The 41,603-nt window shown below is 41.0% G+C and carries 38 protein-coding genes, 4 tRNA genes and 1 riboswitch (1 of these 43 only partly in view); of the genes, 6 read left to right on the forward strand and 36 right to left on the reverse strand.

Features of this window, described 5'->3' with window-relative positions; translation table 11 throughout:
* The 6 genes from groL to LI112_RS10360 form a co-directional block, all read right to left on the reverse strand.
* Nucleotides 1–696 carry the beginning of a chaperonin GroEL gene (groL, locus tag LI112_RS10335; RefSeq protein ID WP_227190671.1) on the reverse strand. 930 nt of this gene lie to the left of the window's left edge, so 696 of the gene's 1,626 nt are visible here — the first part of the coding sequence; its start codon is at nucleotides 694–696; its stop codon lies off the left edge, out of view.
* A gap of 56 nt (nucleotides 697–752) precedes the next feature.
* On the reverse strand, nucleotides 753–1,037 hold the full coding sequence (gene groES / locus LI112_RS10340) for a co-chaperone GroES (RefSeq protein WP_005427275.1): 285 nt from the start codon (nucleotides 1,035–1,037) through the stop codon (nucleotides 753–755).
* A 266-nt stretch (nucleotides 1,038–1,303) separates the two neighbouring features.
* Nucleotides 1,304–2,089 carry a GTP-sensing pleiotropic transcriptional regulator CodY gene (codY, locus tag LI112_RS10345; RefSeq protein ID WP_005427274.1) on the reverse strand — a complete coding sequence of 262 codons (786 nt, stop codon included), beginning with the start codon at nucleotides 2,087–2,089 and terminating at the stop codon, nucleotides 1,304–1,306.
* A gap of 130 nt (nucleotides 2,090–2,219) precedes the next feature.
* On the reverse strand, nucleotides 2,220–4,289 hold the full coding sequence (gene topA, locus LI112_RS10350; protein ID WP_118236055.1) for a type I DNA topoisomerase: 2,070 nt from the start codon (nucleotides 4,287–4,289) through the stop codon (nucleotides 2,220–2,222).
* Nucleotides 4,290–4,369: 80 nt separating this feature from the next.
* Nucleotides 4,370–5,278: a DNA-processing protein DprA gene (dprA, locus tag LI112_RS10355; RefSeq protein ID WP_117738657.1), complete on the reverse strand. Its 909-nt coding sequence runs from the start codon at nucleotides 5,276–5,278 to the stop codon at nucleotides 4,370–4,372.
* Between the two features lie 36 nt (nucleotides 5,279–5,314).
* Nucleotides 5,315–6,835, reverse strand: coding sequence for a YifB family Mg chelatase-like AAA ATPase (locus LI112_RS10360; protein ID WP_055056655.1), 1,521 nt, complete (start codon nucleotides 6,833–6,835; stop codon nucleotides 5,315–5,317).
* Nucleotides 6,836–7,008: 173 nt separating this feature from the next.
* On the opposite strand from LI112_RS10360, the gene LI112_RS10365 reads away from it, so the two are divergent.
* Nucleotides 7,009–7,224 carry a helix-turn-helix domain-containing protein gene (locus tag LI112_RS10365; RefSeq protein WP_005427270.1) on the forward strand — a complete coding sequence of 72 codons (216 nt, stop codon included), beginning with the start codon at nucleotides 7,009–7,011 and terminating at the stop codon, nucleotides 7,222–7,224.
* A gap of 13 nt (nucleotides 7,225–7,237) precedes the next feature.
* On the opposite strand, the gene LI112_RS10370 is transcribed toward LI112_RS10365, so the two are convergent.
* From LI112_RS10370 to thyA, 9 genes are all read right to left on the reverse strand, one after another.
* Nucleotides 7,238–8,164 carry a YARHG domain-containing protein gene (locus LI112_RS10370; protein WP_118044976.1) on the reverse strand — a complete coding sequence of 309 codons (927 nt, stop codon included), beginning with the start codon at nucleotides 8,162–8,164 and terminating at the stop codon, nucleotides 7,238–7,240.
* Nucleotides 8,165–8,193: 29 nt separating this feature from the next.
* Complete coding sequence (locus tag LI112_RS10375) at nucleotides 8,194–10,149, reverse strand: fructose-bisphosphatase class III (RefSeq protein ID WP_005427268.1); 1,956 nt, start codon at nucleotides 10,147–10,149, stop codon at nucleotides 8,194–8,196.
* 76 nt (nucleotides 10,150–10,225) lie between these two features.
* Complete coding sequence (locus tag LI112_RS10380) at nucleotides 10,226–14,707, reverse strand: PolC-type DNA polymerase III (protein ID WP_117738655.1); 4,482 nt, start codon at nucleotides 14,705–14,707, stop codon at nucleotides 10,226–10,228.
* Between the two features lie 14 nt (nucleotides 14,708–14,721).
* Nucleotides 14,722–15,777, reverse strand: coding sequence for a flavodoxin-dependent (E)-4-hydroxy-3-methylbut-2-enyl-diphosphate synthase (gene ispG / locus LI112_RS10385; protein ID WP_117998373.1), 1,056 nt, complete (start codon nucleotides 15,775–15,777; stop codon nucleotides 14,722–14,724).
* A 62-nt stretch (nucleotides 15,778–15,839) separates the two neighbouring features.
* Nucleotides 15,840–17,018 carry a toxic anion resistance protein gene (locus LI112_RS10390; protein ID WP_227190672.1) on the reverse strand — a complete coding sequence of 393 codons (1,179 nt, stop codon included), beginning with the start codon at nucleotides 17,016–17,018 and terminating at the stop codon, nucleotides 15,840–15,842.
* A 50-nt stretch (nucleotides 17,019–17,068) separates the two neighbouring features.
* Complete coding sequence (locus LI112_RS10395; RefSeq protein ID WP_055056653.1) at nucleotides 17,069–18,256, reverse strand: 5-bromo-4-chloroindolyl phosphate hydrolysis family protein; 1,188 nt, start codon at nucleotides 18,254–18,256, stop codon at nucleotides 17,069–17,071.
* A 103-nt stretch (nucleotides 18,257–18,359) separates the two neighbouring features.
* Nucleotides 18,360–19,385 (reverse strand): branched-chain amino acid aminotransferase, encoded by a 1,026-nt coding sequence (locus tag LI112_RS10400; protein WP_227190673.1) that lies wholly within the window; start codon nucleotides 19,383–19,385, stop codon nucleotides 18,360–18,362.
* Between the two features lie 118 nt (nucleotides 19,386–19,503).
* Entirely contained in the window at nucleotides 19,504–19,995 is a 492-nt protein-coding gene (locus tag LI112_RS10405; protein WP_005427260.1) for a dihydrofolate reductase, read from the reverse strand.
* A 47-nt stretch (nucleotides 19,996–20,042) separates the two neighbouring features.
* A complete protein-coding gene (gene thyA, locus LI112_RS10410) occupies nucleotides 20,043–20,891 on the reverse strand; it encodes a thymidylate synthase (RefSeq protein ID WP_005427259.1) in 849 nt (282 codons plus the stop codon).
* Between the two features lie 147 nt (nucleotides 20,892–21,038).
* Between thyA and LI112_RS10415 the strand changes: the two genes are divergently transcribed.
* Nucleotides 21,039–21,569, forward strand: coding sequence for a VanZ family protein (locus LI112_RS10415; RefSeq protein WP_173898972.1), 531 nt, complete (start codon nucleotides 21,039–21,041; stop codon nucleotides 21,567–21,569).
* A 24-nt stretch (nucleotides 21,570–21,593) separates the two neighbouring features.
* Here LI112_RS10415 and LI112_RS10420 read toward each other — a convergent pair whose 3' ends face one another.
* The 3 genes from LI112_RS10420 to LI112_RS10430 form a co-directional block, all read right to left on the reverse strand.
* Nucleotides 21,594–22,070: a DUF308 domain-containing protein gene (locus LI112_RS10420; RefSeq protein WP_117753985.1), complete on the reverse strand. Its 477-nt coding sequence runs from the start codon at nucleotides 22,068–22,070 to the stop codon at nucleotides 21,594–21,596.
* 21 nt (nucleotides 22,071–22,091) lie between these two features.
* Complete coding sequence (malQ, locus tag LI112_RS10425; protein WP_117998381.1) at nucleotides 22,092–23,663, reverse strand: 4-alpha-glucanotransferase; 1,572 nt, start codon at nucleotides 23,661–23,663, stop codon at nucleotides 22,092–22,094.
* 61 nt (nucleotides 23,664–23,724) lie between these two features.
* Entirely contained in the window at nucleotides 23,725–24,657 is a 933-nt protein-coding gene (locus tag LI112_RS10430) for an alpha/beta fold hydrolase (RefSeq protein WP_005427254.1), read from the reverse strand.
* Nucleotides 24,658–24,888: 231 nt separating this feature from the next.
* On the opposite strand from LI112_RS10430, the gene LI112_RS10435 reads away from it, so the two are divergent.
* Together LI112_RS10435 and LI112_RS10440 are read left to right on the forward strand one after the other, a co-directional pair.
* A complete protein-coding gene (locus tag LI112_RS10435; protein WP_005427252.1) occupies nucleotides 24,889–25,986 on the forward strand; it encodes a DUF5067 domain-containing protein in 1,098 nt (365 codons plus the stop codon).
* Nucleotides 25,987–26,069: 83 nt separating this feature from the next.
* Nucleotides 26,070–26,285, forward strand: coding sequence for a DUF378 domain-containing protein (locus LI112_RS10440; protein WP_005427251.1), 216 nt, complete (start codon nucleotides 26,070–26,072; stop codon nucleotides 26,283–26,285).
* On the opposite strand, the gene deoD is transcribed toward LI112_RS10440, so the two are convergent.
* The 4 genes from deoD to LI112_RS10460 all read right to left on the reverse strand — a co-directional run bounded on the left by deoD (nucleotide 26,286) and on the right by LI112_RS10460 (nucleotide 28,305).
* Nucleotides 26,286–26,999 carry a purine-nucleoside phosphorylase gene (gene deoD / locus LI112_RS10445; protein WP_118051169.1) on the reverse strand — a complete coding sequence of 238 codons (714 nt, stop codon included), beginning with the start codon at nucleotides 26,997–26,999 and terminating at the stop codon, nucleotides 26,286–26,288.
* 65 nt (nucleotides 27,000–27,064) lie between these two features.
* Nucleotides 27,065–27,137, reverse strand: a tRNA-Gly gene (locus tag LI112_RS10450).
* 5 nt (nucleotides 27,138–27,142) lie between these two features.
* Nucleotides 27,143–27,213: transfer RNA gene (locus LI112_RS10455), tRNA-Gly, on the reverse strand.
* A 159-nt stretch (nucleotides 27,214–27,372) separates the two neighbouring features.
* Complete coding sequence (locus LI112_RS10460) at nucleotides 27,373–28,305, reverse strand: serine O-acetyltransferase (protein WP_118393357.1); 933 nt, start codon at nucleotides 28,303–28,305, stop codon at nucleotides 27,373–27,375.
* 179 nt (nucleotides 28,306–28,484) lie between these two features.
* Between LI112_RS10460 and LI112_RS10465 the strand changes: the two genes are divergently transcribed.
* Together LI112_RS10465 and LI112_RS10470 are read left to right on the forward strand one after the other, a co-directional pair.
* Nucleotides 28,485–28,572: transfer RNA gene (locus tag LI112_RS10465), tRNA-Ser, on the forward strand.
* Nucleotides 28,573–28,643: 71 nt separating this feature from the next.
* Nucleotides 28,644–28,714: transfer RNA gene (locus tag LI112_RS10470), tRNA-Trp, on the forward strand.
* 137 nt (nucleotides 28,715–28,851) lie between these two features.
* Here LI112_RS10470 and LI112_RS10475 read toward each other — a convergent pair.
* From LI112_RS10475 to LI112_RS10540, 14 genes are all read right to left on the reverse strand, one after another.
* Nucleotides 28,852–29,328 (reverse strand): pyridoxamine 5'-phosphate oxidase family protein, encoded by a 477-nt coding sequence (locus LI112_RS10475; RefSeq protein ID WP_227190674.1) that lies wholly within the window; start codon nucleotides 29,326–29,328, stop codon nucleotides 28,852–28,854.
* Between the two features lie 99 nt (nucleotides 29,329–29,427).
* Entirely contained in the window at nucleotides 29,428–30,603 is a 1,176-nt protein-coding gene (locus LI112_RS10480; protein ID WP_227190675.1) for a sodium:proton antiporter, read from the reverse strand.
* Nucleotides 30,604–30,652: 49 nt separating this feature from the next.
* Nucleotides 30,653–30,732, reverse strand: a riboswitch (Fluoride riboswitch).
* 53 nt (nucleotides 30,733–30,785) lie between these two features.
* Complete coding sequence (locus LI112_RS10485) at nucleotides 30,786–31,415, reverse strand: methylated-DNA--[protein]-cysteine S-methyltransferase (protein WP_005427245.1); 630 nt, start codon at nucleotides 31,413–31,415, stop codon at nucleotides 30,786–30,788.
* A complete protein-coding gene (locus LI112_RS10490; protein ID WP_227190676.1) occupies nucleotides 31,412–32,071 on the reverse strand; it encodes an esterase in 660 nt (219 codons plus the stop codon). The genes LI112_RS10485 and LI112_RS10490 overlap by 4 nt, the downstream gene beginning before the upstream one ends.
* A 190-nt stretch (nucleotides 32,072–32,261) precedes the next feature.
* Nucleotides 32,262–33,620 carry a M20 family metallopeptidase gene (locus LI112_RS10495; RefSeq protein WP_129795625.1) on the reverse strand — a complete coding sequence of 453 codons (1,359 nt, stop codon included), beginning with the start codon at nucleotides 33,618–33,620 and terminating at the stop codon, nucleotides 32,262–32,264.
* A 62-nt stretch (nucleotides 33,621–33,682) separates the two neighbouring features.
* A complete protein-coding gene (locus LI112_RS10500) occupies nucleotides 33,683–34,165 on the reverse strand; it encodes a CinA family protein (protein WP_022388613.1) in 483 nt (160 codons plus the stop codon).
* Between the two features lie 59 nt (nucleotides 34,166–34,224).
* The gene (locus tag LI112_RS10505) at nucleotides 34,225–35,565 is read right to left on the reverse strand and encodes an MATE family efflux transporter (protein ID WP_227190677.1); all 1,341 of its coding nucleotides are present in this window, start codon (nucleotides 35,563–35,565) and stop codon (nucleotides 34,225–34,227) included.
* Entirely contained in the window at nucleotides 35,546–36,550 is a 1,005-nt protein-coding gene (locus LI112_RS10510; protein ID WP_138344388.1) for an RluA family pseudouridine synthase, read from the reverse strand. Before LI112_RS10510 ends, LI112_RS10505 begins: the two co-directional genes overlap by 20 nt.
* 16 nt (nucleotides 36,551–36,566) lie before the next feature.
* A complete protein-coding gene (locus LI112_RS10515; protein WP_138344387.1) occupies nucleotides 36,567–37,478 on the reverse strand; it encodes a LysR family transcriptional regulator in 912 nt (303 codons plus the stop codon).
* Nucleotides 37,479–37,797: 319 nt separating this feature from the next.
* Complete coding sequence (locus LI112_RS10520; protein ID WP_154304157.1) at nucleotides 37,798–38,217, reverse strand: nuclear transport factor 2 family protein; 420 nt, start codon at nucleotides 38,215–38,217, stop codon at nucleotides 37,798–37,800.
* A gap of 71 nt (nucleotides 38,218–38,288) precedes the next feature.
* Nucleotides 38,289–38,432: a hypothetical protein gene (locus LI112_RS10525; protein ID WP_173690091.1), complete on the reverse strand. Its 144-nt coding sequence runs from the start codon at nucleotides 38,430–38,432 to the stop codon at nucleotides 38,289–38,291.
* A 250-nt stretch (nucleotides 38,433–38,682) separates the two neighbouring features.
* Complete coding sequence (locus LI112_RS10530; RefSeq protein WP_156341622.1) at nucleotides 38,683–39,306, reverse strand: VanZ family protein; 624 nt, start codon at nucleotides 39,304–39,306, stop codon at nucleotides 38,683–38,685.
* A 343-nt stretch (nucleotides 39,307–39,649) separates the two neighbouring features.
* Entirely contained in the window at nucleotides 39,650–40,048 is a 399-nt protein-coding gene (locus tag LI112_RS10535; RefSeq protein WP_156341621.1) for a helix-turn-helix domain-containing protein, read from the reverse strand.
* Nucleotides 40,049–40,535: 487 nt separating this feature from the next.
* The gene (locus LI112_RS10540; RefSeq protein ID WP_227190678.1) at nucleotides 40,536–41,207 is read right to left on the reverse strand and encodes a helix-turn-helix domain-containing protein; all 672 of its coding nucleotides are present in this window, start codon (nucleotides 41,205–41,207) and stop codon (nucleotides 40,536–40,538) included.
* Nucleotides 41,208–41,603 lie beyond the last annotated feature (396 nt).

A 41,603-nucleotide genomic window follows, 5' to 3' on the forward strand; every position in this document is an offset into this window, starting at 1 on the left:
AAGAACTTCCTGAATATTGCTGATCTTCTTGTCTGTGATCAGGATATATGGGTCTTCAAGATTTGCTTCCATTTTTTCCATATCTGTAGACATATATGCAGAAATATATCCACGGTCAAACTGCATACCTTCTACCAGATCAAGTTCTGTATGCATTGTTTTGGATTCTTCAACTGTGATAACACCATCATTGGAAACTTTTTCCATTGCATCAGCAACCAGCTGACCTACTTCTTCATCACTTGCAGAAATAGATGCAACATTTGCGATCTGTGCTTTGCCACTGATTTTCTGGCTCATTTCTTTGACAGCCTCTACAGCTGCATCTGTAGCTTTTCTCATACCTTTTCTCAGGATGATCGGGTTTGCACCTGCTGCCAGGTTTTTCATTCCTTCATGAACCATTGCCTGTGCCAGAACAGTTGCTGTAGTAGTACCATCACCAGCTACATCATTTGTCTTGGATGCAACTTCTTTGATCAGCTGGGCACCCATGTTTTCGAATCTGTCTTCCAGTTCAATTTCTTTTGCAATAGTAACACCGTCATTTGTGATAAGCGGAGCACCAAACTGTTTGTCAAGTACAACGTTTCTTCCTTTTGGTCCGATTGTTACTCTTACTGTATCTGCAAGTTTGTTTACACCAGTTTCAAGTGCAGCTCTTGCTTCTGCACCAAATTTAATTTCTTTTGCCATGATGACTGTCCTCCTGAAATGCTTAATGATCTGTAACGTTTTTTATTCTGTTACGATTATTCAACGATTGCGAGAATATCGCTCTGTTTTACGATGATATATTCTTCGCCGTCAAGTTTTACTTCAGTTCCTGCATATTTGGAATAAATAACTTTATTACCTGTAGCAACTTCCATCTTAACTTCTTTACCGTCAACAACTCCGCCAGGACCTACTGCAATAACTTCTGCCTGCTGCGGTTTTTCCTGTGCCTGTCCCGGAAGTACGATACCAGATTTTGTTGTTTCTTCTGCTTCTAACTGTTTTAATACAACTCTGTCACCTAAAGGTACTAATTTCATGATCTATTTCCTCCTTTATTGTTGCCTTTTTCGAATTACTAGCACTCATTTCGTTTGAGTGCTAATCACTGTCCCTATATTATTTAAAATCATGATTTTCTGCAACTCTTTTCAAAGCTGTAAATTAGTATTATTTTTTTATTTATCTTTTATTTTCTCTTATTTTCTCCTGTTTTCTCATTTTCTGATTTTTAAGTATTTTATAAAAGAAAAGGCCCTTTCCTTCATAGGAAAAGACCTCTCTTTATAAACAGCTTCTGCTGTCCTTATGATTTTTTGCTTCGCTGAGCTTTAATTTCTTCAAGCTCATCAAAAATTACTTCGTTAAGTACTTTGATATAAGTTCCCTTCATACCTGATGAACGAGATTCGATTACCCCGGCACTTTCAAATTTGCGAAGTGCATTTACAATAACAGATCTGGTGATTCCTACACGGTCTGCAATCTTGCTTGCAACCAGAATACCCTCTTCTCCATCAAGTTCATCAAATATATGAATGATCGCTTCCAGTTCTGAGAAGGACAGTGTATTGAATGCAGATTTTACAACCTGTTGTTTACGGTCCTCTTCTGCATTTTCTTCATGAACCGCTCTCATCATTTCCAGACCAACCACTGTTGTGCCATATTCACTGACGATAATGTCTTCAATATCATAAGGCTTATCGTTACGATACATAAAAACAGTCCCCAGTCTTTCGCCGGCAATATCGATTGGATTGATAATACCCTGACAGTTGCTGTTTACATGTTCAAATCCAAGTGTCTGAAGATTCACATTTTCCTTTGTAGACAAAACGCCAAGGAAACGCTCATTTAACAGAGAATCTACATGTCCGCCTACGTTATCTTCAATCAGCTCGGTAATTTCTTCAACGCCCGGACATAAACTGATTCCAAGTACTTTACCCTTTTTGCTCAGTACCAGGATATTGGAACTTAATGTGTCCATCAGCACCTGACAGATATCATTAAATACAACTTTACTGGAACTGCTGTTGTGCAAAAGCTTATTGATTTTTCTGGTTTTATCCAACAACTGAACGCTCATTACGGCCTCCTTCTCCTGTTTTTTCGATGTTTTCAATCTTATGGTATAATAGTACACGTTTTGCAACGAAAATACAAGATATTTTTATATTTTTTTCGATTTTGTCCGCATTTTCAGAAAATTTATATATTTAATCTTCTTTAGACTTCTGCTCTACATAACCGCAAGTTGTCTCACTGCAGACAATCTTGTTTCCTTTTTCGACCATATAGCTTCCACAAACCGGGCATTTTTTTGCTGATGGCTTCTGCCATGACATAAAATCACATTCCGGGTTGTCGATACAACCATAATATTTACGACCCTTCTGGGTTTTCTTCAACACAACATCCTTTCCACATTTCGGACATGCCACACCGATTTTTTCATAATACGGTTTGGTATTTCTGCATTCCGGAAATCCAGGACATGCAAGGAATCTTCCATGTGGTCCGTATTTGATGACCATATTGCGTCCACAGACATCACAGATTTCATCTGTAACTTCATCCTGAATTTCAACTTTTTCCAGTTCTTTCTCAGCAGCATCCACATCTCTCTTAAGATCCGGATAAAAGTTTCTGACAACCGTTTTCCACTGCACAGTACCCTCTTCAACGCAGTCCAGAAGGCCTTCCATCATTGCAGTAAAACGAACATCTACAATGCTTGGAAATGCCTGTTTCATAATATTATTAACAACTTCTCCAAGTTCCGTCACATAAAGATTTTTCTGTTCTTTAGATACATAACGGCGGCTGATGATCGTGGTAATCGTCGGAGCATAAGTACTCGGACGTCCAATTCCCTGTTCTTCCAGTGCCTTTACAAGAGATGCTTCTGTATAATGTGCCGGTGGCTGTGTGAAATGCTGTTCCGGTTTCAGTTCAGTAAGCTGCAGCTTCATTCCCTTCTCAAGACTCTGACTGAGTACATTGCCTTTTTGATTATCTTCTTCCTGCATGTACACAGACATAAATCCGTCAAATATGATCTTGGAGGCAGCAACCGTAAAAGTATACTCTCCTGCACTGATTTTTACTGATGTTGTTTCATATTTTGCTGCAGACATACGGCTTGCTGTAAAGCGTTTCCAGATCAGCTGATACAGACGGAACTGATCTCTGGAAAGAGATTCTTTGACCGTGACTGGCGTTCTGGTAATATCAGTCGGACGGATTGCTTCATGCGCATCCTGAATCTTCTGGTCTTTTTTTACCATCTTTCCACTTGTAGAAACATAGTTTTCTCCATACTGTTCACCAATGTAGGTTCGCGCTGCTTCATCTGCTTCCTGTGAGATTCGAGTGGAATCCGTACGCAGATAACTGATCAGACCAACCGTGCCGCTTCCCTTAATATCAATACCTTCATATAACTGCTGGGCAAGACGCATTGTTTTCTGTGTAGAAAAATTCAGTGTTTTGGCTGCCTCCTGCTGCAAAGTACTGGTTGTAAACGGCAGGGGTGCATTCTTGATACGTTCGCCTTTTTTTACCTCTGTAATTTCATACTCTGCATTTTCCAGTTTTCCAAGAAGTTCATCCATCTCGGCCTTATTATGGATTGGAAGTTTCTTATCCGTGCCATAGAATTTTGCCTGAAGAGGTTTCTTCTCTCCTTTTACACGAAACTCACCTTCAAGACTCCAGTATTCTTCCGGAATAAAAGAATTGATCTCATCTTCTCTGTCACAGATAATACGCAGTGCTACAGACTGTACTCGTCCTGCACTCAGGCCTCTTTTCACTTTTACCCAAAGGAGCGGACTGATCGTATATCCTACCATACGGTCAAGCATTCTTCGTGCCTGCTGTGCATCTACCAGGTTCATATCCAGATCCCGCGGCTGTTTGATGGAATTCTTTACAGCAGTCTTTGTGATTTCGTTAAAAGAAATTCTGCGCATCTTAGACGGATCTTCTTTTAGCGCCTGCATCAGGTGCCAGGAGATTGCCTCTCCCTCGCGGTCAGGGTCAGTTGCAAGATATATCTTATCTGCTTTTTTGGCCGCTTTGCGAAGATTTGAAAGCAATTCTCCCTTTCCTCTGATCGTAATATATTTTGGTTCAAAATCATTCTCTACATCAATGCCAAACTGACTCTTCGGGAAGTCACGCACATGTCCGTTTGATGCCTGTACATCATAGTTACTCCCAAGAAATTTCTTAATGGTTTTTACTTTTGCAGGTGATTCCACTATCACCAGATATTTCGCCATGCTATCTCTCCTACTTCTCCGTTACTGTTCACTCCGTTACAGCAACACTTCTTAAACTTCCCGGGAGGCTGATCCGTGTCTTATGTTGTCTTTACATAATAATGCCTGCCTATTTCCCGGGCTAACCCCGATATTTTCAACTCCAGCAGAAGACCGCCGACTTTTTCCGGCGAAAGTCCTGTCTTCTGGATCAAAAATTCCACAGATTTTGGTTGCAAATCGAGACAACTATACACCAATTTTAAATCGGTTGCAAGTCCTAACTCATTTTTTGTCTTTACTTTAACAATTTTTTCACAATCTATTCCGAGTTCCCGAAGCAGTATTTCCGGTGTATATGCGATACCTGCCCCGTCATAGATCAATTTATTACACCCCATACTAAGTTCCTCTGTTACCGGTCCCGGTATGGCAAAAACACTTTTTCCCTGATCAAGTGCCCACTGTGCAGTGATCAATGAACCACTTTTTTCTCTTGCTTCAACAATCACAACAAGATCCGCCAGTCCGCTGATAATTCTGTTTCTTGCCGGAAAAAAATAATTTCTTGCCCGAGTCCCCGTCGGCTGTTCACTGAGTATACCACATTTTTCTCGCAGAATTCGCTGATAAAGTGCTCTGTTACCCGAAGGATAACAGATATCAACGCCATTTCCAAGTACCGCCCATGTGCCTCCTTCTCCTTCCAGTGCACCTCTGTGTGCCTCAGTATCAATCCCATATGCCATCCCACTTAATATTTGCACTCCTTCTTCACTGAGTCTCCTGGCATAACGAAACGCCTGCATACGCCCGTATGGACTGGCTGCCCTGGCTCCGACGATTGCAACTGCCGGTCGTCGTGGATCCGGTAATGTTCCCCTGACATATAAAATCTCCGGCATTCCCTCATAATGCAGAAGTTTCTGCGGATATTCCGGACTTTCTTTCGAAATCTCACGCACAGACATTTCCGTGTCACTTTTTCTGATGTTAAGAGTTCCTTCCATATAAATTATCACTCCTCTTCAGATTTTATACCCTGATTAATTCCAGTATTTTTTGTCAAATGCCCGATAGGATAACGCTTCTGCTATGTGATGTCTGTGAATACTTTCTGTCGCTTCCATATCTGCGATTGTCCGTGCCACCTTTAGAATCCTGTGATAGGCACGGGCACTGAACGGCATATTCTGAAATGCCATCTTCAAAAGCTGCCGGGCGTCTTTTTCCATCTTGCAATATTTCTCAATCTGAGCACCACTTAATTCTCCGTTAAACTGAATTCCTTCTATTTTATATCGTTCTCTCTGAATATCCTGTGCGCAGATAACCCGCTCTCTGATCGTTTGTGTACTCTCCCCTTTTCGTCCACTGCTCAGTCCTTCAAAATCTACCGGGGACACTTCAGCACAAAGATCCAGTCTGTCCAGAAGCGGCTGACTTATTCTTCCCAGATACTGCATTACCTGTGCCGGTGTACACCGACATCTGTTCATATCCGGATAATGACCACAGGGACATGGGTTCATTGCCGCACACAACATAAAATCTGCCGGAAAATCATACGTCCCATATACTCTGGAGATACGTATCACCTTGTCCTCCAGTGGCTGTCTGAGAATCTCCAGGCTTCTTCTGGAAAACTCTGGCATCTCATCCAGAAACAATACACCTCTGTGTGCCAGTGTGATCTCCCCTGGTCTGGGATTTCGGCCACCACCAGCCAGAGCCTGTGCTGAACATGTATGATGCGGACTGCGAAAAGGTCTTTCTCTGATCAGAGGATCTCCTCTCGAGAGCAATCCGGCAATACTGTAGATTTTTGTCAATTCCAGCCCTTCATCAAATGTAAGTGCCGGCATAATTCCCGGAATTCTTCTCGCAACCATCGTTTTTCCTGCCCCCGGAGGCCCGATCATAAGCAGATTGTGAAAACCGCTGACTGCAATCTCCACGGCTCGTTTCAGACTTTCCTGTCCTCGAATATCACTGAAATCCAGTTTTTCTTTACCCGGAGATTCTATTGTTTTTCCCACTTCTTTTCTATAAGAATCCGGACTTTGCACATAGCGTATCATTTCCTGCAGATTGCGAACTCCAATCACCTTCATATCCGGTATCAGTGTCGCTTCCCGGAGATTCTCATATGGAACAACACAAAACCGGCACTTTTCCTCCCTCGCCCTGATGATTATAGGCAAAATCCCTGATATTGCATGAATTTCTCCATTAAGGCTTATTTCTCCGGCCATCATCACCCGATCCAGCTGTTCCGATTTCAGAATATCTGACGCCGCCAAAACAGCAGCTGCTAACGGAAGATCAAATCCAGCTCCTTCTTTCTTAATATCAGCCGGAGCAAAATTCACGGTAATTCTCTTCGGTGGAAGTGCAATACCGTTATTCTTCAATGCCGTTCTGACACGATCCTGTGCTTCCTTTACCTGTGCCGAAGGAAATCCAACCATCGTAAATGTCGGCAGACCATCACTGACGTCTGCCTCCACCTGGATTGGATGAACATCCATGCCTAAAATCGCTGCTGATAGTACACTTGCAAACATAACAACCTCCTGTATGCACATGCACCTCGATCTGCACTGCTATATTTTTTAATTTATAATTGTATTATGGGAATAAAAAAAGAAATGATTTTTATTATAGTCCATTTTGCTCCGTATTGCAATAGCACATTTCGGACTGTTTTATAATTACAGAAAATGAAGGAGGTATAAGAATGAAATTTCAACGAATTCAGGATCTGCGTATAGATTCCGATCTCTCTCAGAAGAAAATTGGTGAAATTCTTCATATCAGTCAGCGTTCTTATTCTCATTATGAAACAGGATCTCGTAATATTCCAATTGAAATGCTGATCCGCCTCGCTGATTATTATGATACCACCATTGATTATCTGGTTGGAAGAACCGATAACAAAGAACCGATCAAATGACGCAGAAAGCGAGTCAGTTTCCCTGACTCGCTTTCTGTTCTTCCCACTCAGCAATCTTTGAAATATTTGCAAGCTCATATTCATTGAAAATAGAATTCTGTTCGGCATCAAAAGTGTCCGGATCTATCGTACCCTGATACCAGGATTTACTGTTAAAATAATCCGCAATATAATCTGTTACAAACTGACGTCCATGGCGTGCATAGATTTCATTCTTTGCAAGTTCCAGCTGATCTGAACTATATGCTGAAATCTCCTCATCTGTCAGATAACGATTACTGCTCTCCGGGAAGAAATATTCTCCTGTCTCAGCCGTATTCTGTGCCTGCTCGGCCGGCGTTGGTGTAACCGTCGGATCCGGTTGCAGCTGTACCTGTGTTCTGCTCATAATACAACTTACATTTGGATATACAGAAGAAACTGGTTCTGCTGTCGTCGCACGCAGATATAATTGACCATTGTCAAATGTCAGATTTCCTGAAGCTGCATTTCCCGCTGTATCTGTAAAGGAAAATGCTGCCGCAGTTCCGGCCACTTCCGCAGTTACATCAGCAGAAACAGACTGTGTCTGTCCTGCATCTGTCTGGCTGAAGCTGAATGATACACTGTCCTGACTGATATTATATATATTAATTGTCACAAGTCCATCTGTGCTATACCAGTAATCCCAGAAATCATCCGGATTAAAACTTACTTTTTCTTTTGGTATCGGCGTTGGTGTCGCTGTTGGCCTCGGTGTCGGACTCGGAGACGGTGTCACAGGAACTTCCGTAGGTGCTGCTGTCGGCAGACTTTCCAGCGCTGCCATTGCTTCTTTCTTCTTTTGTGCCTCTCTCTCACTTTTCTGAAATCCTGCCAGAAGAAGTGCTGCTGCACTGAACATGATAAATATTGAGACCAAAATCACCAGCAGTACCCTCAGTCTGTTTTTTCTTCTCATTCGCTCACCTCTGTTATTGCTTTTGTACTTTATTTTTTCTCTTTAATAATACCTTTTCTGTATGCGTCAAGCAACTGTCGCAGTTCACCGATACGTTCTTTCAGAGCTCTTCCTGTGTCTGTATCCCCTACTAAACGACGTTTGGATGTATAATGTACGGATACTCTGTTGGATACAATATCACTTTCTTTAGATATTGCCTGCTCCTTGGATGTAAAAGGCTCATGTGCCGTCAGCACCAGGCCATAAGAATTGTAGATCAGCGTATATCCGGCAATTCCTGTTACTTTCTGATAAGCTTTGCAGAATCCTCCATCAATAACAATTACTTTCCCATTGCATTTGACCGGACTCTCACCATCCCCCTGATGCACAGGAACATGTCCATTGATGATATGGCCGGTTTCCGGATCCAATCCAAATTCCCGTATCATTCCATCTACTACTTTTTCATTTTCAAGAAGATGATAATACGCACCTTTTGTTTCTTTGTGAGTTTCCTTATCCGCAATAAAATATCGTTCAAATGTAGTCATTTTATCCTTGCCAAATAGCGGCGAAGACGGACTTGCCCAGATAAACCACAAAATATCTCTGCCCTTACGCTGTTCTTCTCTGTCAACCGCATAAAATGCTCTCCGCACATATGCCTCCAGAACGTCATACAATTCACGTCCCTTATAAGTTTTTCCGTAAATCTGAATTTCCTTCAGACTTCCGTCTTCATTTAATGGAATACATCCATGAAACAGAAGATTTCCATTATATATCTTATAAAGTCCACCTTTGTCCAGCAACAACCGCATATGATTCTGCAATTTTTCGCAGTTTCGGAATGCAGTTTCCAGACGTTCCATCACATCCAGTTCTCCCGGAGTAAGTTCATACGGATGCTTCCAGTCAATCGTTGGAAATTCTGTATCAAGCATTGGATATTCTTTTCCATCTGCCAGTGTAACCGTACCTTTTTCCGGATTGATCCGGTGCAGCAGACATCTGTCTTCCATATGAAATTCTTTATGTCTTCGAAGCAGCTGTCCCTCCAGCTTAAACTGAATGATTGCAATTGCTTTATGCATCTTCTGTCCAAGTTCTTTTTCCAGTGCATTATAATTAGATGTTCCCTTCATTTCAAAAGCAGTACACGGATCATCTTTATATACTTCCATTGCAAATGTCGCAAGCGGAAGCATATTAATTCCGTATCCATCTTCCAGAATATCCAGATTTCCATAGCGGATACTGTTACGAAGCACCGTTGCTATACAGGCTCTCTGCCCAACTGCTGCCCCCATCCATACTACATCATGATTTCCCCACTGGATATCCAGAGAATGATACTGTATCAGACGGTCCATGATAAAATGCGGGCCCGGGCCTCTGTCAAAAATATCACCCAGAATATGCAGATGATCTACAACCAGTCTCTGTATCAGTTCTGCAAGTGCAATGATGAAATTCTCTGCACGGCCAATTTCAATGATCGTATTGACAATAGAATCATAATAAGCTTCTTTGTCGAGCACTTCCGCCTTTTCTGTGATCAATTCTTCAATAACATACGCATAATCCGGAGGTAATGCCTTACGTACCTTGGATCTTGTATATTTGGACGCTGTAGTCTTGCAGACTTCGATCAAACGGTACAAAGTAATCTTGTACCAGTTCTCCATATCTTCCTCTGTCTTTTTGACCAGCTGTATTTTTTCTTTCGGATAATAAATCAGTGTAGCCAGCGCCCTCTTGTCATTATTGCTCAGTGTATGGCCAAACACATCATCGATTTTTTTGCGTACAGCACCAGAACCATTGCGAAGTACATGCGAAAAAGCCTCATATTCTCCATGCAGATCCGACATAAAATGTTCTGTCCCTTTTGGCAGGTTCAGAATCGACTGCAGATTAATGATCTCAGTAGAAGCCTTTCCGATTGTCGGATAGAGTTCCGCAAGTCTCTGTAAATACCTTAACTCCTCTTTTTTCATAATTGTCTCCTTTTCGCTATGGTAACATACCCGGCTTTTCTATCGGTAATCCCCATTTTTTATAAATGATATCCATTCAGGCAATCACACCGTCAAACAATGAAAACTGATTAGACTGTGGAATATCTCCAAAGATTCCCAGATCATCCATCAGATCGATAACCGTCTTGCTGACCTTTGTCCGATCTCTGAAATCATCCTTCGACAGGAATTTTCCCTGTTTGGCAGCATCTACGACTGCCTCGGCAGCTTTATCCCCCATTCCGTCAATACAGTTCAATGCGGGCATCAGTTTGCCGTCAATGATCTGAAAACGATTTGCCTTGGCACGGTAAAGATCGATTGGCATGAACTCCAGACCTCGTGCATACATTTCCTGTACAATACGCATATCTTTGATCGTATCCTGTTCTTTCTTTGACGCTGCATCGCCCTTTTTGCGAAGTTCTGCAAGATAGAAATCTAACCTGTCACGTCCCATACACATCGTTTCATATGAAAAAGCCGTTGCACGGATACTGAAAAATGCCGCATAATATGCAAGGGGTTTAAATACTTTAAACCAGGCAATACGCCATGCCATCATAACGTATGCTGCTGCATGTGCCTTCGGGAACATATATTTAATCTTTTTACAGGACCAGATATACCACTCCGGAACATTGTGTTCACGCATGGTAGCTTCCCACTCTTCGCGCAGACCTTTTCCTTTACGTACAGCTTCCATGATCGTAAAGGCAAGGCTGCTTTCTACCCCCATGCTGATGAGATAGATCATAATATCATCTCGTGTACAGATTGCAGTAGAAATCGTTGCTTTTCCTTCTTCGATCAATGTCTGTGCATTTCCCAGCCATACGTCTGTACCATGAGACAATCCGGCAATACGTACCAGGTCAGAAAAATATTTCGGTTTCGTATCAATAAGCATCTGCATGGCAAAATCTGTACCAAACTCCGGTACACCCAGACATCCGAGCTTGCAGCCTCCAATATCCTCCGGTTTGATTCCCAATGCATCCGTACTTGCAAATAAAGACATAACTTCCTTGCTGTCCAAAGGAACATCACGGGCACTTAAGCCTGTCAGATCCTCCAGCATACGGATCATTGTCGGATCATCGTGTCCGAGAATATCCAGTTTCAAAAGGTTTCCATCAATAGAATGGTAATCAAAATGTGTTGTGATAATATCACTGTTCTCATCGTTTGCCGGATGTTGTACCGGCGTGAACTTTTCAATTTCCACACCCACTGGAAGGACAATGATTCCACCCGGATGCTGGCCGGTCGTTCGCCGGATACCGGTACATCCCTGCACAATACGGTTGATCTCACAATAACGTTTGTGCTGTCCCCGTTCCTCATAATAATTCTTCACATAACCAAATGCCGTCTTCTCCGCAAGTGTACCAATCGTTCCGGCCTTAAAGGTCTGCCCTTTGCCAAAGATAACCTCTGTATATCGATGTGCATTCGCCTGATACTCACCTGAAAAGTTAAGGTCAATATCCGGTTCCTTATCTCCCTTGAATCCAAGGAATGTTTCAAAAGGAATATCAAAGCCTTCCTTACTCATCTTAGCGCCACACTTCGGGCATACTTTATCCGGCATATCGCATCCGGCCATACCTCCGAATTTCTTGACTTCCGGCGAATCAAAGTCACTGTATTTACATTCCGGACACAAATAATGCGGTGGCAGAGGATTTACTTCTGTGATACCAGACATAGTTGCCGCCAGTGAAGAGCCTACTGATCCTCGCGAGCCAACCAGATAACCATCTTCATTAGATTTCCATACCAGTTTCTGCGCGATGATATACATAACAGCATATCCATTGGAAATAATAGAATGCAACTCCTTGTTCAAACGGTCTTCTACAATCTTTGGAAGATTTTTACCATACATCTCATGTGCACGGTTAAAACAGATATCTTTCAGATCCTGATCCGAATTTTCAATAACCGGTGGAAATTTATCCGGATGAATCGGAGAGATCTTCTCGATCATATCTGCAATCTTGTTGGTATTGGTAATAACCACTTCTTCTGCTTTTTCACTTCCCAGATAAGAAAATTCTTCCAACATCTCTTCTGTAGTGCGCAGATATAGAGGTGCCTGATTATCCGCATCTGAGAATCCGTTTCCGGCCATAATGATCCGGCGATAGATTTCATCCTGTGGATCCATAAAATGTACGTCACAGGTGGCAACAACCGGTTTCTTAAACTGATCTCCAAGTTTTACGATTTTCTTATTAAGTTCAATCAGATCCTCATTGGATTTCACACGATCATTTTTTTCATCTGCGATCATAAATGCATTATTTCCAAGTGGCTGAATTTCCAGATAATCATAAAAATTGACCAGTCTGGCAATTTCCGGTTCCGGTGCATTTCGAAGAAGTGCCTGATACAATTCGCCAGCTTCACAGGCACTTCCGATCAGAAGTCCCTCTCTGTGTTCCAGAAAAAGGCTCTTCGGTACACGTGGACGACGTCTGTAATATTTCAGATGTGACTGGCTGACCAGTTTATAGAGATTCACACGTCCGGTCTCATTTCTCGCCAAAATGATCGCATGATATGTCGGCAGCTTCTTAATTGTATTCACAGATACATTTCCCTGCTGGTTCAGCGTATCCATATCAAAAATGTCTCGTTCTTTTAACATTTCCACAAACCGTACAAAAATCTCAGCCGTACATGCTGCATCGTCCACTGCTCTGTGATGATGGTCCAGAGACACTCCGACAGCCTTGGCAACCGTATCCAGTTTGAATCGGTTCAGTGCCGGCAGAAGAAAACGTGCCATACCAACCGTATCCACATATGTATACTCCTGCGGCAGCCCCTGTCGTTTGCAGTTTTCTATAATAAAACTCATATCAAAGTCCGCATTATGGGCCACCATGACAGCTCCTGCACAAAATTCAAGGAACTGCGGAAGTATTGTCTGAATATCCGGTGCATCCATAACCATGGAATCATTAATACTTGTCAACTGTTCAATTCTGTATGGAATCGGTACCTTTGGATTCACAAACGTCGAAAAACGGTCTGTGATCACACCATTTTCGACTCTCACAGCACCAATCTCTATAATCTGACATGTAAGCGGAGAAAATCCTGTTGTCTCAATATCAAATACAACAAATTTACCATCAATCGGCTGTCCCTGACTGTTGGTAACAATGCCTTTCATATCATCAACAAGATATGCTTCCATACCATACAGGACTTTAAAATCTGAATCTTTCGGAACACATCCTCCCCATGCATCAAAACAGTGGTTTGCCTCCGGGAAAGCCTGTACAACACCATGGTCTGTAATTGCGATTGCCTTGTGCCCCCATTCGTAAGCTCGTTTTACCAGATCTTTTGCAGTCGTAACACCATCCATATCACTCATTTTGGTATGGCAGTGCAGTTCCACTCGCTTCTGTGGGCTGGTATCCATTCTGGTACTACGGAAATCTGCAATTTTCTTAATTCCAGATATTGATCCGATCGTCAACTCACTGTCAAATCGGTCAATCGTTGTTACCCCTTTAAATTTCAAAAAGGCACCTTTTTTGACAGATTCCGTAATCTCAGGTACCTGTTCATTTCTCAGAAACATTTTGATCACAATAGAATCAGTAAAATCTGTTACCGGAAATATCAGGATTGTTTTTTCATTACGGATCTCACGTGCTTCCACATCCATAACCTGTCCACGGATGATGACTTCTCCCATCTCACCGGTAATAGATTCCAGATCAATGGTATCTCCCTCAAAATCTCTTCCATAGATCACATCCGGATTACTGTCTTTGCGGAATCCTCCATGAAACTCTCCACGCTGGCTTTTCTTCTCAAATGTTTTTGGTTTCTGTTCTGTTTTATTAGTCTTCGCTTCTGCTTTTTTGCCATCCTTTACTTCCGTTGCAGCCGTATCTTTCTCTTTCTCATCCTGCAGCGGCTCCGGTGTCAGTTTGGCATGTTTCAGCACATTCGCCACCTCCTGCCGGATCTGCAGCGCAGCATTTTTGCGATATTTGCTCTCTTCTGTCTCTATGAACTGCAGGTTGATCTTGAGATTCATCCCACATCGTTCACAAAAAACTTTTTCCAGATATTCCACCAGAATCCCGCTTTTTTCTCTGGATATCACAGAATCAGGTAAAGTCAGATTCATCTGCTCATCCGATGGAAAAGCAATCTGCGCACGCTTAAAAAGATTGTATTCAAGCATATTGAAGTTCTTCAGTTCCACTTCCATACTGGAACGATAAACTTCCAGAAAATTGGCCGGGGAATACTGTCTGGAAAGATGAAAACGTTCAATCACTGTTACCTGTATTTCAAGACCTGAAAAGCACTGTCGCTCAATCTGATCTTCCAGTGCCATAATATATTTCTTGTGGATCCAGCGTTCACTATGAATATAAACCCACAGTCTCGTCTTCGCTGGATTGCAGGAAACTTTTGATACAGTTACCATCTCCAGCCATTCATGCAGCTGGTCTTTTACTTTTAAATTGGGAAATACATCGAAAAATTCTTTCTCCACGCTCTATGCCTCTCTTATCCTTCCCAGTGAAGCAGTTCCTCTCTTAAAATATCCAGAAGCTGGTCTTCCGGTACTTTCTTCACGATCTCACCTTTTTTGATCAGCAGACCGACACCAACCCCTCCGGCAATCCCAATATCTGCTTCCTTTGCCTCACCAGGACCATTTACCACGCATCCCATAACAGCAACTTTAATGTCCAATGGGATATCCTGTACCATTGCCTCTACTTTATTTGCAAGCCCGATCAAATCAATACGTGTACGTCCACATGTCGGACAAGAAACAACTTCTACACCACCTTTACGCAACCCCAGTGTCTTAAGGATCCGTTTGGCAGATTTTATTTCTTCCAATGGCGCGCCCGTCAAAGAAACACGGATCGTATCTCCGATTCCCTGTGAAAGAATGATTCCAAGTCCTACGGCAGATTTGATATTTCCAGAATACAGAGTTCCCGCTTCTGTAATACCAACATGAAGCGGATGATCTGTTTTTTCTGCAATCAGCTCATGTGCTTTGGCACACATCATAACATCCGAAGATTTGATACTGATCACAAGATTGTCATACCCCATCTCTTCAATGATACGTACTTTATCCAGTGCACTCTCCACCAGTCCTTCTGCTGTTACACCATGGTATTTTTCTACCAGCTCTTTTTCCAGAGAACCACTGTTGACTCCTACACGGATTGGTATATTTCGCTCTTTTGCAACATCCACAACTGCCTGAATACGGTCAGTACTTCCGATATTTCCAGGATTGATACGAATTTTATCTGCACCGTTTTCCATTGCGGCAATCGCCAGTCGATAATCAAAGTGAATATCTGCCACCAATGGAATGTGAATCTGCTTTTTGATTTCTTTCAGTGCCTGCGCAGCTTCCATAGTCGGCACTGCACAACGGATAATATCACATCCGGCTGCTTCCAGCTCCAGAATCTGGCGGACAGTTGCCTCCACATCTTCTGTCTTTGTATTCGTCATAGACTGAATCAGAATTGGATTACCTCCACCAATCTTTTTATTTCCTATCTGTACAACTTTTGTATGATCACGATACATGCTCTTCTCTCCTTTTTGACGAAAAAGCGGAGCTGTTATTTTCAAACAGCCCCTCTTGTATTTCAGTGCTGAATTTCCAACAGTTTAGCCTTCAGGTCATTTTCCATTCTGACCATTTCAGCTTCCGCTGCCTGGCGTTTTTCTCTGCCCTCTTTCTGAATCTTCATTACATCATCCAGCGTCTGAATCAGATCTGCATTGGTTTTCTGAAGTGTTTCCATATCCACAATACCACGTTCCGATTCTTTTGCTGTCTCTACCGATGCCATATGCAGTTTCTCTGCATTTTTTCGAAGGAGTTCATTTGTAAGATCCGATACCTGGCTCTGTGCCTGCGCCGCCTCTGTTGAATGTGCAATGCCAAGTGCCAGTACCATCTGGCTTTTCCAGAGTGGAATCGTATTGACCAGTGTAGTCTGAATCTTTTCTGCCATCATCGTATCATTATTCTGGACAAGGCGGATCTGTGGTGCTGTCTGCAGTGAGATCATTCTGGTAAGTTCCAGGTCATGAAGTTTTTTCTCAAAACGGGCACATTTACTGTCCAGATCCTTAGCCGCCTGCGCGTCCTCCGGGAGTCCGGTCATTTTCGCCTTTTCTTCCAGATCATGCAGTTTGCCGTTCCTGGTCTGTGCAAGCCTCTGTTTACCAGCCTGAATATACATGGAAAGCTCTTTAAAATACAGGAGATTCTGTTCATACATTTTGTCCATCATTGCAGAATCCTTGAGCAGACGAACCTGATGCTTTTCCAGTGCATCTGCAATCTTTTCTACATTTACTTCAGCCTTGTCATATCTGTTTTTCAAATTTTCTACTTTATTTGCCTGTTTTTTGAAAAATCCCAGAAAACCTTTTTCCTCTTCGGCATCAAATCCCTTCAGTTCTCCAACAACTCCTGAAAGAAGTTCTCCGACTTCACCAAGATCCTGTGCTCTTACGTTTTTCAGTGCTTCATCTGAAAAATCAGCCATCTTTTTCTGTGTCCCAGCGCCATACTGCATGACCTGTGTCAGATTCTCCACATCAATCTTAGATGCAAAATCGTCCACCATCTTCTGTTCTTCCGGTGTCAGTACTGTCTGTGCCATCTTCTGCTGGACCGGATTCATTTCCGGTGCAACTTCCATCAGTTGTCCTTGTACCTGCACTTCCGGCTCCTTCTTCACTTCCGGTGCAAAATCTGGTTCCAGTGTAAGTGACAGCATCCCTGTTTCTGCCTGTTTCATTTCATCACCCATATCGTTCTCCTTATCGTGTTCTGTGGCAAATGTATTTTATACTCGTTTTTTTATAATTGCTTCTTACTGAAATCATTTCCAGTCAGTCCTTCCTGTGCAAGCATCGTATGAAGCACAGATATATCACTGGAAACATCCCACGCGGTATCCTGAAAAACTGAATCCAGGAGTTTTGCAAATGCTTCATTTAAAGTATCCAGCGTATCTTCAATTTCTTTTTTGGATGAGCGGATCGTCTCTCCCTGAATTGGCTGTCTGTCCATTTCTTCATAAGCATCCAGAAGTTTCACTGTCATAGGTAGATAATAATCCATCATTTTTTTAAGGTCCGGGATAATTTCCGGATGCTCCTCTGCCCTCTGAAAAATCTGTTCTACAATCTGTTCCATGCGGGCAATTTTAGCCGAGATCTCTTCTCCCGGGATTGCATCATTACTTGCATGGATTTTTTGAATATATGCTTCACCTTTATCCAGAACTTCCTGTACTTCCGGACTGATCTGTTTCTGCTGCTCTGTTTCCTGCTGGCGTTTTCTGCATTCTTCTTCGTTTCGCTGCTCCAGTGCCTTCTGTGTCTCTGTATACTGTCGATATGTTTCTGTGCTCGTGATCAGGCATGTTTCCTTCTGATCTGTCTGTCCTTCCAGAAACCAGCCTTTCTGAATCATAAATCTGATATCTTTTTTTACAAATTTCACACTGCGGCCCACAGCCCCTGCCAGACGTTCAAAATCACAATACGTTCTGTCTCCAAGTGCCTGTACATATTTCTTGAAGCGTTTCAATCTGCCAAGTCCTGTACAGCCTCCATAGATCATCCCCACGCCTGCCAGTGTACCAATCAACGTCACTGCAGTCGAAGTGATACCGCCGTGACCTATTACAGCCTGCAGAATCTGCACTGTCAGAAGTCCTATTGCCATACTTCCGGAAAGAAGCCCACCGAATACGATCAGCAGAATATCTTTTACCTTTTCGCCTCCGGTATTTCCGTACAGTTCCGGATGAGTTTCCTGTATTTTCTGATTCATAACTTTGTGCTCAGTTTTTTTCTGAACCGTCGCAGGATGCTCTTTCTGATATTGTTTCAGTGTATTATTAACCATCTTCGTGATGGACTGATTCAGTTCCTGATAATTGCTTGTTTTTACAGCATTTTCTATTGTTGTCTGCACTTCGCGGACTTTTTGCTCCACAAAGCTGAAATCCGTTCCGTTATCGTAAGATTTTTTGTCCATTCCGTCCTCCTGTAAACTCTCTCTTATTATAACGAAATACAAACAAAAAAACAAGGCACAGGACATCTGCCTGTACCTTGTCTTATATCTGATACAATAAATCTTATTCGATAACTTTGATCCAGCCTTCCGGAGCTTCGATGCGTCCCATCTGGATGCCGGTAAGTGTCTCGTAAAGTTTCTTTGTTGTCGGTCCCATTTCTTCCATTCCGCTTGAGAAGCAGATTTCTTTGCCATGGTCTACGATCTTGCCAACTGGTGAGATAACAGCTGCGGTTCCGCAGAGTCCACATTCTGCAAAGTCTTTTACTTCGTCCAGATATACTTCTCGTTCTTCTACCTTCAGTCCAAGATAATGCTCTGCAACATAGATCAGAGAACGACGTGTGATAGATGGAAGAATACTGTTGGACTTCGGTGTAACAACGGTATTATCCTTTGTGACAAAGATAAAGTTCGCTCCACCTGTCTCCTCTACTTTTGTTCTTGTAGCAGAATCCAGATACATGTTTTCATCATATCCCTGACGATGCGCATCCATGATAGCATGAAGACTCATTGCATAGTTCAGACCAGCCTTGATATGACCTGTTCCATGCGGTGCAGCACGGTCAAAGTCTGTGACACGGATCGTAATCGGTTTTGCGCCACCTTTGAAGTACGGTCCAACCGGTGTAGTCAGAATACGGAACTGGTACTCGTCAGCCGGTTTAACACCGATAACAGGGTTACTTCCAAACATATACGGACGTACATACAGAGTTGCACCAGAGCCATATGGTGGTACATATGCTTCATTTGCCTTGATCGTCTGTACAACAGCCTCTACAAAACGGTCTTCCGGGAATACCGGCATTTCCAGTCTTCTTGCAGAATTTGCAAGACGCTCAGCATTGAGATCCGGGCGGAAAGTAACAATATGTCCGTCTTCTGTTGTATAAGCTTTCATTCCTTCAAATACAGTCTGTGCATACTGGAATACACAGGCACATTCATTCAGTGTAACATTCGGGTCTGTAGTCAGCTGTCCTTCATCCCATTTACCATCTTTGAAATTGGCAACATAACGATAATCTGTCGGAATATAACCGAATCCGATGCTACCCCAGTCAATGTTCTTTTTTTCCATAATATATCTTCCTCCAGTCATATGGATTTCTTTTCCAGTTACCCTTCTCAGTAACTCTTTTCATCCATTTTAGCACTTTATCGCGGTGACTTCAATGCAAAATTTGCAGAGAAAATATTTATTTTATCCTTTCATATTTCATAAAAGAATACTCCAGATCAAAATATGTCTGCTCATCGCTCTCCGCAGTTACTTTCCACTCCGGCATTTCATCCAGATTTGGGAAATAGCTGTCTGCCTCATATGCAAAATCAATTTTTGTCACATGTGCTGTATCACAGTAAGGCAAAAGCTGTTTGTATACACTGTCTCCACCAATACAGTATACTTCCTCTGACGGATATTTTTTTATTTCTTCCAGAAGTTCTTCTACAGTGTGGACAATGATCGCGTCTTTGACATTGTAATCTTTGTTTCCTGTCAGGACAATATTTGTTCTGTTCTTAAGAGGCAGCCCATTTGGAAAACTTTCCAGAGTCTTACGTCCCATAACAACAACTTTTCCAGTTGTTTCCTGGCGAAACATCTTCATATCTGCCGGAATACTTACAAGAAGCTTGTTATCTTTACCGATTGCCCAGTTCTTATCTACTGCTACTATAATATTCATACTTCATTACCCTCTTCTCTACAGCAATATATTTATTTTCAAACACATCAGATTGCGATCGGAATATTTTTGATCTGTGGCCATGTCTGATAATTTTCTACTATCAGATCATCCGTTGTAAACTCATAAAAATCCCTGATCTCCGGATTCAGTTTCACAGTTGGTGCCGGATACGGAGTACGACTGATCAGTTCTTTGATAACCGGTACGTGACGATCATAAATATGGCAGTCTGCAATCACATGTACAAGTTCACCTGCTTCCATGTCACATACCTGTGCGATCATCATCAGAAGGATTGAATACTGGCAGACGTTCCAGTTATTTGCAGCCAGAATATCCTGTGAACGCTGATTCAGGATTGCATTCAAAGTAAGCTTGTCTTTCCCCGGTTCCTTCGTCACATTAAACGTCATGGAATATGCACATGGATATAGATTCATCTCATGCAGATCCTGGTGTACATAAATATTCGTCATGATGCGACGGCTGTAGGGATTATTTTTCAAATCATATAATACACGGTCTACCTGATCCATCATCCCTTCTTTGTACTGATGTTTCACCCCCAGCTGATAACCATATGCCTTACCAATGGAACCATTCTCATCGGCCCAGCTGTCCCAGATATGACTGTGAAGATCTTTGATGTTATTTGATTTTTTCTGCCAGATCCAGAGTATCTCATCCATAGCACTTTTTAGTGCAGTTCTTCGAAGTGTCAGAGCCGGAAATTCTTTGCGAAGATCATAGCGATTCACTACTCCAAATCTCTTGATCGTGTAGGCCGATGTACCGTCTTCCCAGACTGGACGTACCTTTTCTCCTTCTGTACTGGTTCCATTTTCTATGACATCTCTGCACATATTAATAAACGTAACATCTGCTAAACTCATCTTTTTTGTTCCTCTCTTATCCCTTAGATTAATTCCTGTCTCCTACCTGTTCTTTAATCACTTTTGATGCAGGTTCATAATTGATATAAGTATAACATACCTTCCTCTCAGTTGACAATCTTTTCCCCCTTTGCTATATTTAAAGCAATGAAAATACTGATCACACTATTAAAACCATTATCTTTTATACCAGCTTTGCTTATGATGTATCTGATCTTTTCATTTTCAGCCCAGACCGGGGAGGTGTCCGGGGAATTAAGTTACAAGATCAGTTATAATATCGTAGAAACCAAAAGCGAGATCCTGCATGAAGGCAAAAGTTATGATGAGCTGAATTATGAGGCCAATTCCATTCAGTTTTATGTTCGGAAAGCAGCTCATATGACTGAATATTTTCTTCTTGCCGTGGCTGTTTCTTTCCCGCTTTATGTATATCGAGTGAGAGGGTTCTGGTTATTTCTCCTCGCCGGTATTTTCTGTGCAGGCTTCGCAGGGCTGGATGAATACCATCAATCTTTTGTTTCCGGACGAAGTCCTTCTGTCAGAGATGTCTGCATTGACAGTTCCGGAGCATTGATCGGAATCATTTTGGTTCAGCTTTTCTGCTGGTCTACCCTGCATAACCCTTCCGGCTCACACAAAAATAAGAAAAAAACACGCAAAAAGCGCCGCAGATAACATTCTGCGACGCTTTTTGAATACTTACTCCTCTGTTTTTTCTTCTGAAGCTATATCAGCCGTTTCTGACTCGTCCGGCTTCTCTGTTTTGTCTTCGCTCTCTGACTCTTCAAGACTTGAAGCCAGTCTCGCACGTTCCGCAATACTCATCGTTTTTTTCTCTGTCGTTTTCTCCGGCTCTGCCGCTTTTTCTTCTGCCCTGGCAGCTTCTTCCATCGCACGTTTTTCTTTATCTCGTTTGATAAAATTCTTACCACCAATAAAAAGCATTACCGCTCCCACGATCAGGAAACCGATTCCTGCCGCAAAAAAGCCCCAGCTGCCACCGTCAACTCCATCGATGACATTTTTACACAATCTGTACCCCGTATACAAAAGATAACATCCTGCCAGAATCATCAGTACATAGCTTCTGGTAGGTGTCGCATTCTGTGGGGTATTTTCCTGTGAAGTCTGCACTTCGTTCTCCTTCTTTTCAGGATTCTTATTCTGTTCTTCCATCCTGCCTCTCCTCTCACGCATTTATTCAACTATTTTAGAATTTTGGTCATTATCCTGCCGTTCTTCCTCTGCGTTCGCAATTTCATCAGTTTCCTTTTCTTCAGATGCTTTTGCGAGACGTCCATAAATCCTGGTCACTTCTCTCATATGATACAACGTTGTTTCCGAAATCTGATTTGCAGTAAGCCGCCATTTCCAGTTATCCCCGAATGTAGACGGAGCATTCATACGGGCTTCATTTCCAAGACACAAATAATCCTGAATCGGAATGACTGCAAGATCAGCTACACTTGAAAGTGCTGTACGTATCAGTGCCCATACACAGTCATTGACCGGCTGTTCATAACAGTTGATATATTCTCTGACAAATTTAAGATCATGTCCCTGCAGATTTTCCAACCAGCCTTTTGTGGTCTCATTATCATGTGTACCTGTATAAACTACACAGTTGTGATCATATTTGTATGGAAGATAGCTGCTATCTTCACTTCCATCAAACGCAAACTGAAGCACTTTCATTCCCGGATATCCGCTCTCTTTCAGCATTTCCAGAACACTTTCTGTCAGGAAACCAAGATCTTCTGCGATCACTCGGAGGTCTTTGATTTTTTTATCAAGTGTATGGAACAGATCCATTCCCGGACCCTTTTCCCATTTTCCCCTCTCAGCAGTTTTGTCCCCATACGGAATAGCATAATACTCATCAAATCCACGGAAATGATCGATTCTGACTACATCATAAAGTTCCAGGCAGTGTGTCATTCGCTGCACCCACCAGCCATAACCGTCTTTCTTAAGTGCCTTCCAGTCATACAATGGATTTCCCCACAGCTGTCCGGTTGCTGAAAAAGCATCTGGAGGGCATCCTGCAACTGCCTTTGGATCATAATCTTCGTCAAACTGTAGCATTTCCGGATTTGCCCATGCGTCAGAGCTGTCCAGAGCCACATAGATTGGCACATCTCCAATGATACTGATGTCTTTCTTATTTGCATATGCTTTCAGTTTTCTCCACTGTGTGGTAAAACAATATTGCTGGAAACGATAAAATTCTATTTCTTCTGCCAGCTCTTTCTCTGCCTCTTTTACTGCCTTTGAATGACGATCCTTTAATTCTTCCGGCCAGTCAATCCAGCAGATTCCCTTCTGATCATTCTTGATTGCCATAAACAGACAATAATCCTGCAGCCAGTCTTTTTCTTCTTTCAAAAATTCCGCATAATCCGGGTCTGTCTTCAGATCTGCCTTTTCATATGCTTTGCGGAGCAGTTTATATCTGGAAAGATATATTTTTTCATAATCAACATAAGATTCACTGCCACCCCAGTCACAGGCCTCACATTCTTCTTTGGTCAGGAGTTCTTTTTTGATCAGTTCCTCCAGATCAATAAAATACGGATTCCCTGCAAATGTAGAAACAGACTGATACGGAGAATCTCCATACCCTGTCGGTCCCAGTGGAAGTATCTGCCAGTACTGCTGTCCTGCTTTTTCAAGCTGATCTACAAAATCATAGGCTTCCTTTGAAAAACATCCGATTCCATACTTTGACGGAATACTGGATATCCCCATCAAAATGCCGCTTGCTCTCATTTTATCTCCTCCAAATCTGGTAATTTTTCACAAAAAAGATTATATCAGATTTGATACATTTTTAAAATCCCTTTTTCTTCATATATACAAATACATCGTGCCAGACTTTTTCTTTTCCTTTTTCATTCAAAATTTCATGGCGCATTCCCGGATATAATTTCCCCTTCACGTCAAGATAACCGGCTCTTCGCATGGCATGGACCGCTCCTGCAAATTTCCGTACATTTCCAAGGCACGGATCTTCCGCCCCACTGATAAACAATACAGGCATCTTTGGTCTGGTACAGGTCCATCTATGTACGTCATATGCTTTTTTCATCAGATCAAACAGTGCTATGTATGCATCATCTGTAAAAGTAAATCCACACAGATCAGACTTTGTATAAGCCTCATAAACTGCCGGATCAGAACATATCCATGCATTTTTGTTTTTCTCATCCTTAAATTTCAATGCATAAGTTCCAAAAGACATGGTTTCCAGAATTTTACTCTTATGATGTGAGCCCAGTAGTTTTCCCTGTACCTTCGCAATTGCTTTTCCAAGAGGTCTTGCTTTATTTTCACTTGGTGAACCACAGACGATCAGCATATTCATACAGTCGTCATGTTTTGCAGCAAATGCTCTTACTGCAAGTGACCCCATGCTGTGCCCGAACAAAATCAGCGGCAATTCCGGAAAATGGCGTCTGATTTCTTCATTCACCGTCAGGACGTCTTTCAGCATTGCATCTGCTCCGCCTCCGTACATATATCCCAGATCTTTTTTATCCGAAACACTTTTCCCATGTCCTCTGTGATCATGAATCACTGTTATATAACCTTTGTCTGTCAGATATTCCATAAATGGGATATACCGTTCTTTATGTTCACTCATTCCATGCACCAACTGAACGATTGCCCGTGGTTTTATCCCTGGTTCCGGCATCAGGCAAAGTACCGAAATCTCAAGTGTATCTGCCTCTGAAAGAAAACTTCCTTCATATTTTATCGCCATATTTTCCCTCCATCCGACCTTCGCTCTCCCCTCCTGAGCTACAGTCACTTCTCTTTTGTTTTTGCTTCTATTTTGTATTTCATTATAATCTCATTTTAGAGTCCGTAAATGACCTTGTCAAGTAACGTCGCCTTCTGCTATAATAAAAGAGTTAATGATAAGCATGCGTTTATTGCGCAACAATACGGTTACAATTTCAAACGTAACCAGGCAACTTCATAAGGAGGAAGTATGGATACTAATAATCAGGAAGTATATGAAGAACAATCCGCTGCTCCGAGACGTAAGAAAAAAAAGAAAAAGGGGTGGATCATTTTTCTGATCATCCTCATTCTTGCTGTCGCCGGCGGCACTGGATTTTATTTTATGCAACGCCAGAAACCAATTTCCGCAACAGAAGATTTTCTGGAAAATATGCGCGCCATGAACTTTGACGGAATGAAAAACCTTCTGCAGAGCAATGATATGTCTGCTCTTGACAATGCAGATATCACCAGTGATGCTTACTCTTCATTTTTCAAGAAGATCAATGAGAAGATGACCTACAAAATCGGCAAAACCAATTTTCATATTCAGAACGGCACTGCATCTGTAACTGTTCACATCAATTACATTGATGGTGCAGATATTTACAAAGAAACCATCTCAGAATTTCTGAAACAGATTGTTTCCACAGCATTTTCCGGCACGACTTTAACCGAAGAAGAAACACAGCAGAAACTAGCTTCACTTCTGGAGGAAAAGTCAGGTAGCGTAGAAGATAAATTCACATCCATCGACATCACTTATCCGTTAATAGAAGCAGATGGAAAATGGAAAATTGTTTCTCTGGATGCCGACACCGTAAAAGTTATGTCTGCGAACTTCACAAACGTTCAGGATGAGATCAATCAATCCCTGGCTGAAATGAACAATTCAGAAAACGCAGGTGTCGAAGCAACTGTCACACCAGCTGAAACTACCAGCATTGATATGGACAATGATCATTTCACACTTCGCCTGAAAGAATTTCGTGTCACACAGGCAATTGATGATTCTGACTGTCTGTTATTGTACTGTGACTATACAAACAACAGCAGTTCCTCATCCAGTGCATTAGTTGATGTTCAGCTTTCTGCAAAGCAGAATGGAGAAAAGCTTTCACCGGCTGTTCCAAAAGAAGATGAACCTGCGATTGACAATTATATTGCCGAAGTAGAACCAGGAAGTACAGTAACCGTCTGCTACGCATTCTCTCTGAATGATAAATCTGATGTTACTCTGGAAGCATCTGAGGCATTTGCTTTCGGTGGGGGCAATGTCACTTCACAGACAATTAAATTACAGTAAAAAAATATTCGCGACAGATCTGCTCTGCCGCGAATATTTTTTTATTATCCTGCCATACTAGCACTATGAAAGGATGGTGACTTATGGGAAATAAATTTTTACAATACTTTTCACTGACACTCACTGTAATCGGTGCCATCAACTGGGGGCTGATTGGTTTTTTCAACCTGAATCTTGTGGCTCTTCTTTTTGGAAGTATGAGTTTGCTTTCCAGAATCATCTATGGACTGGTCGGCCTTTGCGGGCTCTATCTGCTTTCTTTTTATGGTCTGGTTGAACAGGACAGAACTTCTTCCTGATCAGCATGCTTCCAGGGCTATCTTCATCATATTTTCAAAAGACTCCTGTCTCGCCAATGAAGATAATTCCTCATGTGTCACAAAAGAGTCTGAAATAGTCAGAAGACACGCCGCATTTTTGCCAAGAAGCTTCGCATTGTGAAACAGTGCGAAGCTTTCCATTTCCACACATTCACATTGGTGTTTCTTGATTATCTCTTTATAACCATCCACATTATCTTCTGTATAAAAAACATCAGAGGAATGAATACGCGCAGTCTTAAGCGGAATCTGCAAGCAATGCGCCACATCAAGGATTCTGGTATTCAGCGACTCAGATGGGTACAACACATCATCCATACACCCATTCTGCACTTTCGCAAAACTGGACTGACTCCACGCGCTGTCTGCAAGAACTACATCGTATACAGCAAGTCTGTCCGTATAAGCGCCTGCCGAACCAATACGGATGATATTGTCCACATCATAAAACTTATACAGTTCATAAGAATAAATACCGATAGACGGCATTCCCATTCCACTAGCCATAACCGTAAGTTCTTTTCCTTTATATGTTCCTGTATAAGCATATACATTCCTGACCTGGTTGACCAGTCTGGCATCCTCTAAAAAATGTTCTGCTACATATTTCGCACGGAGAGGATCTCCTGGCATCAGAACATTCTTAGCAATCTCACCTTTTTTCGCTTCAATGTGAGGGGTTGGTACTGGCATCTTTCATTCCTCCTTACTTTTTTATATAAAGAAAAAAAGGACTCTGAAAACTCAGAGTCCTTAAGAGCGATAGACGGGGCTCGAACCCGCGGTCTCGACCTTGGCAAGGTCGCGCGTTACCAACTACGCCACTATCGCATAAGAGCGGGTGATGGGAATCGAACCCACGTATCCAGCTTGGAAGGCTGGTGTTCTACCATTGAACTACACCCGCATATCGCTGTTCTCGCGTCACGCTTGTATCCGCTCGCTTCAACGATATTGAGTATATCTTATAACTCATAGTTTGTCAACAGGTAATTTTAATTTTTTTAAATTATTTTTATTTTATATTTTTTTCTGTTATTTTGTATTGTTTTGTCAGTTTTGAAAATCAGTCCTGCCAATCCCAGACATCTGTTTTGGATACTGCACTGCGAGATTTCTTGATCACCAATTCCGGGCTCTTGGCACTGACCTTGGTGTTGGCCGGAACAGATTCTGTAATAAATGTGTTACCTCCAATGATCGTATTTTCTCCCACAACCGTTTCTCCGCCAAGTACAGACGCATTGGAATAGATTGTCACATTATCCCTGATCGTTGGATGACGTTTCACATTGGCCAACTGTTGGCCCTGTCTCGTAGAAAGCGCCCCAAGAGTTACTCCCTGATATAGTTTTACATTACGACCGATCTCAGTTGTTTCACCGATTACCACACCTGTACCATGATCAATAAAGAAGTAATCTCCAATCGTTGCTCCCGGATTAATATCGATTCCGGTCTTACCATGTGCATATTCTGTCATGATCCGCGGAATATACGGAACTTCTTCTTTATATAAAAGATGAGCCAGGCGATATACATAAATGGCAAACAATCCAGGATACGATGATATGATTTCTTCTTTGCTCTTGGCAGCCGGATCACCGTCGAATCCCGCCTGCACATCTTTCAGAAGACGCTGCTGCACCTCTGGAAGCTGTTCAAAAAAGCCTGCACAGATACGGTCTGCCTCTTCTTCTGCGCCCTCCTGTTCTAATTCCGGCTGTGCATATAAAAGAGCAATTTCAATCTGTTCCTTGAGTCTGTCATAAAGATCATTCAGACGGTATCCCGCAAAATATTCCGGAAATACCTTTGCTGCCGAATCATTCCAGAAGTAACCCGGAAAAATAACGGAACGAAGTTCCTTGACAACATCGATCACTGCTGCCCTGCTTGGAAGTTCTCTGTTATTTTTTGGCATAAATAACTCTTCTTTTTTATAATTTTCAGTCAAAGCCACAGTGGCCCTGAGAATCACATCTTTTTTTCTGTTCATAAAATCCAAACCTCTTTCCGCAATTTCTGCAAAGATGTTAATACCTGATGTATTATTACTCTGCGGATATCTTTCCTTATATCATATTATAGGATTCTTTTCACGTCAATAAAAAAAAGAATTGACCTTTCGACAAACTGCTTATATAATAAACATGTTTGAGACAATTTTCAGGACATGGAGATGTACCCAAGTGGCTGAAGGGTCCGCACTCGAAATGCGGTAGATCGGGTAACCGGTGCGAGGGTTCAAATCCCTCCATCTCCGCTTGACAAATTTCAGCATATCTGCTATAATTTGATTTGTTGCAGATAAATTTGCAATTATTTTAATAATACAGGGGATTGGTCAAATGGTATGATAGGGGTCTCCAAAACCTTTGGTGGGAGTTCGATTCTCTCATCCCCTGCTCATTAGGAGTCTGAAAGCCTTTAAAATCATGGCATTCAGGCTCTTTTGTTTTGCCCGAAAAGGGCAGGGTACCACTCAGGGTATCAAAATTGGTACCCTGAGTTCGATACCAGACAAACTAATATTTGGTTTGATTTACTTTTCCTGAATTTCTTTACCACTGATATGTTCAATTTCTATCTCAAAAAGCTGTACAGCTTTTCCCGAACGTTCTATTTCTTCATCGATCAGTTGTTCATTCGGATAGTATTTCCTGGCGATTTTCTTAAGAATCTCTGTTGCTTCTGTGCCTTCTTCCAACAGATGGCATCTGCCAAATACAACCGTGCTCTGCACAAACGGTGCCCATGCTTCTTCTTTTACAGTTTCATTTCCGTAAACGGTGAAGCATACCTTGTCGCTGGCTTTCAAGGCATCGACTTTGTGACCGGCACGTGCTCCATGAAAATATATTTTTCCTGCATCGCTGTCATAAAAATAGTTGACAGGGACTGCATAAGGATATCCATCATCCCCATTTACTGCAAGCACCCCTCGTCTGCTGCACTGCAGAAGTTCTTTTGCTGCATCAATATCCATTTCTTTTTTCTTTCTTCGAATCGGTCTGAACATTGCTTTTCTCTCCATTCACAAACAAAATTTTATTGAATAAAATGTGTCACTACTCTTTTTCCTTACACATGTTTTTCTTTAATTCCCTCTCCAATGATGCTATCTATTTAATAATTTCTTATACGACAAATCGATGGCAAATGCCCCCAACGGTGCCGTAAGTACTATCGCAAGAACCGCCACTGTAAGTACCAGATCTCCACAGGAAAAACCTAATGCAAGCGGAATCCCCCCAATTGCAGCCTGGACAGTTGCTTTCGGTGTATATGCCAGCATCGTAAACAGCCTTTCTTTTCTTTTAAGACTTGTTCCTAACAGGCATACAAATACGCCAAACATTCTAAATACCAATGCACCAATAATAACAATCAGAGCCTTCACTCCGACTTTTCCAAGGTATCCGATGTTTACCGTTGCTCCTACAAGCACAAACAAAAAGACTTCTGCCGCAACCCATAGCTTTCCATATTTTACAGAAAGTCTTTTTGCAACAGTTTCCCTCTTTTTCTGTAATCCTATGCCGATAAACATAATAGCGATCAATGCTGAAAATGTAATTGGAGTTGACAATTTATCTTCCATTACTACAAGTAAAAACGAAATACTCAAAATAATAAGAACCTTTGACGTATCCCGAATATGCATCTTCTTAAAAAAATATGCTAACAAAACTCCAATTAATAATCCTATTGCAATTCCCAAGAATATTGAAATGGGAATATTGACAAACTTAAGTATGGAAGCACCTTCCCCCTGCATCATCCCAACAAAGGTAGAAAACAGAACTATGACATACACATCGTCAACGGATGCACCTGCAAGAATCAATTGTGGAATTCCTTCGTTTACTCCATAGCCTTCATCCATAAGCTTCACCATTCTGGGTACAACAACAGCCGGTGAAACTGCCGCAAGTACTGCCCCCATAATAGCCGCCTCCAATACGGTTAATCCCATTAATTTTGGTGCCAGCAAAATCATGCCGATCAGTTCAAAAGACGCAGGCACAAAACACATAAGAACAGCAGGTCTTCCAATCTTTTTAAGCCCAGATAGATCCAGTCCAAGACCTGCTCTTGTGAGAATAATGATCAATGCTATTTTACGAAGTTCTGCAGATATTCCAAGAATACTGTCATCCAACAGATTAAGCACATATGGTCCCAGAACAATACCAGTAATCAGCATGCCAAGCAAACTCGGCAATTTGATTTTCTGGCATATCCATCCCATAAACATCCCTAAAATAAGAATCAGCGAAATACTTAATAACATAATTTTCCTCCTCATATACGCAGAAAAAGCTGACACTCTCTGCGTTCATTTACTCGCAGAAGTCATCAGCTTTCATAAGCGGTTTAAGTAATTTTATTACTTAGGGAGAACCTCATTCTCTTTATATTTTTTGATAAGGATAACACACAAACTGCTCTTTCGCAAGAAAAACTGGATTTATTCTAAATCATCTCAATTCCATATTTCTTCAGATCAACCTTACCGTCAATTACTTCTACTCCATCCTCTTCAAGAAGTTTTGCCTGCGTTTGTTCTCCGCCAAACGCAAATGCCCCCGCAAGTTCTCCCTTCGCATTCACAACTCGGAAACACGGGATATGTTCCGGGTCCGGATTTTTGTGGAGAGCATTTCCCACTGCTCTTGACATCTTCGCATTACCTGCCATCTCTGCAACCTTTCCATAGGTTGCGACATGACCTTTTGGAATCTTTTTGACTGCCTCGTATATTCGTTTTGTCGGGCTGTCTGTGATGATATCATAGCTTTCCGCGATCATTCTTTTGATATCTTTATCTGGTATAGTTCCGTCCAAAATGATGGTATTCCAGTGCTCTTTATTCTGGTGGTAACCTGCAATCACGGCATCATACGCCGATCGCCAGAAGTCACGCCACTCCGGATTTACCTTGACATTCAGATTGATATATCCGTCTTTTTCGTAGATCCAGAGGAATGCTTTCTTACTTTCCTTCACGCGCACCAACTGCCAGTTTTGGTCTTTGAACGGGCGTTCCTCATATACATTTTTAAAGGATAGACCAAATTTCAATACCTCCTCACGTGTTTTCATAGATGCTCCTTCTCTACTCTGCTTTCGTTTCTATTTTGCTGCATCACCCAGGCAAATGCCCTCGCAGTTCTAGTCATCGGTTCTTTGAAATGTCCCCCCTGGTTCCACTCAAGCGTACAGTTCACTCCTTCTGCTTTTATCCATGCATGCCCTTCTCTGATACAGTCTCCTACTTTTGCCATAACAGGATTTCGAGTTTTTTCTTCTTTATTTCCAAGACTAAGATATACATTTTTACTCTTTATCTTATACTCTTTCATATAATCTATAAATCCCGGAAACCAGACAGACGGCGATGCTGCCGCAATCCCGGAGAACAGATCTGTCTGACAGGCAGCCCATAATGAAAACAGCCCTGAAAGAGAATATCCCCCAATATAATACGTTTTACTTTTATCTGAACATAATAGCAAAATCTCTTCCAATGTCTGTACCGCTCCGTCTCCAAAATCTTCATTTCCAAATACGGCAGGAGTCTTCCATGGGGACAATTCCTTATTCCAATCATCAACTTTCACTGCAATAAGTTCAAAATCCATAGAGGTCAGATGCTGAATTTCTGCTACTTCATCTTTGATTTCAGATATATCATGATTACCAACCAACTGAATTAGAACAATATCTGCCTCCATGTTTCCATATCTGTAAACGTGCATTATACCGACCTTTCTATCCGCAACAACTCCATAATTTAATTCTCCATTTCTGTCAGATTTTTTACCCATTTATATTATTTGATTACGCAGACAAAATCCTGCTTAAAGACATTTCATCTGCCAGATCAGGATTGCAAAAACAGAAAACTGTCTTTCATTGTCAGAACAGATATCACAAATCCTCATTTGATTAAATTGCAAGAAGATTTTTGATTGCTTCCATATATACAAGCACAGCTTCTTCCATTCCTGATACAAGAATAAATTCGTCTGCCCCATGGATACGATAATCAATTCCCGGCATTTCCGGTCCGAATGCGATAATGTTCTTGAGTGACTTCGCATAAGTTCCACCACCGATTACCATTGGTTTGTTTTCTGTATCGCCGGTCACATCTACATATGCCTTGTACAGAGCGTTTACGAGCGGGGATTCTCTCGGGAAAAACAGGGAATCACCGATCATATGGATCTCGATACGTCCATTCTCATCTTCCAGTCTGTCTTCGCACATCTTGCGTACTTCGTCTCCCTTAAGAGTAACCGGTACACGGATATCGATCGTACAGGAAACCACTCCGTCCTCTGTCTTAACAATTCCGTTGCACAGAGTCAGTTCTCCGTACTCATCTTCAAATTTAAGACCAAGTCCGGAGCCATCGCATGCCGTTCCGATATGTTCATTATAGAATTTTACGAAGTCATCTTCGAATCCGGCTTTTGCAAGGCATTCAAATGTCACACCTGCTGCATTAACACCAAGAGTCGGTGTGCTGGCATGTGCCGGAACACCTTTTGCGTAAATACTGATCTCACCGTTTTCTTCTGTTATTTTGTATTCCTGAAGTTTTGTTTCAGCAAGAGCTGCTTCCAGTTTTTCTTTCAGACCTGCTTCCGCCGGAACAACGGTATTACAGGTATCGCAGACAGCGTTAGAAACAAAGCCACCATTCATGGAAATAATCCTGGTGTTCTTAGAATATGCTGTCATCATCACCATTCCCTTTTCACCATGAATGCACGGGAAGTTCGCATCTGGTGTGAAACCACAGGATACTTCTTCTGCAACTTCGTTATAATGTTCCATACATTTTGATCCAGTTTCTTCGTTGCATCCCATGATCAAACGAACTCTCTTATTGAGTTTTACGCCGGAATCACGAAGCAGTTTCATTGCATAAAGTGCTTCCAGAACCGGACCCTTGTCATCTGTAGTTCCACGTCCATAGACATGGTCACCTTCTCTGGTCAGTTTGAATGGATCATAAGTCCAGTCTCCACCAACCGGTACAATATCAAGATGTCCGGCAATACCAACGATTTCTTCGCCCTCGCCCATTTCAGCATATCCACAGTAATTGTCCAGGTTTACAGTCTTAAACCCAAGTTCATCGGCAATCTTAAGTGCCTCTTCCAGTACCTTGGCCGGACCTTCCCCAAACGGTTTCCCTTCTGACGGAGTTCCAAGCTGTGAATCAATTGCAACCAGTCTTCCGAGATTTGTCAGCATCTCATCTGTTAATCCATGAATTTCTTCTTTGATACTCATTATCATTTCCTCCAGATTATATTTTCTACTATAATTCTTTCTACAATATACACTCTTTTATCCTAGATCACAAGTGTCTGAAGTTTTTCAAATACCATATCCGTATACATCTGCTTGATCTCATGCCGATTCATTCCTGCAACCTCTGCATGCACCTCAAAAGTATTTTCTTTATCTTTTACGCGAATGCAAAAATACACAACTCCCTGCATACTGTCTGCATTATTCGGATCAATATTTCCGGTCGTCCCGGTTATTCCAATGGCAATGTCTGTATGCATTTTTTCCTGCACGGTTCTCGCCATCTCTTCGGCACATTCTTTTGAGTACACACCATACTTTCGGATGATTTCTTCCTCCACGCCGATGAAAATTTTCGTTTCATTCAGATATGTCACATATCCTCCCGGAAAGATTGCAGATGCTCCTTCTGTATCTGTGATCGTAGATGCAATCATACCTGACGTGCAACTCTCCATCGTGGAAACCGTTGTATGTGTATCAATCAACTTCTTAATGATATTGTCTTTTTGTGTCTGTTCCATATTTTCTGTCTCCCGATCCCATCAAAATTTCTGATGCGATTATAGCAAATTTTCATGCATCAGGCAAATTTGCGAATGTTGATATAATAACTGATCATCAGCAAAACAGCAGCTCCTGTCCACGCTGCAATCTCTGCATAGAAAATCCCATTCTGACCAATCAGTTTCGGTAGTAAAAGTGCCACACCGACTCTGACAAAAAATTCTACCACTCCGCTCAACATCGGAATCATGGTATTTCCGAGCCCCTGTAATGCAGAACGATATACATACAGAAAATAAAGGATACACAGGCAGGATGCCATAATAGAAAGATAATGCCAGGCGATTGCCAGTACCTGACTTGTCTGCTCTGGATCTCCGGAAATAAACATCGAAAGCAGCGTCTTTCCAAAAAGAAACATCACTATACTGATAAACGCAGATGTAAGAAAGGCAAGAAACGAGCTCGCATGAACTCCTTTTTTGATTCTCGTGATCTCTCCAGCTCCCAGATTTTGTCCGACATAGGAGACCACTGCATAGCCGTAAGAGATTGCTGCCATCTCCAATACTCCGTAAAGTTTATTTGTCGCAGTAAAACCGGCAACAAACAAAAATCCATATCCATTGATAACAAACTGAACAGCCAGCCCACCCACAGAAATGATCACGTTCTGAAACAGAATTGGCGCTCCAAGTCCAAATAATTTTCGATTCAACCCTGGGACTTTTGCAAAATCGTCCCTGTCTGTATGTACGATTTCAATTTTACGAACACTAAGGAAACAGTAAAAAGCAGAAAAAGCCTGTGCGGTAACGGTTGCCAGTGCAGCTCCTGCCACACCCCAGTTAAAACCTGCGACAAAAATAAGATCCAGCACTACATTGATAAAAGCTGCAATAATCATTGCGATCAACGGTGTCCTGCTGTTTCCAAGTGCCCGCAGCACAGATGCAAAAATATTATAGGCCGCTACGATCGGAATCCCGCAAAATACGATTCTGAGATAAATCAGTGACATTCCAATAATATTATCCGGTGTATTTAACAGAACAAGGAGCCATCTGGCAGCAAGCTGACTGATCAGAAGGAGCAGTGTAGCCGTCACTGCGGTAAGCAGATAACTATGGGCAACTGTCTTTTTCAGATCATTCCATTTCTTTGCCCCATAATGCTGCGAGATCAGGATTGAGAATCCCTGCGTAACACCGGTAGAAACTCCAAGTGTCATCCACATGATCCACTCAACTGCGCCAAGCGCTGCAAGTGCCTGTACACCGGCAACCTGGCCAACAACAATCGTATCCACCATTGTATACAACTGTTGAAAAATATTCCCCAGCATTAACGGTACTGCAAAAAGCAGAATCAGTTTTGCCGGAGATCCTTTGGTCATATCATGAACTTGAGCTGACATAAAAACCTCCATATTTCTTAAAATCTTCCGGCACAGGTACCTCCAGTTCTATCTTCCTGCCGTTGAATGGCTGTCGAAGTCTTACTTTCCAGGCATGTAATGCTGCACGATAAATTGTACACTGTTCTCGGTTCATTGTTGATGTATTATATATGGAATCACCAAGCAGTGGATGTCCAATTGCCTGCATATGCACCCGAATCTGGTGCGTCCGTCCTGTATCCAGTTTTAACTTTATTGCCGACCATTTATCCGTACTGTAAAGGACATGATAATGTGTCACTGCCTGAAAACAATTTATATAATCAGTTAACTGATGTGCAATGTATTTTTCATTTTCTGCACTGCTGCTCTTTTTTACTGCTTCCATTCGAAGCGGATGATTCCCAATTTTTTTAATCGGAAAGTCTATCGTATGCCAAATATCATCCTGATCCTTCGGCAGGTTTCCATCCACCAAAGCAAGATACTGTTTTTCTAAGACTCCTGTTTCACGCTGTTCCTGCAATCTCTGTGCTGCAACCTGATTTTTGGCAAACAAAACGATTCCGGATGTTTCCTTATCCAGTCGGCCGATTGGACGTATACAGACTGAAAGATTTCTTTCCTGAAAATATGCAGCAACCTGATTTGCCAGGCTATCACTATAGTGCATACCCGCCGGATGCGTTAACACTCCTGCCGGTTTATTTACTGCCAGTATGTCTTCATCTTCATACAAAATACGCAGTCTCTCTCCCTGAATCTTTGCCAAAACCAGCTGTGCAGACTGTATTTCATCTGTTTCCAGGCATATACAAATCTCATCTCCCATAGAAACTTTCTCTGTTACTCTGCACTGTACTTTATTTTTGCAAATACCATCCGGGCGGAATTTTGCACGACTGACCTGCTTTTTGGTCAGTTCCAGATAATCATAAAGGACTTTTTCAACAGTCATTCCCTGCATCTGCTCCCTTACTGTTATCGTAAGATATTTTTTCATAAACTTCCCTTCGTATTTATCTCAATATTCCAGCATTTTCCGGTATCTCTACGTTTCGATAGGAATGCAGGATTCTTTCCAGTTCATGGACCACAGGCGTCAGAAATTTATTTTTGTGATACACAAGTTTAAATTTCCGATTCCACTCGCCATTTTCATTCTGAAAAACATGAATACTGTCATTTCTGATCTCGTGATACATCAGCCGCAAAGACATCACCGAAAGGACACCATCATAAAGCACGGCATTAAGTAATGTTCCAGGGCTGTTTGCCTCCCATACTGTCTGAAAAGAAATCTGATGCCGTGTCGCATAATCTTCAAACAACTGCCGTGTCCCACTCCCCTGTTCTCGCATTGCAAACTGTTCCTGCTCAAGATCCTGCACATGCAATACTTTTTTTAAATAAAAAGGATGTTCTTTCCCCACTGCAAGAACAAGGCGATCATCTACGATTGGAAGCACATGAAGATCAGGAGAATAAATTTCTCCTTCTACAATTCCTACATCAAGCTCAGAACGCAGTAATTTCTGTTCAATCGCTCTCGTGTTGCTTACATACGAAGAAACTTTTACATCAGGACAACTTTTCTGAAGTTCAGGAATCAAACGCGGAGTCAGACAGGTTCCTACTGTGATCGTTGAACCCAGTTTCAGGGTTAATGACTGGCCCTGATTCAATATCAATTCTTCTGTTTCCTCAAACTGGCGGACCAGTTCTCTTGCTCTCGGCAGAAGAAGTTCCCCCCGTTCTGTAAGATACAGCTTTTTCCCCAGGCGTTCAAACAGCAAACCATTATAATGTTTTTCCAGTTCCCGTATCGCCTGGCTTACCGTTGGCTGAGATAAATATAAATGTGTTGCAGCTGCACTCATGGAACCATAATCTGCCACTGCAACAAAAATATTCAAATGCCGAATCGTCATTTTCCCTCTCTCCTCTATGGAATCGTATTTATAGAATTGTTCTGTTCCAGTCATTTTGCATATATAGGAAATATCTATTATTTATATAAAATTTTATATCTGATTTTTGATTATCCGCATAAACACCATACTTTCAAGCACTTTGAAGTATAGAAAATTATTCAATTTACCACGAATTTACCACGATTGAATGAGCCTTGATATGACAATAAAATAGCACTAAAAAGACACCTTTAACACTTAAACGGTGTCTTTTGTTAAAAAGCAATCAATCCTAAGACTAACTGCTTTGTGTGTATAGATATAATTTGATTAAGTTTTAAAACCAGCTTATTTTTTCATCTCTAAATTGAGGGTTCTCGCTGTGCTGATATGGATTGTAGTTATTCAAATTGCAACCATATTCTTTTAATGATTTGATTTTGTTATCTTCTGTCCATTCAATTAAGGAAATACCGTCAAATTCTTCAATACTTCCTGTATTCATTTCATTTTTAAAATACCACTCTACAACAGTTTGATTTCCCTTATGAAAGAACTGCTTAATATCCCAAATAATAACTTTACCACGAGTATTCCATTCGCTAAACCAATGTTTTACTGTTTTAAGGTTTTCATATTTAGGACACCAGCTTTCCGTATAAACAACATCTTCTGTGAAAATTCTATCCATTCCTAAATCTTGCTGTTTAAGCCACATATCGAACCATAAGTGAATGATTTTTTCTCTCTCATTCATAATAGAACACCTCAATCCTAAGACTAACTACCTTGTATATATGGATATAAAATTGTCAAGCTGGAAGTCAACTATCTTACGATAAATCTATAAATTGCATAGGCAACCCATATAATCCAAGAAAAAGCCCATAAATCAAAGAGAATACTTACTGTTAAATAAATGATAGCAACGGCGATTGCTATTATCCAATTTTCTTTTTGGTTTTTTTCCATAATTGACCACCTCCACAACTTCTAATATGTCGCTTTCTTCATATCCATATTATACCATTCTCGTATCAGCACCACAATAAAATTTTATGCACCGATAATCTTATTGAACAGCTCTAACAGCACATCATTTCATCATTCCTTTCTTGGTACGAAAAAAGCAGTCAATCTTTATATTAACTGCTCTATTTGTAGTAATATTAAGTTGTCAAAATTACAATTTTATTGATTGAAGCATAATCAATACTCACTTTTATCCGATATTGAGTAAACTATGAATTACCCATGGTTGAGCTGTAATCATAACTATAAATATATAAATTGTATATAACATTATTTCGACCATGTCATTAACATTTTCGGACTGAAGCCTTTTTCTAAAATTGATGGGTAAAATTTTTGATAGCAGATAATATATCAAATATCCTAAACATGCTCCTACAGTATTTATGATAAGGTCATTTATATCTGTTGCCCCCCAGCCAAACATCTGAACAATTTCAATAGATAAGGAAAACAGAAAGCCAGTTAAGGTAACATTCTTTATATGCTGATACTTTTTATACAGTAATGGTAAGAAAAAGCCCAAAGGAACAAATAAAACAAGATTTAGTATGGTATCTATTGGTCCGCTTATCATACCACAAAATGGAATTATAGAAATTTTTGGACGAAATGATATTGTGCTTGTATAACCAATACCTGTTACAGTTAAAATTCCAAATAAATAATAACAAAACACAAACACAGCGATAATATGAAAAACACTTTGTTTTCGTCCCGATTTTTTTAACACAAAAAAATACAATATAAGAACTGGAATTATAAACACATACCCACTTATTGAACGAATAAGAATATCGGAAATTGGTAACATATTTTTCACTCCTTTACATGAACTCATTACATATATTTGTCAGTCCGTTTCTTCCATAAAGATAACAGCAAAAATTAAAAATTATCCAACGAAAAATCGAAAATTTTTCTTAAAATTTTATTTATTCTACATACTCATATTATAGCAATTCCATGTATTCGCTACAATAAAAAATTATCGTATTAGAAAATTGACTGTTCATACGGTATATGTTCCTTGTCGCTAGCTTTAATACGGTGTCCTTTGTTCCAAAACATACGCATAAATCAATCACTCTTTCTTGGTACGAAAAAAGCAGTCAATCCTAAGACTAACTGCTTTGAATAAATATGAATAAGAAATACTAACGATAGAAACCATAATAAAATATGAATATAATAAGTATCATAATAAATGGAGCAATTATCAGCAACCAATATGAAGTGTGTTTTTTCTTTTCAGCTTCATATCGTATATTTTGAAAGTCATTCTCTGATAATTCTTTATTTAACATTTGCATATCAACATTCTTGCTGGAATAATTATCTGCACCATCTATCGTTTCAATTTCATCTTTCAATAAATAATCTGTTGTAATATTAAAGTAACTACTCAATGCAACTATCTTATCCATATCTGGAACACTCTGAGAACTTTCCCATTTAGAAACAGCCTGCCGAGATACATTTAAAGCATTAGCTAAATCTTCTTGAGAAATTCCTTTCTTTTTTCTTTGTAATAGAATTTTCTGTGATATATTCATGTGAACTGCTCCTTTCTTTATTTAGTCATATTCTATCAAACAATATAGTTGCAATTCTACATATTGCACATGGTAATTTGTCAACTAATGGTTGCGAAAGCACTTTTTGAAGATTTTGTGCTTTGTATTCAAATTATACCATTACCATATATCCGCTACAATGAAAATCTATCCAACAATCCTATTTTTTTCGGCTGTCCCTGCGGTGTAGGGTTCTGTGGACTGCCTGCGTTCTGATTACCCTTATTCTTCAACGCAATATCCTTTGTCTTTACATATCAATTTATGTACAGTATTTGTAATCAAAGTTTTTGATGTTCTTTCACCTGAATTGAAGTACTCCAATTCAGGTGCTCCATTCCTTTATCTCCTCTTGATTATCTAACACAGAAAAGAAAAAGCCCTGTCAAGAGCCTTGCCACCATTGGTGGTGCTTTGCACTCTTTACTGGGCTTTTTGTTTGCTGTATCTTCCATGCAAGAGGAAATCAAAGACCTCTGTTCCATTTCGCCTTTAGATAATCTTCATAATCTCCCTCATTAAAATCTACTTGTGGAGAAGTATTAGGAATGTTTTTTCTGTTATCAATATCTGCAAGTTGACGGAATATCCAGTCATCATAAGGATTGTGATATTTGTATTCTTTCGGTTGTTCTCTGTATCGGTCTAACCCTCGCATTTCCTTATGTACTTTCATCATGCGTTCTATTTTCTGACGCTGTATCAACTGCTTGATTTCCATAAGTTCTTCCAACTCCGTAACCTCATTGGTAATGTAGTTATGAATATACTGTATGAGTTTATATACCTTGTAAAATCTGTATTCTTTTTCATCATTGAAAAATTCATTTTCAGACAGATAATCTAAGGAAACATTAAAGTCCTGTTCCCGTTTGATAATATCCATGATGTAAGGCTCGGTGTGGTCGATATACTTCCATTCTCCCGACAATAATTCATTGGGTGTTACTCCCAGCACGTCCATTATCTTTTCCAGCGTATCAAAGGTAGGATAATTCACGCCACGTTCAATCTTAGAAAGGCTCTGCATATTGATACCGATTTTGTCCGCCAGTTCCTGTTGTTTCATTCCTCTGTGTTTCCTTATGGTCTGTATGTTCTCTCCTAAGAAATTGATTTTCTTTTCGTAATGCTCCATGACTTAGTATAAACACTCCTTTCATTGCTTTTTTGGTATTTATAAGCATATCATACTTAATATATATCGAAAAGTCAACAAAAACTTCTTGACAAGTAATTCTAATGGCGTTATTATCGTATCAGATAGAGTGATTAAGCACGCTAGGGTCAATCACACGCTTGAGTAAGCATAGAAAAGATGTATTTTCACTTTGATAGCATGAATAAGCATGGACTATCAGACAGAAAATAAGGTTTCTGACTGGGGCTGTTCCGTTTAGCCACGAGCCTTACAAGGCTCGTGAGCGTTAAGAACGGATCAGACACAGGAAGAAAGGGAACGCCTTTAGGCGTTCATAAAGGGCGTATATGTAACACCGCCCTGCGCATACATGTCATAGTACCTAGAAACTGT

Source organism: Blautia sp. 210820-DFI.6.14 (genome assembly GCF_020558815.1).
Lineage (GTDB): Bacteria > Bacillota > Clostridia > Lachnospirales > Lachnospiraceae > Blautia_A > Blautia_A obeum.

Excerpts from the sequence above, each read along its gene's own strand:
- groES (WP_005427275.1), bottom strand. The coding sequence starts at position 1,037 with ATGAAATTAGTACCTTTAGGTGACAGAGTTGTATTAAAACAGTTAGAA.
- codY (WP_005427274.1), bottom strand. The coding sequence starts at position 2,089 with ATGAGCGTTCAGTTGTTGGATAAAACCAGAAAAATCAATAAGCTTTTG.
- topA (WP_118236055.1), bottom strand. The coding sequence starts at position 4,289 with ATGGCGAAATATCTGGTGATAGTGGAATCACCTGCAAAAGTAAAAACC.
- dprA (WP_117738657.1), bottom strand. The coding sequence starts at position 5,278 with ATGGAAGGAACTCTTAACATCAGAAAAAGTGACACGGAAATGTCTGTG.
- LI112_RS10360 (WP_055056655.1), bottom strand. The coding sequence starts at position 6,835 with ATGTTTGCAAGTGTACTATCAGCAGCGATTTTAGGCATGGATGTTCAT.
- LI112_RS10365 (WP_005427270.1), top strand. The coding sequence starts at position 7,009 with ATGAAATTTCAACGAATTCAGGATCTGCGTATAGATTCCGATCTCTCT.
- LI112_RS10370 (WP_118044976.1), bottom strand. The coding sequence starts at position 8,164 with ATGAGAAGAAAAAACAGACTGAGGGTACTGCTGGTGATTTTGGTCTCA.
- LI112_RS10375 (WP_005427268.1), bottom strand. The coding sequence starts at position 10,149 with ATGAAAAAAGAGGAGTTAAGGTATTTACAGAGACTTGCGGAACTCTAT.
- ispG (WP_117998373.1), bottom strand. The coding sequence starts at position 15,777 with ATGTATCGTGATCATACAAAAGTTGTACAGATAGGAAATAAAAAGATT.
- LI112_RS10390 (WP_227190672.1), bottom strand. The coding sequence starts at position 17,018 with ATGGGTGATGAAATGAAACAGGCAGAAACAGGGATGCTGTCACTTACA.
- LI112_RS10395 (WP_055056653.1), bottom strand. The coding sequence starts at position 18,256 with ATGGACAAAAAATCTTACGATAACGGAACGGATTTCAGCTTTGTGGAG.
- LI112_RS10400 (WP_227190673.1), bottom strand. The coding sequence starts at position 19,385 with ATGGAAAAAAAGAACATTGACTGGGGTAGCATCGGATTCGGTTATATT.
- LI112_RS10405 (WP_005427260.1), bottom strand. The coding sequence starts at position 19,995 with ATGAATATTATAGTAGCAGTAGATAAGAACTGGGCAATCGGTAAAGAT.
- thyA (WP_005427259.1), bottom strand. The coding sequence starts at position 20,891 with ATGAGTTTAGCAGATGTTACGTTTATTAATATGTGCAGAGATGTCATA.
- LI112_RS10415 (WP_173898972.1), top strand. The coding sequence starts at position 21,039 with ATGAAAATACTGATCACACTATTAAAACCATTATCTTTTATACCAGCT.
- LI112_RS10420 (WP_117753985.1), bottom strand. The coding sequence starts at position 22,070 with ATGGAAGAACAGAATAAGAATCCTGAAAAGAAGGAGAACGAAGTGCAG.
- malQ (WP_117998381.1), bottom strand. The coding sequence starts at position 23,663 with ATGAGAGCAAGCGGCATTTTGATGGGGATATCCAGTATTCCGTCAAAG.
- LI112_RS10430 (WP_005427254.1), bottom strand. The coding sequence starts at position 24,657 with ATGGCGATAAAATATGAAGGAAGTTTTCTTTCAGAGGCAGATACACTT.
- LI112_RS10435 (WP_005427252.1), top strand. The coding sequence starts at position 24,889 with ATGGATACTAATAATCAGGAAGTATATGAAGAACAATCCGCTGCTCCG.
- LI112_RS10440 (WP_005427251.1), top strand. The coding sequence starts at position 26,070 with ATGGGAAATAAATTTTTACAATACTTTTCACTGACACTCACTGTAATC.
- deoD (WP_118051169.1), bottom strand. The coding sequence starts at position 26,999 with ATGCCAGTACCAACCCCTCACATTGAAGCGAAAAAAGGTGAGATTGCT.
- LI112_RS10460 (WP_118393357.1), bottom strand. The coding sequence starts at position 28,305 with ATGAACAGAAAAAAAGATGTGATTCTCAGGGCCACTGTGGCTTTGACT.
- LI112_RS10475 (WP_227190674.1), bottom strand. The coding sequence starts at position 29,328 with ATGTTCAGACCGATTCGAAGAAAGAAAAAAGAAATGGATATTGATGCA.
- LI112_RS10480 (WP_227190675.1), bottom strand. The coding sequence starts at position 30,603 with ATGTTATTAAGTATTTCGCTGATTCTTATTTTAGGGATGTTTATGGGA.
- LI112_RS10485 (WP_005427245.1), bottom strand. The coding sequence starts at position 31,415 with ATGAAAACACGTGAGGAGGTATTGAAATTTGGTCTATCCTTTAAAAAT.
- LI112_RS10490 (WP_227190676.1), bottom strand. The coding sequence starts at position 32,071 with ATGCACGTTTACAGATATGGAAACATGGAGGCAGATATTGTTCTAATT.
- LI112_RS10495 (WP_129795625.1), bottom strand. The coding sequence starts at position 33,620 with ATGAGTATCAAAGAAGAAATTCATGGATTAACAGATGAGATGCTGACA.
- LI112_RS10500 (WP_022388613.1), bottom strand. The coding sequence starts at position 34,165 with ATGGAACAGACACAAAAAGACAATATCATTAAGAAGTTGATTGATACA.
- LI112_RS10505 (WP_227190677.1), bottom strand. The coding sequence starts at position 35,565 with ATGTCAGCTCAAGTTCATGATATGACCAAAGGATCTCCGGCAAAACTG.
- LI112_RS10510 (WP_138344388.1), bottom strand. The coding sequence starts at position 36,550 with ATGAAAAAATATCTTACGATAACAGTAAGGGAGCAGATGCAGGGAATG.
- LI112_RS10515 (WP_138344387.1), bottom strand. The coding sequence starts at position 37,478 with ATGACGATTCGGCATTTGAATATTTTTGTTGCAGTGGCAGATTATGGT.
- LI112_RS10520 (WP_154304157.1), bottom strand. The coding sequence starts at position 38,217 with ATGAATGAGAGAGAAAAAATCATTCACTTATGGTTCGATATGTGGCTT.
- LI112_RS10525 (WP_173690091.1), bottom strand. The coding sequence starts at position 38,432 with ATGGAAAAAAACCAAAAAGAAAATTGGATAATAGCAATCGCCGTTGCT.
- LI112_RS10530 (WP_156341622.1), bottom strand. The coding sequence starts at position 39,306 with ATGTTACCAATTTCCGATATTCTTATTCGTTCAATAAGTGGGTATGTG.
- LI112_RS10535 (WP_156341621.1), bottom strand. The coding sequence starts at position 40,048 with ATGAATATATCACAGAAAATTCTATTACAAAGAAAAAAGAAAGGAATT.
- LI112_RS10540 (WP_227190678.1), bottom strand. The coding sequence starts at position 41,207 with ATGGAGCATTACGAAAAGAAAATCAATTTCTTAGGAGAGAACATACAG.